Raw genomic sequence first — 57,671 nt, forward strand, 5'->3', positions numbered from 1 at the left:
ACAAAACGCGCTTCACCACCTTCACACCACAACTCGGCCGATTGGCCGCCGAAGTTCAGCACCGGCAACTTGCGCTTTGGGTCCGCCTTGCCGAGGGCGCGCCACTTGCGTTCGCTGCCCTTGGTGGCTTCATCCATGGACGCATGGAACGGCGGGTTGCACATGGTCAGGTCAAAACGCTCGCCCGGCTCCAGCAGGCCCAGCAGGATCTGCTTGGGATTGCTCTGCTGGCGCAGCTGGATGACTTTGCTCAGGTCATTGGACTGCACAATGGCCTTGGCTGCGGCCACGGCGATAGGGTCGACTTCCGAGCCCAGGAAGTTCCAGCGGTATTCCATGTAGCCAATCAGCGGGTAGACGCAGTTGGCGCCCATGCCGATGTCCAGCACCTTGACGATAGAGCCGCGCGGGATCTTGCCGTCGTTGGTGTTGGCCAGCAGGTCGGCCAGGAAGTGCACGTAGTCCGCACGCCCCGGCACCGGTGGGCACAGGTAGTCGGCCGGAATGTCCCAGTGCTGGATGCCATAGAAGGCTTTCAGCAGCGCTCGATTGAACACCCGCACCGCATCCGGGCTGGCAAAGTCGATACTTTCCTTGCCGTACGGGTTGATGATCACGAATTTCGCCAGTTCCGGCGTGGTCTTGATCAGCGCCGGGAAGTCGTAACGACCTGTGTGGCGGTTGCGTGGGTGCAATGTCGCCTCTTTGCGCGGCGCGACGGGCTTGGCCGTGGCGGCGGTTTTAGGCTTCTTGCGCGGAGGTTTTGGCGTGCTGGGGGCGGTCATGGGCTACGTCGATTCTGGGGTTGCTTCAAAAGTGGTGGGTATTGTCACACATTCCGAAGTTGACCTCGGTTAAATGTGGGAGCGGGCTTGCTCGCAAATACGGTGGGTCAGTCATTGGGTGTGTGTCTGATAGACCGCATTCGCGAGCAAGCCCGCTCCCACATCGATTGGGTTTTCACACCCAAAAAAAAGAGGCCCGAAGGCCTCTTTCTGACACGCGGTCCACCTTACAGGCTGGAGATCCGCGCATGTTGCTCCGCCAGCTTGCCCAGAGCCTGTTCAGCCTCAGCCAGCTTGGCGCGTTCTTTCTCGATCACTTCAGCCGGTGCCTTGTCGACGAAGGCCGCGTTGGACAGCTTGCCGCCCACGCGTTGTACTTCGCCTTGCAGGCGGCCGATTTCCTTGTCGAGACGAGCCAGTTCGGCACCCTTGTCGATCAGTCCTGCCATCGGCACCAGCACTTCCATCTCGCCGACCAGTGCGGTCGCGGACAGTGGTGCTTCTTCGCCGGCTGCCAATACGGTAATCGACTCCAGCTTCGCCAGCTTCTTGAGCAGCGCATCGTTCTCGGTGAGACGACGCTGGTCTTCGGCACTGGCGTTCTTCACAAACACCGCCAATGGCTTGCCCGGCCCGATGTTCATCTCGGCACGGATGTTACGCGTGCCCATCATCAGGGTCTTGAGCCATTCGATATCGCTTTCGGCTGCCTCATCGATGCGCGCCTCGTTGGCCACCGGCCAAGGTTGCAGCATGATGGTCTTGCCTTCGATACCGGCCAGCGGCGCCAGGCGCTGCCAGATTTCTTCGGTGATGAACGGCATGAACGGGTGCGCCAGACGCAACGCCACTTCCAGCACGCGAACCAGGGTGCGACGGGTGCCGCGCTGGCGTTCGACCGGCGCGTTTTCGTCCCACAGCACCGGCTTGGACAGTTCCAGGTACCAGTCGCAATACTGGTTCCAGATGAACTCGTACAAGGCCTGTGCGGCCAGGTCGAAACGGAACTGGTCGAGCTGGCGGGTCACTTCGGCTTCGGTGCGCTGAAGCTGCGAAATGATCCAGCGGTCGGCCAGGCTCAGCTCATAGGCTTCACCGTTCTGGCCGCAGTCTTCGCCTTTATCCAGCACATAGCGCGCAGCGTTCCAGATCTTGTTGCAGAAGTTGCGATAGCCTTCGACGCGGCCCATGTCGAACTTGATGTCGCGACCGGTGGAGGCCAGCGAGCAGAAGGTGAAGCGCAGGGCGTCGGTGCCATAGCTGGCAATACCATCGGCGAACTCGTCGCGGGTCTGCTTCTCGATCTTCTTTGCCAGTTTCGGCTGCATCAGGCCGGAGGTGCGTTTCTGTACCAGGGTTTCCAGGTCGATGCCGTCGATGATATCCAGCGGGTCCAGGACGTTGCCCTTGGACTTGGACATCTTCTGGCCCTGGCCATCACGCACCAGGCCGTGCACGTACACGGTCTTGAACGGTACCTGCGGCGTGCCGTCCTCGTTCTTCACCAGGTGCATGGTCAGCATGATCATCCGGGCAACCCAGAAGAAAATGATGTCGAAACCAGTGACCAGCACGTCGGTGGAGTGGAATTTCTTGAGGAATTCGGTCTGCTGCGGCCAGCCCAGGGTGGAGAAGGTCCACAGGCCCGAGCTGAACCAGGTGTCCAGTACGTCGTTGTCCTGTTGCAGCGCAATGTCGGCACCGAGGTTGTGCTTGGCACGCACTTCGGCTTCGTCGCGGCCTACATAGACCTTGCCCGACTCGTCGTACCAGGCCGGAATGCGGTGACCCCACCACAGCTGACGGCTGATGCACCAATCCTGGATGTCGCGCATCCACGAGAAGTACATGTTTTCGTACTGTTTCGGCACGAACTGGATGCGGCCATCTTCCACGGCGGCGATGGCAGGTTCTGCCAAAGGCTTGGTGGACACGTACCACTGGTCGGTCAGCCACGGCTCGATCACGGTGCCGGAACGGTCGCCCTTCGGCACTTTCAGGCCGTGGTCGTCAACGCTCACCAGCAAACCGGCAGCATCGAAGGCGGCGACGATCTGCTTGCGCGCTTCGAAGCGGTCGAGACCGGCGTATTCAGCCGGGATCTTGCCGTCGATGCTCTCGTTCAGCGTGCCGTCCAGGTTGAACACCTGGCAGGCCGGCAGTACGGCGGCGTTTTTGTCAAAGATGTTCAGCAGTGGCAGGTTGTGGCGCTTGCCGACCTCGTAGTCGTTGAAATCGTGGGCCGGGGTGATCTTCACGCAGCCGGTGCCGAATTCAGGGTCGCAGTAGTCGTCCGCGATGATCGGGATGCGACGGCCGACCAATGGCAGTTCAACGAACTTGCCGATCAGCGCCTGGTAGCGTTCGTCGTTCGGGTTAACCGCGACGGCGGCGTCGCCGAGCATGGTTTCCGGACGAGTGGTGGCGACGATCAGGTAGTCGTTGCCTTCAGCAGTCTTGGCACCGTCGGCCAGCGGGTACTTGAGGTTCCACAGGAAGCCTTTCTCGTCGTGGTTTTCCACTTCGAGGTCGGAAATCGCCGTGTGCAACTTGGTGTCCCAGTTGACCAAGCGCTTGCCGCGGTAGATCAGGCCGTCTTCATGCAGGCGCACGAAGGCTTCTTTCACGGCTTCCGACAGGCAGTCGTCCATGGTGAAGCGCTCGCGGCTCCAGTCGACGGACGAACCGAGGCGACGGATCTGACGGCTGATATTGCCGCCGGACTGGTCTTTCCATTCCCAGATCTTTTCCAGGAATTTCTCGCGACCCAGGTCGTGACGGTTCTGGCCGGTGGCTTCGAGTTGGCGTTCCACCAGCATTTGCGTGGCGATACCGGCGTGGTCGGTGCCCGGTTGCCACAGGGTGTTGCGGCCCTGCATGCGGCGGAAACGGATCAACGCATCCATGATCGCATTGTTGAAGCCATGGCCCATGTGCAGGCTGCCAGTGACGTTCGGTGGCGGAATCATGATGGTGTAGGAATCGCCCGCGCCTTGCGGGGCGAAATAGTTCTCGGATTCCCAGGTGTTGTACCAGGAAGTTTCGATGGCGTGCGGCTGGTAGGTCTTATCCATGCGCGGCGGGACCCTAGTTGGCATTTATTCAGGAAAGCCGGCAAGTATAACGGGGGATAGGGCGCAGGGCGAGGCGAAGACGGGCTTGAAATGTATGGGCGGCAAATGTGGGAGCGGGCTTGCTCGCGAAAGCGGTGGATCAGCCAATGCATGTGCTGACGGTCACACCGTTTTCGCGAGCAAGCCCGCTCCCACAGGGGATCTGCGTTGGCTTCAATTCTGGTACTGGCTCAGCAACCGCTCCATCCGTGCATCCAGCCGGCGCTTGATCTCGGTCTCGATGTGCGGCGCAAAGTCATCGATCACGTCTTGCATGATCAACTGCGCAGCGGCGCGCAGTTCGTTGTCCAGGTGCAGCAGCAGGGCGTCGGGACTTTTTTCGACAGCGGCAGGCGCGGCGGTCTCGACCACCGGTACCGGTGCGACGGGCTTGCCGCCGACCATGTCAAACAACAGCGGAATCTGTACCTCGCCCTCGACCGAATCGGTCAACAGCGGCGGTTGCAAGTCATCATCACCGAGCAACTGACGGATCGACTCCAGGTCGTCCAGCAGGTGATCGTCTTTTTTTATAGGGTTGGGATTGTCCATCATGTGCTCAAAGTCGTTGTAGCCGGTGATCTTGCAGAGGATAGCCCTGTTCGCGGTAGAAACGGAAACTCTCCCGCGCGGCCTGACGAATAGCCGGATCCTCCACCACCACTTCCGCCACACGGGCGAATGCCTTGGCGAAAGGCGGTACTTTCAGGTCCAGGTTGACCAGCAGGTCCTGGTGATCGCCGCAACTGTCCCCTAAACCCAGGACAACCAGGCCTTCGGGTTCGGACTCGGCAGGGCCGTGAGGCACAAAGCTTTCGCCCTTGAAGCGCCACAGGCGAGCATCCAGCTCATCGCGTTGGGCGGCATCGCTGCAATGCAGGTAGATGCGGTGGCCCATGCGCCAGGCTTTTTCAGTGAGTTTGCAGGCAAAGTCCAGGCGCGCGAGCGGGTCGGCGCTGGGCAATATATAGAAGTCGACTTGGGTCATTGCATTTCCTGGGCGTGCGCATACCCCTTCTAGGAACCGGCTTGCCGGCGATGAGTCCCTTGAATCAGGAAGCCATCGCCGGCAAGCCGGCTCCTACAGGGAGGATTGCGTTAGGCCTTGGCGCGATCCAGCAGGTACTGGGTCAGCAGGGGAACCGGACGGCCGGTTGCGCCCTTGTCCTTGCCGCCGCTGGTCCAGGCCGTGCCGGCGATGTCCAGGTGCGCCCAGTTGAAGTTCTTGGCAAAGCGCGACAGGAAGCAAGCCGCGGTGATGGTGCCGGCTTTCGGACCGCCGATGTTGGCGATGTCGGCGAAGGGGCTGTCCAGTTGTTCCTGGTACTCATCGAACAGCGGCAGTTGCCAGGCGCGGTCGTCTGCGGCTTTGCCGGCGCTGAGCAGTTGCTCGATCAGCTCATCGCTGTTGCCCAGCAGGCCCGAGGTGTGCGAACCCAGGGCGACGATGCAGGCACCGGTCAGGGTGGCGATGTCGATCACGGCCTGTGGCTTGAAGCGTTCGGCGTAGGTCAGGGCATCGCACAGCACCAGGCGGCCTTCGGCGTCGGTGTTGAGGATTTCGACGGTCTGGCCACTCAGGGTGGTGACGATGTCGCCCGGACGGGTCGCGCCGCCGCTCGGCATGTTCTCGGCGCAGGCCAGGATGCACACCAGGTTGATCGGCAGCTTGAGTTCCAGCACGGCACGCAGGGTGCCGAACACGCTGGCGGCGCCGCCCATGTCGTACTTCATCTCGTCCATGCCCAGGCCCGGCTTGAGGCTGATGCCGCCGGTGTCAAAGGTGATGCCTTTGCCGACCAGGGCGTAAGGCTTCTCGGACTTCTTGCCGCCGTTGTATTGCATCACGATCAGGCGTGGCGGCTGGTCGCTGCCCTGGCCCACGGCATAGAACGAGCCCATGCCCAGTTCCTTGATCTTCTTCTCGTCCAGCACTTCGACTTTCAGGCCCTTGAACTCTTTGCCCAGCGCCTTGGCTTGTTCGCCCAGGAAAGTCGGGTGGCAGATGTTCGGCGGCAGGTTGCCCAGATCGCGGGTAAACGACATGCCGTTGGCGATGGCGGTCGCGTGGGTCACGGCGCGCTCAACTTCAGCCTGGGCGGCCTTGATGGTCAGCAGGGTGATTTTCTTCAGGGCGCGCGGTTCGGCCTTGGTGCTCTTGAACTGGTCGAAAATGTAGCCGCCGTCCACCAGGCTCTCGGCCAGCAGGCGGGTCTTGCCGTAGCTGTCGCGGCCTTTGACCACGACTTCATCGAGTGCCAGCGTGGCGTCAGTGCCGCCCAGGCCCTTGAGGGTGGTGAGGATGCCGCTGATGATTTTGCGGAACGGACGGTCGCCCAGTTCAACGTCCTTGCCCACACCCACCAGCAATACGCGGTCGGCTTTCAGGTTGGGCAGGCTCTGCAACAGCAGGCTCTGGCCGACTTTGCCGGCCAGGTCGCCGCGCTTGAGCACTGCGCTGATGGCGCCGCCGCTGAGTTCGTCGAGTTGCTTGGCGGCAACGCCGAGCTTGCGGCCTTCGCCAATGGCGACCACGAGGGTGGCGGTTTTCAACGTTTCGGGGCTAACGCTTTTTACAACCAATTCCATTTTCGGGTCCCTTATAAAGGTCGGTTAGCCAGGAGTCTGTACTCCGGCTTTAATACCAGGCAGCTGTGTAAACCGCCGGCGACAAAGGCCGCAGTTTGAACCTCGCCGGCGGAGGCTGACAACCCTTGTCACCCGCTTTGTGCATGCGCATGAGGTTGCGCAGTGACAGGCGCGGTCAATCACAGGATAATGCGCCATCTTTTTAGCCGGTCCGTGCAAACGGGCTGACTCGGTATGCTTGCTTGTTTGGCCGCCTTAGCCTGACAACCCTGGAGTGTCTGGTTTGATCGTCTTCCGTTATCTGTCCCGCGAAGTCCTGTTGACCCTGAGTGCCGTGAGTGCGGTATTGCTGGTCATCATCATGAGTGGTCGTTTCGTCAAATACCTGGCCCAGGCTGCCTCCGGCGCCCTGGATCCGGGCTCGCTATTCCTGATCATGGGCTTTCGTCTGCCGGGCTTCCTGCAGCTGATCCTGCCGCTCGGCCTGTTTCTCGGGATCCTGCTGGCCTACGGCCGCCTTTACCTCGAAAGCGAAATGACCGTGCTCTCGGCCACCGGCATGAGCCAACAGCGCCTGTTGGGCATGACCATGATCCCGGCCGCCGGCGTTGCGCTGATCGTGGCCTGGCTGAGCCTGAGCCTGGCCCCACAAGGTGCCATGCAGTTCCAGCTGGTACTGAATAAACAGGACGCGATGACCGAGTTCGACACCCTCGAACCTGGCCGCTTCCAGGCGCTCAATGACGGTTCGCGGGTGACCTACACCGAAACCCTGACCGACGACCGTGCCAACTTGGGCGGCGTGTTCATCTCCGAGAAGCGTCTGGGCCAGGACAAGAAAGACCGTGGCATTTCCGTGCTGGTGGCCGATTCCGGTCGCCAGGAAGTGCGTCCTGACGGCAGCCGCTACCTGATCCTGGAAAATGGCTATCGCTACGATGGCAGCCCGGGCATGGCCGATTACCGTGCGATCAAGTACGACACCTATGGCGTGATGCTGGCCCGTCCGGATATCAGCGACGAAGTCACCGACCGCGACGCCATCCCGACCACCGAGCTGTTCGGTAGCAAGGAACTGCGCTCGATTGCCGAGCTGCAATGGCGGATTTCCCTGCCGTTGCTGGTGTTCATCGTGACCTTGATGGCGGTGCCGCTGTCGCGCGTCAACCCACGCCAGGGCCGCTTCCTCAAGCTGTTGCCGGCGATTCTGCTGTACATGGCTTACCTCACCATCCTGATTTCCGCCCGTGGCTCCCTGGAGAAAGGCAAGCTGTCGCCGACCCTCGGTCTGTGGTGGGTGCACGGGATCTTCCTGGTGATTGGCCTGGGCCTGCTCTATTGGGAACCGATCCGTTTGAAAATGATGAGCCGTCGTGGCCAGAAGGAGTTGGCTCGTGGCTAAGCTCGATCGCTACATTGGTAGCAGCGTACTGATCGCCATCCTGGCGGTATTGGGCATCATCCTCGGTCTGGCCTCGTTGTTTGCCTTCATCGATGAAGTCGGCAACGTCAGCGATACCTACACCGTGTGGGACGTGCTGAGCTACGTGGCCCTTACCGCGCCACGTCGCCTCTACGACATGATGCCGATGGCCGCGCTGATCGGCTGCCTGATCGGCCTGGGCAGCCTGGCCAGCAATAGCGAACTGACCATCATGCGCGCTGCTGGCGTGTCCATTGGTCGAATCGTCTGGGCGGTCATGAAACCCATGCTGCTGCTGATGGCGTGCAGCGTGCTGATCGGCGAATACGTCGCGCCGCCGGCCGAAACCACGGCCCAGGCCAATCGCGCCCTGGCCCAGGGTTCAGGCGATGCACAAAGCGCCAAGCACGGCCTGTGGCACCGCCAGGGCGAAGAATTCATTCATATCAACGCCGTGCAGCCGGGCGGCCTGTTGATTGGTGTCACGCGCTATACGTTTGACAAAGAGCGTCACCTGTTGGAGTCAAGCTTCGCCAAACGTGCGCAATACGGCAGCGAAAAGTGGCAACTCAGCGACGTTACCACTACTTATTTCCGTAACGTCGGCCAGGGCACCAAGGCCAGCACCGAAGTGATCAACGTGCCGAGCCAGGAGTGGGATATTGCCCTCAAGCCGGAACTGTTGAATACCGTGGTGATGATCCCGGAAAGCCTGCCGATCTCCGGGTTGTGGGGTTACATCCACTACCTGAAGGACCAGGGCTTGAACAATGGCCGCTACTGGCTGGCATTTTGGGTCAAGGTGTTGCAACCGGTGGTGACTGCCGCGTTGGTGCTGATGGCAATTTCCTTCATCTTTGGCCCATTGCGTTCCGTGACCTTGGGGCAGCGCGTATTCACGGGCGTGCTGGTGGGCTTCACCTTCCGCATTGCCCAGGACCTGCTCGGCCCGTCGAGCCTGGTGTTTGGCTTCTCGCCGCTGTTTGCGGTGCTGGTGCCCACGGCCATCTGCGCGTTGGCCGGTTTCTGGCTGTTGCGCCGGGCCGGTTGATTCCGCGCTTATGAACAAAAAATGCCCCGGTCGAGAGATCGGGGCATTTTTGTTCTGGTCAGCAAAGATGACGTCTGGCCTGAGCATCAGGTACAATTCCCGGCTATTTTTCAGCGGGCAATCAGCCTGCAGCCTTTTTGAGTGTTGATCCGTGAGTGATTTGAGTCATATCCGCAATTTCTCCATCATCGCCCACATTGACCATGGTAAGTCGACGCTGGCCGATCGATTCATCCAGATGTGCGGCGGCCTTGCCGAGCGTGAAATGGAAGCCCAGGTGCTGGACTCCATGGACCTCGAACGCGAGCGCGGGATCACCATCAAGGCCCACAGCGTTACGCTGTATTACAAAGCCAAAGACGGCATCACCTACCAACTGAACTTCATTGATACCCCAGGCCACGTCGACTTCACCTACGAAGTCAGCCGGTCCCTGGCGGCCTGTGAAGGTGCCTTGCTGGTGGTTGACGCAGGGCAGGGTGTGGAAGCGCAGTCGGTTGCCAACTGCTACACCGCGATCGAGCAGGGCCTGGAAGTCATGCCCGTGCTGAACAAGATCGACCTGCCTCAGGCCGAGCCTGAGCGCGTCAAGGAAGAGATCGAGAAGATCATCGGCATCGACGCCACCGACGCCGTCACCTGCAGCGCCAAGACCGGCCTGGGTGTCGACGAAGTGCTCGAACGTCTGGTGCAGACCATTCCAGCCCCGACCGGCAACTACGAAGATCCGCTGCAAGCGTTGATCATCGACTCCTGGTTCGACAACTACCTGGGCGTTGTCTCCCTGGTACGCGTGCGCCACGGCCGTGTGAAGAAGGGCGACAAGATCCTGGTCAAATCCACCGGCAAGATCCACCTGGTGGACAGCGTCGGTGTCTTCAACCCCAAGCACACCGCGACCGTTGATCTGAAAGCTGGTGAAGTGGGTTTCATCATCGCCGGTATCAAGGACATCCACGGCGCGCCGGTGGGTGACACCCTGACCCTGAGCTCCACGCCGGATGTCGACGTGCTGCCAGGCTTCAAGCGCATCCAGCCGCAGGTCTACGCGGGTCTGTTCCCGGTCAGTTCCGATGACTTCGAAGACTTCCGCGAGGCCCTGCAAAAGCTGACCCTCAACGACTCGTCGTTGCAGTACACCCCGGAAAGCTCCGACGCCCTGGGCTTCGGCTTCCGCTGTGGCTTCCTGGGCATGCTGCACATGGAAATCATCCAGGAGCGCCTCGAACGCGAATACGACCTGGACCTGATCACCACCGCGCCAACGGTTATTTTCGAGTTGTTGCTGAAAACCGGTGAAACGATTTACGTCGACAACCCGTCCAAACTCCCGGATCTCTCGGCGATCGAAGACATGCGCGAGCCTATCGTGCGGGCCAATATCCTGGTTCCGCAGGAGCACTTGGGCAACGTTATTACCCTGTGTATTGAAAAGCGTGGCGTGCAGCGCGACATGCTGTTCCTCGGCACCCAGGTCCAAGTGACCTACGACATGCCGATGAACGAAGTGGTATTGGACTTCTTCGACCGCCTCAAATCCACCAGCCGCGGCTATGCTTCGCTGGATTACCATTTCGACCGTTACCAATCGGCTAATCTGGTGAAACTGGATGTGTTGATCAACGGCGACAAGGTCGATGCCCTGGCACTGATCGTGCACAAGGACAACGCGCACTATAAAGGTCGCCAGTTGACCGAGAAGATGAAAGAACTGATTCCGCGCCAGATGTTCGACGTAGCGATCCAGGCCGCCATCGGCGGGCAGATCATTGCGCGGACCTCCGTCAAGGCACTCAGAAAGAACGTACTGGCCAAATGCTACGGCGGTGACGTAAGCCGTAAGCGCAAGCTGCTTGAGAAGCAAAAGGCCGGTAAAAAACGCATGAAGCAAGTAGGTAACGTGGAAGTTCCACAAGAAGCCTTCCTTGCGGTGCTCAGGTTGGATAGTTAGGTCCTATGTCGCTAAATTTCCCGCTGTTGCTGGTCATCGCCGTTGCCGTTTGCGGTCTCCTGGCGTTGCTCGATCTGGTGTTCTTCGCCCCGCGTCGGCGGGCGGCTATCGCGTCCTATCAGGGCAGCGTCAGCCAGCCCGATGGCGTGGTGATCGAGAAGCTGAACAAAGAGCCTTTGCTGGTTGAATACGGCAAGTCGTTCTTCCCGGTGTTGTTCATCGTGCTGGTGCTGCGTTCGTTCCTGGTGGAGCCGTTTCAGATTCCCTCGGGGTCGATGAAACCTACCCTGGACGTGGGCGACTTCATCCTGGTGAACAAGTTTTCCTACGGGATCCGCCTGCCGGTGATCGACAAGAAGGTCATCGAAGTCGGTGATCCGCAGCGCGGCGACGTGATGGTGTTTCGCTACCCGAGCGACCCGAATGTCAACTACATCAAGCGCGTGGTCGGCCTGCCGGGCGACGTGATCCGCTACACCAGCGACAAGCGCCTGCTTATCAATGGTGAGTCGGTGGCCGAGAAACTGATCGGCTCCGAGCCGAACAGCCTGGGCAGCGCCGAGCTGTACCAGGAAAAACTCGGTACGGTAGAGCACGAAATCCGCAAGGAAATGAGCCGCTACCGTGCCCAGCCTGACGGCCAGTGGACAGTGCCGGCCGGGCACTACTTCATGATGGGCGACAACCGCGACAACTCCAATGACAGCCGGTACTGGGATGACCCAAACATTCCCAAGGACCTGCTGGGCATGGTTCCCGACCAGAATATCGTCGGCAAGGCCTTCGCGGTCTGGATGAGCTGGCCGGAACCCAAACTCAGCCACTTGCCGAACTTCTCGCGGGTCGGGCTGATCAAGTAATACAGGCGGCGCTGTGAACACAGCGCCGAATGCTTTTCTGGGGTGGGGACAAATCTGTCCTGCCTCATGCTGCACCAACCAGGATTTGAATTTGAACACTGCGTCAATCGTCGATGGCCGCCGGTGCCACCAAACAGATATGGGTAAACCGTGAGCGTTTCTCTAAGTCGTCTCGAGCGCCAGCTCGGCTACACCTTCAAGGACCAGGAACTGATGGTCCTTGCCCTCACACACCGCAGCTTTGCAGGGCGCAATAACGAGCGCCTGGAATTCCTCGGTGATGCCATCCTCAATTTCGTCGCCGGTGAAGCCCTGTTCGAGCGCTTCCCCCAAGCCCGTGAAGGCCAGTTGTCGCGCTTGCGCGCCCGCCTGGTGAAAGGCGAGACCCTGGCCGTGCTGGCCCGTGGTTTCGGCCTGGGTGAGTACCTGCGCCTGGGCTCCGGTGAACTGAAGAGTGGTGGTTTCCGCCGTGAATCGATCCTGGCTGACGCTCTCGAAGCGCTGATCGGTGCCATCTACCTCGATGCAGGCATGGAAGCGGCCAAGGAGCGCGTCACCGCGTGGCTGACCTCCGAGATTGAAAGCCTCACGCTGGTCGACACCAACAAAGACCCCAAGACCCGCCTGCAGGAATTCCTGCAGTCCCGTGGTTGCGAACTGCCACGCTACGAAGTGGTGGATATCCAGGGTGAGCCGCATTGCCGCGTATTCTTCGTGGAATGTGAAATCACCTTACTGAACGAAAAAAGCCGAGGTCAGGGTGTGAGCCGTCGTATTGCCGAACAGGTAGCGGCCGCTGCAGCACTGATTGCCCTGGGCGTGGAGAATGGCCATGACTGATTCAACCGCAACACGCTGTGGCTATGTTGCCATCGTCGGCCGCCCGAACGTGGGCAAGTCCACGCTGCTGAACCACATCCTCGGCCAGAAGCTCGCGATCACCTCGCGCAAGCCGCAGACCACCCGCCACAACATGCTGGGCATCAAGACCGAAGGCAACGTGCAAGCGGTCTACGTCGACACCCCAGGCATGCACAAAGGTGGCGAGAAAGCCCTGAACCGCTACATGAACAAGACCGCTTCGGCGGCGTTGAAAGACGTCGACGTGGTGATCTTCGTGGTCGACCGCACCAAGTGGACCGACGAAGACCAGATGGTCCTGGAGCGTGTGCAGTACGTCACCGGCCCGTTGATCGTCGCGCTGAACAAGACCGACCGTATCGAAGACAAAGCCGAATTGATGCCGCACCTGAGCTGGCTGCAGGAACAACTGCCGAACGCGCAGATCATCCCGATCTCGGCCCAGCACGGTCACAACCTGGAGGCTCTGGAGCGTGTGATCGCCGAGCACTTGCCGGAGAACGAGCACTTCTTCCCGGAAGACCAGATCACCGACCGCAGCAGCCGTTTCCTTGCCGCCGAACTGGTGCGTGAGAAAATCATGCGCCAGATGGGCGCCGAGCTGCCGTACCAGATCACCGTCGAGATCGAAGAGTTCAAGCAGCAGGGTAAGACCTTGCACATCCATGCGCTGATCCTCGTCGAACGTGACGGCCAGAAGAAGATCATCATTGGCGACAAGGGCGAGCGCATCAAGCGCATCGGCACCGAAGCGCGCAAGGACATGGAGTTGCTGTTCGACTCCAAGATCATGCTCAACCTGTGGGTGAAGGTGAAGGGTGGCTGGTCCGATGATGAGCGTGCACTGCGCTCCCTGGGCTACGGCGACCTGTAAGAGCACCGCTGGTGATGCGGGGCGGGCTTGTTGTGGTGAGCGGGCTTGCCCCGCGCTGGGCTGCGAAGCAGCCCTAACACCAGGCCCCGAGATCTGACCGAATGAACCCCGGTTATTTGACTGGGGCTGCTTCGCATCCCAGCGCGGGGCAAGCCCGCTCACCACAGAAGCAATGAGGCTTCAATGTCCCAATCCCCACCCCCCAGCCAACTCGCTTACGTCCTGCACAGCCGCGCCTACCGCGAGACCAGCGCCCTGGTGGACTTCCTCACGCCCCAAGGCCGCCTGCGCGCTGTCTTGCGCAGTGCGCGCGGCAAGGCGGGCACGCTGGCACGGCCATTTGTGGCTCTGGACGTGGAGTTTCGCGGCAAAGGCGAGTTGAAAAATGTCGGTCGCATGGAAAGCGTCGGTACTTCTGCCTGGCTCAATGGCGAGGCGCTGTTCAGCGGCCTCTATCTCAATGAACTGTTGATCCGCCTGCTCCCCGCCGAAGACCCGCACCCGGCCGTCTTCGATCACTACGCTGCCACCTTGTTGGCGCTGGCCGAAGGCCGTCCTCTGGAACCACTGCTGCGCGCCTTCGAATGGCGCCTGCTCGATGACCTGGGCTACGGCTTCGAACTGGCCAACGACCTGCACGGCGACCCCATCGCCGCTGATGGCATGTACCGCCTGCAAGTCGATGCCGGTCTCGAACGCGTCTACCTGCTGCAACCCGGCCTGTTCCAAGGCACGGAATTGCTGGCCATGAGCGAAGCCGACTGGACCGCCCCCGGCGCCTTGTCCGCCGCCAAGCGCCTGATGCGCCAGGCCCTGGCCGTGCACTTGGGCGGCCGGCCGTTGGTCAGTCGCGAGTTGTTTCGAAAGCCCTGACATCCCCGTGTATGCTGTGCACCGATTCTTTACCTTTTCAGGAGCGCTTCCGTGACCACCAGCAATCGCATTCTTCTTGGCGTCAACATCGACCACGTCGCTACCCTGCGCCAGGCCCGGGGCACCCGTTACCCTGACCCGGTCAAGGCCGCGCTGGACGCCGAAGAAGCGGGTGCCGACGGTATCACCGTGCACCTGCGCGAAGACCGCCGCCACATTCAGGAGCGTGACGTGCTGATGCTCAAGGAGGTGCTGCAAACCCGCATGAACTTCGAGATGGGCGTCACCGAAGAAATGATGCAGTTCGCCGAGCGCATCCGCCCGGCGCACATCTGCCTGGTGCCGGAAACCCGCCAGGAACTGACCACCGAAGGCGGCCTCGATGTGGCCGGCCAGGAGGCACGGATCAAGGCTGCCGTGGAGCGCTTGTCGAAGATCGGCAGTGAAGTCTCACTGTTCATCGACGCCGACGAGCGCCAGATCGAAGCGTCGCGTCGTGTCGGTGCGCCGGCCATCGAACTGCACACCGGCCGTTACGCCGATGCCACCACGCCCACCGAAGTGGCCGACGAGCTGCAACGCATTATTGACGGTGTGGGCTGCGGCCTCAAGGAAGGCCTGATCGTCAACGCCGGGCATGGCCTGCACTACCACAACGTCGAAGCCGTGGCCGCGATCAAGGGCATCAACGAGCTGAACATCGGGCATGCGCTGGTGGCTCATGCGCTGTTCGTCGGCTTCAAGGGTGCGGTGGCTGAGATGAAAGCCCTGATCCTGGGCGCTGCCAAGGCCTGATCCGTCGATCATTTTGTAGGAGCGAGCTTGCTCGCGAAGGTCGTTAACGATGACGCGGGGAGCCTGGCTTTTCGAGTTGTTCTCAGGTCTTTCGCGAGCAAGCTCGCTCCTACAGCCGGGGCAGGTGTATCGTATCTGCCTTTTGCAGGCCTTGGGCCTGCGGCAGATACGTGAGGTTGTTGTGTCCCGATCCTTTTCCCGTCGACAAATCCTGGGTGGTCTTGCAGGCCTGGCCGTAGTGGGCGTCGGTGCCGGTGGCGCCTACCGCTACTGGCTGGGGAAAGTCGCCGAGGCCGAGGCCGGGCACGATTACGAACTGATCGCCGCACCGCTGGACGTGGAACTGGTACCGGGGCACAAGACCGAAGCCTGGGCATTCGGCCCATCCGCGCCGGGCACCGAGTTGCGCGTGCGCCAGGGCGAATGGCTGCGGGTGCGTTTTATCAACCACCTGCCGGTCGCCACGACCATTCATTGGCATGGCATCCGCCTGCCACTGGAAATGGACGGCGTACCCTACGTCTCGCAATTGCCGGTGCTGCCCGGTGAATATTTCGATTACAAATTCCGCGTGCCCGACGCCGGCAGCTACTGGTATCACCCCCACGTGAACAGCAGCGAAGAGCTGGGCCGTGGCCTGGTCGGCCCGCTGATCATCGAGGAACGCGAACCCACCGGTTTCAAACATGAACGCACTCTAAGCCTGAAAAGCTGGCACGTGGACGAAGAGGGCGCTTTCGTGGCCTTCAGCATTCCCCGTGAAGCGGCGCGTGGCGGAACGGCGGGGCGGCTGTCGACGATCAACGGCGTGTCCCAGGCAGTGATCGATCTGCCGGCCGGGCAGATTACGCGCGTGCGGCTGCTCAACCTCGACAACACCTTGACCTATCGCATCAATATTCCCGACGTTGAAGCACAGATCTACGCGCTGGACGGCAATCCCATCGAGCCGCGCCCGTTGGGCAAGGAATACTGGCTGGGCCCGGGCATGCGCATCTGCCTGGCGATCAAGGCGCCGCCGGCCGGCGAAGAATTGTCGATCCGCAATGGTCCGGTGCGCCTGGGCACCTTCCGTTCGGTGACCACCACCGACGCGCCGGCCGAATGGCCGCCAGCGCTGCCGGCCAACCCGATTGCCGAGCCGGACCTGGCCAACGCCGAGAAACTCAACTTCAATTTCGAGTGGGTGGGTTCGGTCTCCGTGAATACCGACAACGGCAAGCCACCCAGCCTGTGGCAGATCAACGGCAAGGCCTGGGACATCACCGACAAGACCTGCGCCGACCGCCCGATTGCCAAGCTGGAAAAGGGCAAGAGTTACATTTTTGAATTGAAGAACATGACCCAGTACCAGCACCCGATCCACCTGCATGGCATGAGCTTCAAGGTGATCGCCTCGAACCGCCACAAGGTGATCCCGTATTTCACCGACACCTATCTGCTGGGTAAAAACGAGCGCGCCCGCGTGGCGCTGGTGGCAGATAACCCTGGGGTGTGGATGTTCCACTGCCATGTGATCGACCATATGGAAACCGGCCTGATGGCCGCCATCGAGGTGGCGTGATGCGCCAGTTTCGCCCCACCGCGATCATCGACCGCAGCCGCGACCAGGACTTCATGCGCGAAGCCCTGGCCCTTGCCGCCCAAGGCGCTGCATTGGGTGAAGTCCCCGTAGGCGCTGTGTTGGTGCAGGACGGTGAAATCATCGGCCGTGGCTTCAACTGTCCCATCAGCGGCAACGACCCCAGCGCCCATGCCGAAATGGTCGCCATCCGCGCCGCCGCGCAAGCTATCAGCAATTACCGCCTGGTGGGCAGCACCCTGTATGTGACTTTGGAGCCGTGCAGCATGTGCGCGGGGCTGATCGTGCATTCGCGGATTGCGCGGGTGGTGTACGGCGCGCTGGAACCCAAGGCGGGGATCGTGCAAAGCCAGGGGCAGTTTTTTACCCAGGGCTTTTTGAATCATCGGGTGTTGTTTGAAGGCGGGGTATTGGCAGAAGAGTGCGGGACGGTCTTGAGCGAATTCTTCAAGGCGCGCCGGGCAAAAGCCTGACTCGCTCTCTGTAGGAGCCCGGCAAGCCGGGCTCCTACAGGGGTGGTGCGTTTATTTTTTGGCGATGATCACGGCCCGCATCGGCGCCGGCAGCCCTTCGATGGTTTTGCTGTGATCTTCCGGGTCAAGGAAATCACTCAGCGACTGGTACTTCATCCACTCTGTCCCACGCTGTTCCTCGACGGTGGTGACGCTCACATCCACACAGCGCACATCACTGAACCCGGCACGCCGTAGCCACAGCATCAACGCGGGCACCGACGGCAGGAACCACACGTTGCGCATCTGCGCGTAGCGATCTTCCGGCACCAGCACTTGTTGCTGATCGCCTTCGACCACCAGGGTTTCCAAGACCAGTTCGCCGCCCTTGACCAGGGTGTCTTTCAGCGCGAGCAAATGCTCGATGGGCGAACGGCGGTGATAAAACACTCCCATGGAAAACACCGTGTCGAAGCCTTCCAGATTCGACGGCAGGTCTTCGAACGGGAACGGCAGGTGCCAAGCCTTGGGTTCTGACAGATAACGCTGAACCGCCTGGAACTGACAGAAGAACAACCAGTTCGGATCAACGCCAATCACGCTGTCGGCCCCGGCGCCGAGCATGCGCCACATGTAGTAACCGTTGCCGCAGCCCACGTCGAGGATGCGCTTGCCCTTCAGGTTCAGGTGCGGTGCCACGCGGGACCACTTCCAGTCCGAGCGCCATTCGGTGTCCACATGCACGCCGAACAGGTGGAACGGCCCTTTGCGCCAAGGGTTCAGGCCCATCAGCGCGGCATGCATCTGCACACGGGTGTCTTCGTCGCAGTCGGTATCGAGTGTCAGGCCGTTGAGCAAATCCACTTCGCTGGGCTGGATTTTTGGCAGTGCATCCAGCGCACTCTGCCAGCGCTCCAGATCGCCATGACCCTTTTCCATCTTGCTATCGAGTTGCGCTTGCAGGCCCTGGGCCCACACGGCCAAAGGAGTGCCGACCAGATGGCGGGCGAGGGGGGACAGATCAATCATGGCAAGGCAATCAACGAGGCAAAGTTAAGACACTGGAACCACGGCACGACTTTCGAGAACCCTGCCGCCAACAGGCGTTCGCGGTGTTCTTCGAGGCTGTCGGGCTTCATGACGTTTTCGATGGCGCTGCGCTTCTGGGCGATTTCCAGTTCGCTGTAGCCGTTGGCGCGTTTGAACGCGATGTGCAGATCGGTGAGCAGCGTGTGTTCTTCGGGATCATTGAAGCGCAGCTTTTCCGAAAGGATCAATGCACCGCCCGGCAACAATGATTGGCGGATGCGCGAGAGCAGCGCCAGGCGCTCATCGGGCGCGATGAATTGCAGGGTGAAGTTCAACGCCACCACCGAGGCCGGCTGGAACTGCAGCGCGAGGATATCGCCCTCGATGACCTCGACCGGCAGCAGCTCCTGGAACATCGAGTCCTGGCCATTGAGGTATTCACGGCAACGCTCGACCATCGCGGCCGAGTTATCCACAGCGATCACCCGGCAACCGTCGGTGCGCACATGGCGGCGCAGGGCCTGGGTCACCGCGCCAAGCGAGGATCCCAGGTCATACAGCACGCTGTTGGGTTGGGCGAACTGCGCGGCGAGTACGCCGAGGTTCTCGACGATGGTCGGGTAGCCGGGCACCGAGCGCTTGATCATGTCCGGGAACACCCGCACCACGTCCTCGTTAAAGGCGAAGTCCGGCACCTGGGGCAGGGGCTGGGCGAATAGGCGATCGGGTTCTTTGCTCACGGTTGTTCCGGCGACGATTGGGGAAAGGCCGGCATTTTAGCGTAGGAGCTGGCTTGCCTGCGATGGTCGTTAACGATTACGCAGAGATTCTGGATGAACGTGGCGCCTGTGGGTCTTTCGCTGGCAAGCTAGCTCCTACAGAGGGTTGGAGTGTTTCTGATGGAAAGCCGAGGCAGTGATGCCCCACTGGCCCAGCCAATACGTGGTGATCAGCAAATAAGGTGCTGCATCGAACGCCACCACAAACCGATTGATACCAATCAGCGTGTCAGAAAACACAAACGACACCGCACCTGCCGCCGCCAGCCATGCCGAGCGTTTCGGCACGTCGCTGCCCAGTCGCGTCAACGCACGCCAGAGCATGGCACTGATCACGGTTGCATAAACCACCACTGGAATCAGCAGGTCGCCCAGGCCATGGGAGATCAGGATGCTCAGCAGGATCGCACCCACGCCCAGCGCCACTACCAGCGGCAGCAGCGCCAAGCGGCGACAGTCACTGAAATAGGCTTTGAGGTACGCCAAATGCGCAAACAGGAAGGCACCCAAGCCGAAGATGAACAGGTCGCCCGGCCAGGCCAGCAGTACATCGCCCACCAGGGAAAAGATCAGCCCCAGGCTGATCCAGCGTCGATAGTCGGTGGGCGGCGCGTCATGCAGCCAGCCCAGCAGTGCCAGTACCGGCAAAGGTTTGACCAGCAGGCACAACAAGGTGGCATGGGTGGCAAGGCCGTAGATAAAGGTGCCGGCGCCCATCAACGCAAGAATCAGCCATGGCATATCAGTTCACCGTGATGGCGCAGTCAAAGGTTTCGACGGGTTCGGCTTCCGGTTCCCAGGGTTGCTGGGAGGTCAGGCGCAAACGACCCTGGCCGGTGGCGAAAGCCTGGAAGCGCCAGGTCGACTGGCCGCCGCCACCGATCACGCCGGATTCCGTGCTGCTGTAGACCTCAGGGCTCAATGCGCGCAGCACGCCCCCAGCGGAATCCTGGATGGCCCAACGGTAGCCGGTGGTGGGGTTGCTTGGCAGGGTGAGGATCAGGTTTTGTCCGCTTTTGAGCTGGAGCGGGCAGGCGCTCTGATTGTCCACGGTGATATTTTGCTTCGGTGCACTGGCGCACGCGGCCAGCAGGGCAAGGCTCAAGGGGAGAAGCAGGCGGGCAGCGGTCATGGGGGCTCCGTTGATTCACGACGAAGGGCGAGCATAACCGAAGATGAGACAAGGTGTGACAAGACCGCGGCGGGCTTGTTGTGGTGAGCAGGCTTGCTCTGCGCTGGACTGCGAAGCAGGCCCAAAACTGACGACCCCACTTTTCCAGGAAAATGGGGTTTTTTTAAGAGGGGCTGCTAGCAGCCCAGCGCGGGGCAAGCCCGCTCACCACAGGGGCCAGGCCGGGCATCTCATAGCAGTCAGAACAGCACTTTGGCCACATCCGCAAAGCGCTTGGCAAAGTGCACCGTCATGCCTTCCTTCAGGTATTCCGGCAACTCTTCATAGCTGCCACGGTTCGGCTCCGGCAGGATCAGCTCATGGATCTTCTGGCGCCGCGCCGCAATCACCTTCTCGCGCACGCCGCCAATCGGCAGTACATGCCCGGTCAACGTCAGCTCACCGGTCATTGCCACGCCTTTCTTCGGCGGTTGGTTGCGCGCCAGGGACAACAACGCACTGGCCATGGTCACACCGGCGCTCGGGCCGTCTTTCGGTGTCGCACCTTCCGGCACATGCAAGTGCACGAAGGCCTCATCGAAGAACTTCGCATCACCGCCAAACGACTTCAGGTTCGAGCTGATGTAGCTGTAGGCGATTTCCGCGGACTCCTTCATCACTTCACCCAACTGCCCGGTGAGTTTGAAACCGCGATTGAGCGTGTGGATACGCGTCGCCTCGATCGGCAAGGTCGCGCCGCCCATGCTGGTCCAGGCCAGCCCCGTGATCACACCGGTGCCGGACAATACTTGCTCATTGCGAAACACTGGGATGCCCAGGGAACTCTCCAGATCCTTGTTGCCGATCTTGATCACCGAGTCCGGCTCGTCCAGCAACTTGACCACGGCTTTGCGCACCAGTTTGCCCAGTTGTTTTTCCAACTGACGCACGCCGGCCTCGCGCGCATAGCCGTCGATCAACGCACGCAGCGCGCCGTCGCTGATGGTCAGGCTGTTTTTCGACACGCCGGCTTTTTCCAGCTGTTTCGGCCATAGGTGGCGCTTGGCGATGGCGATTTTTTCTTCGGTGATATAGCCCGACAGGCGAATCACTTCCATACGGTCCAACAATGGACCTGGGATGGAGTCCAGGGTGTTGGCGGTGCACACGAACAGCACTTTGGACAGGTCCAGGCGCAGGTCCAGATAGTGGTCGAGGAATTCGACGTTTTGCTCCGGGTCGAGGGTTTCCAGCAAGGCCGACGCCGGGTCGCCCTGGAAGCTTTGGCCCATCTTGTCGATCTCATCGAGCATGATCACCGGGTTCATCACTTCCACATCCTTGAGCGCCTGCACCAGCTTGCCCGGCAGGGCGCCGATGTAGGTGCGGCGATGGCCTTTGATCTCGGCCTCGTCGCGCATGCCGCCGACACTGAAGCGATAGAACGGCCGGCCCAGGGACTCGGCGATGGATTTACCCACGCTGGTCTTGCCCACGCCTGGCGGGCCGACCAGCAGCACGATGGAGCCGGCGACTTCGCCTTTGTAGGCGCCCACCGCAAGGAATTCGAGGATGCGGCTCTTGATGTCATCCAGGCCCGCGTGGTGTTTATCCAGCACTTTTCGCGCATGTTTCAGGTCGAGTTTGTCCTCGCCATACACGCCCCACGGCACCGAGGTGGCCCAGTCCAGATAATTGCGGGTCACCGCGTATTCCGGCGAACCGGTTTCGAGGATCGAGAGTTTGTTCAATTCTTCATCGATGCGTTTTTTCGCCTGGGGCGGCAGCACTTTGCCTTCCAGGCGTTGCTCGAACTGCTCGACGTCCGCGCTGCGATCGTCCTTTGTCAGGCCCAGTTCCTGTTGGATGACCTTGAGCTGTTCCTTGAGGAAGAACTCGCGCTGGTGCTCACCGATCTTGCGGTTCACCTCGGCGGACAGTTCTTTTTGCAGGCGCGCGACTTCGACCTCTTTGCGCAGCATCGGCAGCACTTTTTCCATGCGCTTGAGCATGGGCACGCAGTCCAGCACTTCCTGCAACTCGTTACCGGTGGCCGACGTCAGTGCGGCGGCGAAGTCGGTGAGTGGCGACGGGTCGTTGGGACTGAAGCGGTTGAGGTAATTCTTCAACTCTTCGCTGTACAGCGGGTTGAGCGGCAGCAGTTCCTTGATCGCATTGATCAGCGCCATGCCGTAGGCCTTGACCTCGTCGGTCGGCTCGCTCGGCTGGTGCGGGTATTCGACTTCCACCAGGTACGGTGGGCGGTGGTGCTTGAGCCAGGTCTTGATGCGCACGCGGGTCAGGCCCTGGGCGACGAATTGCAGCTTGCCGTTTTCGCGGCTGGCGTGGTGCACCTTCACCAGGGTGCCGTATAGCGGCAGGGCGGAGGTATCGAAGTGGCGTGGGTCTTCCGGCGGGGTTTCCATGAAGAACAGGGCCAGGGAGTGGTGGTCGGATTTGCTCACCAACTCCAGGGTCTCGGCCCACGGCTCTTCATTGACGATCACCGGCAGCACTTGCGCCGGGAAGAAGGGCCGGTTGTGGATCGGGATGATATAGACCTTGTCCGGCAGGTTTTGCCCGGGCAGCGCCAGGCCGGTATTGGATGACGCTTCGTGTTCGGCGTTTTCGGGGTCGGCGTAGTCGTTGAGGTCGTAATCAGGGAATTCTTGCTGGTCGCTCATGGGGCACCTGCATAAGGAAGTATGCAGGTTAGATGGGGCGGGGTAGCGGTGGTTTCAATGGTCGCGTGAAGTTAGCAACAAATTGCATGAATTCAGCTGATCTTGTGCAGATAGCTCGGCAATGGCTGTTCTGGCAGCACGGACAACACTTTCAACCGTTGCAGCATGCGCTGCCGTGCGCGTTGCAGATGCTCACGCAGGTTCAACGCCGCCGCATCAAATGCGCCGTGCAGCAGCAATTCCAGAATCAGGCGATGTTCGGCCAGCATGGCCGGATCGGCGCCGATCCCCAGCAAACGGTAAAAAATCCGGCTGATGATCATAGGGCTTTGTCCTTGGCGGATCAGCGCCGCGATCTTGCGGTTCTGCAGGCCGGCGAGACAGCGCTGGTGCAAGTCCTCCTCGATCTGTTCGATGGCATCCAGGCTGCAGTGGGGGCTGTCCTGAGCGTCCAGCACGCGTTGCAACATCGCTTCCAGCAATTGGCGGTCGAGGTTTGGGGCGCTTTGGCGCAAGGCTTCGGGCTCCAGGCAGGCGCGCAGCTCGTAGTCTTCGGTGACTTCACGGGCGGTCAAGGGGCCGGCCAGCCATTGGGAGTAGGGCTCTTTTTCCACTAGGCCTCGGTCACGCAGGCGCATCAGCGCTTCACGCACCACCGCGCGGCTGACGCCGTAGTGGTCGGCGGCGGCCTGTTCGTCCAGGCGGTAATGGCCGAAAGCGATGCAGGTGGACAGCGCCGCGCCGATCTCTTCGACGATGCGCTCGCCCAGCGGCCGCGTGTCCACCAACTCATCTTCGCCGTTGAGGCCCAGGTGCGCATGGCTCAAGGGCAGGCGCAGCGGCTCCACCGCCAGGCCGTCGGGGTTGATCAGGTAGCCCCGGCCGTTGAAGCGGCAAATCAGCCCTTCCTCATGCAACAGGTCCAGTGCTCGGCGCACCGGCACACGGCTGGTGCCGAACAATTCGGCCAACGGCGCTTCCAACAAGACCAGGCCGTGGCGCGCGGTGCCGTTGACGATCGCATCACGCAATACCTGGTGAATCATCGCGTAACGGGAGGCCGGGGCGGACGCTGCTTTCATCGCTTTCTCTGGGGCTTGTGGGACGGTGGCCGGGGATTCTCTCATAAGTTGCGCCTGTCACCCTGCGCCACAGCGGCGGCACCTTTGTGGGGCTCGGAATGGGGGAATGTTACTTTTCTGCACCAAAATGTATTTATTAATAAAAGATACATTATTTCATTGAAGGCGCTTTCCTGCGGCCTTGCAAGATTTTTTCTGACTGGTTAACGCCATCTATCCCGTAGCTCTGGGCGAAATCCTCCGATTGCGTAAACGTTGTCTCAGAAAGACTGGCACGAAAGCTGCCTCTGTAAAATGTACATTTTATTAATAAGTACATTTTGTGAGGGGCACCTTGATGTCAGACGCCACTTCAATGGCCGAGGATTTCGCCAGCGGTCGCAGCGACCCCGTGCAAGCCCTTGAGCAGGCACTCGAAAAGGCGAGCCGGGCCCCGGCAGTCTTTATCAACCTGACCGCCGAGCGTGCGCGCCGCGAAGCCGAAGCCTCTGCCGCCCGTTGGCGCGCAGGCCAGCCGTTGAGCGGATTAGATGGTGTGCCATTGGCCTGGAAGGATCTGTTCGATGTGGCCGGCAGCATCACCACTGCGGGCGCCGCTTACCGCCGCAACGCGCCCGCTGCGTTGCTCGACGCACCGAGCGTGGGCCTGCTGTGCCGCGCCGGGATGGTCAGCGTGGGCAAAACCAACCTCAGCGAGCTGGCCTACTCCGGCCTGGGCCTGAACCCGCATTTCGGCACGCCGCACAATCCCTTTGGCACTGACCAACCACGCATTCCAGGTGGTTCGTCGTCCGGTTCAGCGGTGGCCGTTGCTGCCGGAGTCGTGCCCATCGCCATGGGCACCGACACCGCCGGTTCGATCCGCATCCCATCGGCGTTCAACGGCCTGGTGGGTTACCGCAGCAGCAGCCGACGCTACAGCCGCGACGGTGTGTTCCCCCTGGCGCACACCCTCGACAGCCTCGGCCCGCTGACTCGCAGCGTGCGTGATGCCCTGGCCATCGACGATCTGCTGCACGGCCGCATTCAAACCCACACCGCTCGCAGCCTCAAGGGCCAGCGTTTTGTGCTGTCGCAACAAGACGTAGAACCCGCCGTGCGCAACAATCTGCTGCGCGCCGTTGAGCAACTCAAGGCCCACGGCGCGCTGATCGAGGAGCGTGAATGCCCGACCTTCCAGGCCACCCTGGACCTGATCAAACACCACGGCTGGCTCGGTTCCTTCGAAGCCTTTGCCCTGCACGAAGCCTTGCTCGACAGCCCCGACGCGGAACAACTCGACCCGCGTGTACGTCGCCGCCTCGAAGCCGCGCGCACGCTGCCGGCCAGCCAGCTTTTGCACCTGGTCGACGCCCGCCGCCGCCTGCAACAGCAACTGGTCGACGACCTCGACGGCGCCCTCCTGATCACCCCGACCGTTGCCCACGTCGCCCCGGCGTTGGCGCCGCTGGAAGCCGACGACGACCTGTTTGTGAAAACCAACCTCGCCACCCTGCGCCTGACCATGCCCGGCAGTTTGCTCGACATGCCCGGCGTGACCCTGCCCAGCGGCCGCGATGCCCAGGGCCTGCCCACCGGGCTGCTGCTCAGCGCCCCGACGGGGGAAGACGCTCGCCTGCTGCGCGCAGCGTTGTCCGTCGAATCCGTACTCACTATTTAAGGAGACACATCATGGCTAAAGACATCCTCTGTGCATTCGGCGTCGACGTTGACGCCGTCGCCGGCTGGCTCGGTTCCTATGGCGGCGAAGATTCGCCGGACGATATCTCCCGTGGCCTGTTCGCCGGTGAAGTCGGCGCACCGCGCCTGCTCAAGCTGTTTGAACGCTACGGCCTGCGTACCACCTGGTTTATCCCCGGCCACTCGATGGAAACCTTCCCCGAGCAGATGAAGGCCGTGGCCGACGCCGGTCACGAAATTGGTGTGCACGGCTACAGCCACGAAAACCCCATCGCCATGACCGCCGAGCAGGAAGAAATCGTCCTGGATAAATCCATCGAGCTGATCACCCAGGTCACCGGCAAACGCCCGACGGGTTACGTAGCGCCGTGGTGGGAATTCAGCAAGGTCACCAACGAACTGCTGCTGAAAAAAGGCATCAAGTACGACCACAGCCTGATGCACAACGACTTCCACCCCTACTACGTGCGTAAGGGCGACAGCTGGACCAAGATCGACTACAGCCAGCATCCCGACACCTGGATGAAACCGCTGGTACGCGGCGAAGAAACCGATCTGGTGGAGATCCCGGCCAACTGGTACCTGGACGACCTGCCGCCGATGATGTTCATCAAGAAAGCCCCCAACAGCCATGGCTTCGTCAACCCGCGTCACCTTGAAGAAATGTGGCGCGACCAGTTCGACTGGGTCTACCGCGAACACGAACACGCGGTGTTCACCATGACCATCCACCCCGACGTCTCCGGCCGCCCGCAAGTGCTGCTGATGCTTGAGCGCCTGATCGAACACATCCAGAGCCATGCCGGCGTGCGCTTCGTCACCTTCGACGAAATCGCCGACGACTTCATCCGCCGCCAACCCCGTACCTGATACCCCCACCCTGTAGGAGCGGGCTTGCCCGCGAAAATCGTCAACGATAACGCGGGCATTCTGGGTGAACGCGGTGTCTATGCGTTCTTCGCGAGCAAGCTCGCTCCTACAGAGGGGCCACAAACCCTTGAGGCGCGACCCATGTCCATCTACAACAAGCTTGACCTGACTGGCTGGAAACCCCGGCAACTGACTTCCAAGGAGGTGCGTTTCGCCACCTGGATCGCGTTTTTCGCCTGGGTATTTGCGGTGTATGACTTCATCCTCTTCGGCACTTTGCTGCCGGAGATCGGCCGGCATTTTGGTTGGGGTGAAGTGGAGCAAGCTGAAATCGCGACGTGGGTGGCGGTGGGCACGGCAGTGGTGGCGTTTGCCATTGGCCCTGTGGTGGACAAATTGGGGCGCCGCACCGGCATCATCTTCACGGTGGCAGGTTCCGCGCTGTGCTCGGCGCTGACTGCGATTGGCGGCGCGTGGGGCAAGTCGCCGCTGATCCTGATCCGTTCATTGGGTGGTTTGGGTTATGCCGAAGAAACCGTCAACGCCACTTACTTGAGTGAGTTGTATGGCGCTTCGCAAGATCCGCGCCTGACCAAACGCCGTGGTTTTATCTACAGCCTGGTGCAAGGCGGCTGGCCGGTAGGTGCTTTGATTGCCGCCGGTTTGACCGCGCTGTTGCTGCCGATCATTGGCTGGCAGGGCTGCTTCATCTTCGCCGCGATCCCGGCCATCGTCATCGCGATCATGGCGCGCAAGCTCAAGGAGAGCCCGCAGTTCCAGATCCACCAGCGCATCAGCCAATTGCGTAAAAGCGGTGCAGTGACAGAAGCGCAAAACGTCGCCATGACCTACGGCGTGGACTACGACGAACACAGCAAGGCCGGCCTAAAAGCTGCGTTCCGTGGCCCGGCGCGGCGCGCCACATTAGTGATCGGCGCGGCACTGCTGCTCAACTGGGCGGCGATCCAGGTGTTCAGCGTACTCGGTACCTCGGTGATCATCAGCGTGCACCACATCTCGTTCGAGAACTCGCTGATCATCCTCGTGCTGTCGAACCTGGTGGGCTATTGCGGTTACCTCAGCCACGGCTGGATGGGCGACAAGATCGGCCGTCGCAACGTGATCGGCCTGGGTTGGATGCTTGGCGGCCTGTCGTTCGCCGGGATGCTGTTTGGCCCGAGCAATATGCCGATGGTGGTCGGGCTATACAGCCTGGGCTTGTTCTTCCTGATCGGGCCGTACTCGGCGGCGTTGTTCTTTATCAGTGAGAGTTTCCCCACCAGCATCCGCGCCACCGGTGGCGCAATCATCCACGCCATGGGCCCGATCGGCGCGGTGGTCGCAGGTTTTGGCGCGACCCAGGTGTTGTCCGCCGGCAGCGACTGGCAGACCGCCGCGCTGTGGTTTGGTGCGCTGCCGTGCTTCCTGTCCGGCGCCTTGATGTTTGCCGCACGCCATGTGCGTCCGGAAACCGTTCAGTAAGGAGTGTTTGATGAGCCGTAAAGTTGCCTTGATTACCGGTGCTGCCAGCGGCATCGGCCAAGCCCTCGCCGTGGCCTATGCCCGTAATGGCGTGGCGGTGGTGGGCGGGTATTACCCGGCCGATCCCCATGACCCGCAGACCACCGTCAGCCGGGTGGAAGAGGCGGGTGGCGAGTGCCGGATGTTGCCATTGGACGTGGGTGACACCGCTTCGGTGGACGCGCTGGCGGCGCAAGCTATCCAGCATTTCGGCCGACTCGATTACGCCGTGGCCAACGCCGGCCTGCTGCGCCGCGCACCGTTGCTGGAGATGACCGACGCGCTGTGGGACGAGATGCTTAATGTCGACCTCACGGGGGTGATGCGCACCTTCCGCGCGGCGACCCGGCATATGCATGCTGGCGGCGCCCTGGTGGCGATTTCGTCGATTGCCGGCGGCGTGTATGGCTGGCAGGAGCACAGCCATTACGCGGCGGCCAAGGCCGGCGTGCCGGGGTTGTGCCGTTCGCTGGCGGTGGAGTTGGCGGCCAAGGGCATTCGTTGCAATGCAGTGATCCCTGGGTTGATCGAGACGCCGCAGTCGCTGGATGCGAAGAACTCGTTGGGGCCGGAGGGCCTGGCCAAAGCGGCGCGCGCGATTCCATTGGGCCGGGTAGGGCGGGCGGATGAGGTGGCGTCGCTGGTGCAGTTTTTGACCAGTGACGCGTCGAGCTACCTGACCGGGCAAAGCATCGTCATCGACGGCGGCCTTACCGTCCGCTGGCCGGACTAACCGGTGTACTCATTCCAAATGTGGGAGCGGGCTTGCTCGCGAAAGCGTTGGGTCAGATAAATCTATTGTGACTGACCCACCGCATTCGCGAGCAAGCCCGCTCCCACATTGAACCTGTGTTTGATTCAGGAGCATTACATGCCTCAACTTCCTAATCGCCGTGCTGTGATCACCGGCGCCGGCAGCGGCATCGGTGCCGCCATCGCCCGTGCCTACGCCGCTGAAGGCGCCCGCCTGGTGCTGGCCGACCGTAACGCCGCCAGCCTCGCGGAAACAGCGATCACCTGCCGCAACCTCGGTGCCGAGGTGTTCGAATGCTTGGCGGACGTCGGCACCGTCGAAGGTGCGCAGGCCAGTGTCGACCGTTGCGTCGAACACTTCGGCGGCATCGATATCCTGGTCAACAATGCAGGCATGCTCACCCAGGCGCGCTGTGTCGACCTGTCCATCGAGATGTGGAACGACATGCTGCGTGTCGACCTCACCAGTGTGTTCGTCGCCAGCCAGCGCGCCTTGCCGCACATGCTCGCGCAGCGTTGGGGGCGGATCATCAACGTCGCCTCGCAATTGGGCATCAAGGGCGGCGCCGAGCTGACCCATTACGCCGCCGCCAAGGCCGGGGTGATCGGTTTCACCAAGTCCCTGGCCCTGGAAGTGGCCAAGGACAATGTGCTGGTCAACGCCATCGCGCCAGGTCCGATCGAGACGCCGTTGGTGGGCGGTATCAGCGACGACTGGAAACGCGCCAAGGCCAAGGAATTGCCTCTGGGGCGCTTCGGTCTGGCGGATGAAGTTGCACCAACGGCGGTGCTGCTGGCCAGCGAGCCCGGTGGCAACCTGTTCGTCGGCCAGACACTGGGCCCGAACTCTGGCGACGTTATGCCATGAGTGGGGTATAGCCATGTGCGGACTCTGCGGATTGCTCGGCGAAGACCTGCACTGGAGCGATCCTTTGGGCGACGAACTGCCCCGACGCCGCGAACGCCTGCGCCGAATCGCCGCTATCAATCAGGTGCTGGCGGTGTTCCGGCTTAAGGTCGAAGACTTCCAGGGCGCGTCGTATCTGCTGTTGGGCGCCACCGGTAAGCAGGCACTGGCCAGCGGCCTGGATCAACTCTGGCAGGCGGCCGAGACCATGCTCGGCCGTCCGCTTGACCCCCTCGACCCCCACTTGCTGGATCACCTGGACTTGTAGGAGCCCGGCTTGCCGGCGATGGCATTCTGAAGGACGCCATCGCCGGCAAGTCAGGCTCCTACAGGGGCATCATTGAGGTAGTAAACAATGAGCATGGCTCTGAATGTGATCACCGGCTTCCTTGGCAGCGGCAAGACCACCTTGCTCAAGCGCCTGCTGCAGGGTGAAAGCCTGGGCGACACCGCGCTGCTGATCAACGAATTCGGTGATGTCGGCATCGACCATCTGCTGGTGGAAGAGGTAGCACCGGACACCGTGCTGCTGCCCAGCGGATGCGTGTGCTGTTCGATTCGCGGCGAGTTGAAAGACGCGCTGCTCGGCCTGTTGCAGCGCCGCGAGCGCGGTGAAGTCCCGGCGTTCAAGCGCGTCATTCTGGAGACCACCGGCCTGGCCGACCCGGCGCCTATCCTTGCCACCCTGAACAACGACGTGCAATTGCGCGGGCGCTTCCATATCGGCCTGGTGATCACCCTGGTCGACGCCAGCCACGCCACTCTGCAAGAACGCCTGCACCCGGAATGGCTGGCCCAGGTGGCCGCAGCGGATCGCTTGCTGCTGAGCAAGACCGACCTGGCTGGCGATTGCACGGCGTTACGCGCTCACTTGCACGCGCTGAATGCCGGTACGCCGATCCTCGATACCCATGACATCCACAGCGGCGATCAACTGCTGCTCGGCGAAGGCTTGCGCAGCGCCGAACCTGCCGTGGAAGTCAGTCGCTGGCAACTGCATCGCACCGCCGCCACCACCCACGGCGCGGCCCAAGTGTGCAGCCTGACTTTCGACCAGCCTCTGGACTGGGTGGGTTTCGGGGTGTGGTTGTCGATGCTGTTAAGATGCCACGGCGAACGAATCCTCCGTGTCAAAGGGCTGCTCAACGTGAACGCCAGTAACGCTCCCATCGTCATTCATGGTGTGCAGCATTGCCTGCATGCGCCGGTGCACCTGCCTGCGTGGCCGGGCAGCGACCGGCAATCGCGCCTGGTGTTTATCCTGCGCGGGCTTGACCCTGCGCTGTTAAGGCGCTCGTTTGAAGTGTTCTCGCGGCGGTTCGCGGCATGATTACTCTGCGCGTCCTCGGCACCTCCGTCACCTTGCTTGAATGCCTGCGCGTACGCGCCGAGCAGGAACTGGGTATTCGCCTGGTCTACCAGGTGCACGATGTCGAGCAGGCCCAGCGCATTGCGGTGATGCAACCCGACAGCTACGACCTGTACGACCAATGGTTCCACAACGTCGACTTCGTGTGGCCGGCCCGGGCGATCCAGCCCATCGACACCCGGCGTATTGCGCTGTGGCACGAGATCAATGACCTGCCCAGGCGTGGGCGCCTGTCGCCCGATGACCGCCTGGGCAGCGGCAGTGTGCCCAGCGAACGCTTGTTCGTGCAGCACGATGGGAGCCTTGGCAGCACGGTCACCGATCGCATCAGCATGTTGCCCCTGACCCACAACGCCGACAGTTTCGCCTATCGGCCCGAACGGTTGCCCGAAGGTTTTTGCCACGGTAACGAAAGCTGGGGCTGGCTATTGGACCCCGCCTGGCGTGCGCGCACGGCTTTGCAGAGTGACGCGGCGATTGGTGCGTTGGATGCTGCATTGGCGGTGCAGGGCGCTGGGCTGGCCAGTTTCAGGGACATCGGCAATATGAGCATCGAAGAGATCGACGTGCTGGCTGACATTCTGGTGCGCAAGCAGAAGGAGGGGCACTTTGCGGCGTTCTGGTCTGATGATGAAGAGGCGGCGCAATTGATGCTTAGCCCTAGCATCGATATCCAGAGCCTGTGGTCGCCGACCTTGATGCGCCTGCATCGCGCCGGGGTGAAATACCGCCTGGCGGTGCCGCGTGAAGGGTATCGCGCGTGGTTTGGGGGGTTGTCGTTATCGCGGCATGCCAAGGGGCCGGTGCTGGATGCGGCTTACGCGTATTTGAATTGGTGGTTGTCGGGGTGGCCCGGGGCGGTGATGGCGCGCCAGGGGTATTACATTGGCAATCCGGCGCGTAGTCGAGATCACTTGAGCAGTGCGGAGTGGGATTACTGGTATGCCGGCAAGCCTGCTCGGGAGGAGTTGCTGGGGAGTGATGGGTTGCCTTTGATTGATGTGGGTGAGGTGCGGGATGGGGGGTCTTATGAGGCGCGTATGGGGCATATTGCGGTGTGGAATTCGGTGATGGATGAGCATAATTATTTGGTGCGCAGGTGGGGGGATTTTATGCGGGCTCGGTGTGTTTGATTGATTTCTTGATTGAGTACATATCCGTTGCTGCGGTCACGGCTGGTATTGGTTCCGCTCTTACAGCGGGTCACTTTTTGAAAAGCGCAAAAAGTAACCAAAAACGCTTCGCCCCAACACTCGGCACCTCGCCTAGGCTCGGTGTGCCCTCACTCCGGCTTGAATCCGTGGGCCGCCGCGATGGGCCATCCTTGGCCCAGCGCGGCTAACCCGGCGTCCTGCCGGGTTACCCACGGATTCAAGCCTGCGTTCGGCCAGCGTGTTTGACGGGGCGCCTCAGATCAAGATCAAGAGCGACTCGCTTCGCATCGTAGATACGCGGTCCCGTGTAGGAGCCGGGGGGACGCCTAGTTCTTGCCGGCGAAAAACGTGAGACCGTCGCGTTTGTCTGGTTCCCCCGCGTCATCGTTGAAGACCATCGCCGGCAAGCCGGCTACTACAGGACCGCCTTTGCCTTTGCTTCACACCACTCAAGCCGGCTGTCAGGCCGCTGTGCTTTTGCTTTTGATCTTGATCTTAGGCGCCCCGTCAAACACGCTGGCCGGAATTCGGCAGGGATTTGGGGGGTAAACCGGCAGGGATGCCGGTTTAGCCGCCCCGCGCCATGGATGGCGCGTGGCGGCGGCCCCCCAAATCCCTGTCGGATTACGGGCACACCGAGCCTAGGCGAGGTGCCGAGTGTTGGGGCAAGAGCCCTTTGCTTACTTTGGGGCTTTTCCAAAGTGAGCCGCCGTAAGGGCGGAACCCAAAGTGGCCGTTACCCAAATAACGGATATGTACCCAACTCAACCCCCCCCCCCAGCCAACCCATTGTCGCCAAAAAACCGCCACGAAATTCCCCGGTTTTATTGGGTGCACTTAACCAAAGTCCCAGCTAATCTCCTAACACCCAATATTCAATCAAAATGGATATTTTTTTGACGCCAGGTCAGCAGTCGCAGGGAATGCACATGACAAAGGGACGTAGTGGCAGAGAGAGGCGAACGCTGCCAGAGGGCACTGCAATGAGGTGGCGCCACACGTTCCAAACCCGTATCGCCGGGGTGCTGGCGCTGTTACTGCTGGTAGTGGTCGGCGCCACCTATTTCGCCGTCAAGACCGCCACCACCCGCGCCGTGGAAAACCAGGCGCAAGTCCAACTGCAAACCGGCAGCCAAGTGTTCGAGCGCTTGATCGACCTGCGCGGGCGTCGCCTGCAGTACGGCCTCGACTGGCTGACCGTCGACCTCCCGTTCAAACAAGCCGTGGCCGAATCCAAGACGGTGCCGATTCTCGCCGCGTTACGTCGCCACGGCACGGGCATCCGTTCCAGCGAAGTGTTTGTGCTGGGCCTGGATGGCAAGGTCATGGTCAGCACCTTGCCGATCCTCACGCGCGGCCAGCTTTTTCCCTATGACGACGCCCTGCGCCATGCCCGGCGTTCGGGCTTGCAGATGCTGATCGTGGCCCTGGATGGGCGGCCGTATCTGCTGGTACAGGATGAAGTGATCGACGAGTTGCCCATCGCGCGCATCGTCATGGGCTTTCCCATGGACAAGCTGTTCGCCAATGAACTGCGATCCATGAGCAATCTGGAGGTGTCGTTCCTCAGCGTGCAAAACGGCACGCCCGGCCAGTTGTACAGCACTCAACCGGATGCTTATCAGGCTGCCACCCTCAGCCTGCTGCGCGAAGGACATGTCGACCCCGAGCCGAAAATCCATTTGTTCTATGGCCAGCGTGTGCTCAGCCAGGTGTTGCCGCTGGCCAATACCGGCGATGGCGATGAAGTGCGGGTGCTGCTGCAAAGCCCACTCGACCATGCCCTGGAATCCTTTGCGCCGCTGGACCGGCAGTTCCTCGGGATTGCCCTGGCGGTGCTGCTGGTGTCGTTGGCCGGTGCGCTGTTTCTGGCGCGACGAGTATCGCGCCCGCTCAATGCCCTGGTGCAGGCGGCCGAGCGTATCGGTGCCGGTGATTACCGCACGCCGGTGCGGGTGCGCAGCCATGATGAATTCGGCTTGCTGGCCCGCGCCTTCAATGCCATGCAAAGCGGCATCGCCGTGCGCGAGCGGCAGTTGGCGCATAACGCCCTGCATGACCCATTGACCGGCCTGCCCAATCGCGCCCTGGTCATGGAGCGACTGGGCAGTGCGATCAGTGCGCGGCGGCCGGTGGTGTTGTTGTACGTCGGCATCGAAAATTACCGCGTGATCAACGAAGGCTTCGGCCCCGAGGGCGTCGAAGAGATGCTGCGCGAAGCCAGCCGCTGCCTGTCCATGAGCCTGTTGGCCAGTGATACGGCGGCGCGCATCGCCGGCAGTGAGTTTTTGCTGTTGCTGGAAAACACCGAGGTCGACCGCGCCGTGGCCCGCGCCGACCGCCTCTACGCGTTGCTCACCGAACCCCAACGCATTGGCAACGACGAGTTGCGCCACGAAGTGAGCATCGGCATCGCTGCCTACCCGGCCGACGGCCAGCAAGTGGAAGAGTTGATCAGCCGCGCCGCCATCGCTCGGCATGACGCGGCCAGCCTGCCGGGGCATTTGCAGATCTACCAGCAGGACCGCGACCTGGCCCACCAACGCCAGATCACCCTGATCCGCGACCTGCGCCGTGCTGCCATCGAGGGTGAGTTGTTCCTGTGCTACCAGCCCAAACTCGACCTCAAGCACGGCTATGTACGCCAGGCCGAAGCCTTGTTGCGCTGGCAACATCCGACCTTGGGCCAGGTGTCTCCGGCAGAGTTCATCCCCTTGGCCGAGCGCACCGGCAGCATGGGCAGCCTGACCCTGTGGGTGATCGAAGAAGCCATCCGCCAGATCGCCGAGTGGGCGCGGCGCGGCATGTTGATCCAGCTGTCGGTAAATATCTCGGTGGATGATTTGGCTGATGATGACCTGGCGATTCGCGTGACTGCGCTGTTGATGCAATATCAGGTTGAGGCCGAGCAATTGATTTTCGAGATCACCGAAAGCGCGATCATGCACAACCCGCAACAGGCTCTCAGTGTGTTGGAGCAGTTGCGCGACTGCGGTATCAGTTTGTCGGTGGATGACTTCGGGACTGGCTATTCATCCCTGGCACAATTGCAGCGCCTGCCGGTGCAGGAATTGAAGATCGACCAATCCTTCATACGCAACCTCGATAGCACCAGTGGCGACGGGGTGATCGTGCGCTCCACCATTGAAATGAGCCACAACCTCGGGCTCAAGGTCGTCGCCGAGGGCGTGGAATTCGCCCCTAGCCTCAAGCTGCTCAAACAGTGGAATTGCGACACCGCCCAGGGCTACCTGATCAGCCGGCCGTTGAACGCGATGGCGTTCGAGATGTGGATGCGCCGCGAGCGATCACCAGTCTGACACCCCCCCGTAGAAGCCGGCAAGCCGGCTCCTACGGTTATAAAAAAGGCGGCTACCTGTGAGGGGAGCCGCCTTTGTTTTGCTGCCAGTCAATCTTAATCCGGCAGTTTGAACGCCATCACATAGTCACCCTGCTTGGTCCCCAGGGAACCGTGACCGCCGGCCATGACCAGCACGTACTGCTTGCCGTCTTTACCGGTGTAGGTCATCGGGGTGGTTTGCGCGCCGGCTGGCAGGCGGCCTTCCCACAGTTGCTTGCCGTTTTTCACGTCATAGGCACGCAGGTACTGGTCGAGCGTACCGCTGAGGAACGCCACGCCACCGGCCGTGGTGAAGGTGCCGCCCAGGCTAGGCACGCCCATGGTCAGCGGAATCGGAACCGGCGCGCTGTCACGCACGGTGCCGTTCTTGTGCATCCAAATGGTCTTGTGGGTGGTCAAGTCGACCGCCGCCACGTAACCCCACGCCGGCGCCTGGCACGGCAGGCCCATTGGCGAGAGCATGGCTTCGAGGATCACACCGTACGGCGCGCCTTTGTTCGGCTGCACGCCTTCGGTTTCGCTGACGCGTGGACCTTGCTTGGCAATGTCGGCGGCCGGGATCAGCTTGGATTTGAACGCCATGTAGCTGGGGTTCACGAACGCGATCTGGCGTACCGGGTCGACGGAAATGCCACCCCAGTCGAACACGCCGAAGTTACCTGGGTAAACGATCGAACCTTGCAGCGATGGCGGGGTGAAAGCACCGTCGTAGCGCATGGATTTGAAATCAATGCGGCACAGCAGTTGGTCGAACGGCGTCACGCCCCACATGTCACGCTCTTTGAGCGGCGGTGGCATGAAGTTCAGGTCGGACTTCGGTTGGGTCGGCGAAGTGCGGTCGCCGGCTACAGCGCCTTGCGGTACAGCCACTTCGTGGATCGGCACTACCGGCTGGCCGGTCGCACGGTCCAGCACGTAGATGCTGCCTTGCTTGGTCGACGCCATCACCGCTTGCTTCACGCCTTCAGCGGTCTTGATGTCGATCAGCGACGGCTGGCCACCCACGTCCATGTCCCACAGGTCGTGGTGAGTGAACTGGAAGGTCCACTTCACGTGGCCGCTGTCGATGTCCAGGGCGGTCAAGCCGGCGGCGTATTTCTCGGATTCGTCGGTACGGTCGCCGCCGTATTGGTCGGGCATCTGGTTACCCATCGGCAGGTAGAGCATGCCGAGTTTTTCATCCACGGCGAACATGGACCACATGTTCGGCGAGTTGCGAGTGTAGGTCTTGCCTTCGGCCAACGGAGTGGTGTCGTCCGGGTTGCCGCTGTCCCAGTTCCACACCAGTTTGCCGGTGTGCACGTCGAACGCGCGGATCACGCCGCTCGGCTCGTCGGTGGAGACGTTGTCGGTCACGTGACCGCCGATGACCACCAGGTTCTTGGTCACGGCCGGTGGCGAGGTGGAGTAGTAACCGCCTGGGGCGAAGCTGCCGATGTTGGCACGCAGATCGACCTGGCCTTTGTCACCGAAGTCTTCGCACATCTTGCCGGTGTCGGCGTTCAGAGCGATCAGACGGGTGTCGGCGGTCGGTACGAAAATGCGTTTCGGGCAGGCATTCGGCGCGGCAGCCGGGCTGGCGCTGCCGGTCGGGCTCTGCTCGGAAGCGTAGGCGGCGTCATCGTGATACGACACGCCACGGCAGGTCATGTGTGCCCAGCCCTTGAAGTTTTCGGCACCCTGGCTGCTGATCTTCGGATCGAAGCGCCAGATTTCCTTGCCGGTATCCGGGTCCAGGGCAATCACTTGGCTGTGCGGCGTGCACACGTAGAGCATGCCGTTGACTTTCAGCGGGGTGTTTTCTGCGGTGGTCTCGCCTGGATCGTTCGGGCCAGGGATGTCACCGGTGCGATACGTCCACGCCGGCACCAGCTTGTGGGCGTTTTCCGGGGTGATCTGCGCCAGTGGCGAGTAGCGATCGCCGTAGGCCGAACGCCCGTAGGAGTTCCAGTCACCATCAGCTTGTGACGGTGCAGCGCTGGCCATGCCAGGGACTGCGTCGCGGTCCAGTTGGCCGGTCTTGACCATTTCACCGGGGTTGGTGAATTGGCTGGCCAGGGCGGTAGCACCCGCCAGCACCACGGCCACGCTCAGCGCGCCAGTGCCCAGCGGGGCAGGTTGGCCACGCAGCAACGGACGGCGAAACCACGGGAGCAGCATGACGATACCCAGGGCGAACAGCAGCGCCAGGCGCGGCACCAATTGCCACCAATCCAGGCCGACTTCCCACAGGGCCCACACGGTACTGGCGAACAGCACCAGTGCGTACAGGCCCAGCGCGGCGCGGCGGGTGGCCAGCAGCAGGATGCCGGTCAGGGTGATGCCGATACCGGCCAGCAGGTAGTACAGCGACCCGCCGAGCATCGTCAGCTTGATACCCCCGGCCAGCAAGGCCAGGCCCATGATCAGCAGCAAGACGCCTAGCAACCTGGGCAGCAGGCGGCTTGGGCTTGAAGCACCATCAGTGCTCATAGTGTGTTTCTCCGTGACGTTGGAATTATGTATCCCCGTGTTTCTTCACTGTAGATGACGATTCGACACGGGCTTGGTTCAGCGTTAATTCGGTTTTTCTGGGGATAAGTGTGGTTATCCACAGGCGGGCGATTTATCCCCAGGCGCAGGTCGGTGTAAGACAGCGCTGTCTTGGGCGGAGGGGGAATTCGGCAAGATGGGGTCGACCGCGGACGTGAAACGTTTCAGTTTGTTGCGGCAAGGATAAAGGGAGAGCGCGTCGAGAGAAAGCGTCAATCGCAAGATGCATCATTTCAGATTTGGTAACAGTGACAGAACGTCGCTGCAAAGGGCCCTGCAAAACCTGCAGGAGCCGGCTTGCCGGCGATGGCGGTTTCAAGGACGCCATCGCCGGCAAGCCGGCTCCTACAGGTTAGAATTGCGGTGTTTTTAGAAGGTGGTTCGAACGCCGAACTGCACACTTCTACCCGGCGCCGGTGCAATGTCGCGCAAGATCGAGCTGGCATACCGCACAGTCTGGTTGGTCAGGTTTTCACCGTTCACGAACGCCAACCACTGACTGCCACCCATGTTGAAGTGATAACCCGCGCTCGCCCCCAACGTGGTGTAGCCATCGGTGCCACTCTCGTTGTCCGGCACTCGGCCTTGGCCCGCTGCATGTTCCACGTCAATGCGCGCCTGCCAGCGGTCCAGTTCCCACAGCAAACCGCTGTTCAAGCGCAGCGGTGCAATACGCGGCAACGCTTCGCCGGTGTCCAGGTTGGTGGCGCGGGTGTAGTCGCCCGACAACTCCAGCGCGAACTTACCGTAGGCGCTTTCGCCAAGTTTCCAGTGATCCTGGGCTTCGAAGCCGGCGAAACGTGCGCGCACGCCGGAGTATTTGTACTCAGGGATGCCGCCTGCGTCTTCTTCACCTTCATCGTTCAGCGTGCGACCGCTGCCCAGCAGGCCTATGTAGTTGGAGAAGCGGCTGTAGAACACGCCGAAGCTGCCCTTGTGAGTACCATTGTCAAAGCGCAGTGCCAGGTCGCTGGACACGGCTTTTTCTTTCTTCAGGTTGGCATCGCCCAGCTCGTAGGTGCCGGTGGCGACGTGGGCGCCGTTGGCGTACAGCTCGTAGAAGGTCGGTGCGCGTTCGGTGTAACCCAGAGTCGCGGCCAGGGACCAGACCGGCGTGAGGGTGTAGACCGCACCGGAAGACAGGCTGCCGGCGGTGAAATCGTTGGATTTGTCGGCACCGGCAAAGCGTGCGTTGCCCTTGGCGTCCGGGTCGACGCTGGTGTGCTCTAGGCGGCCGCCGAGGCTGAGTTTCAGGCGTTCGGTGGCTTGCATTTCTTCGAGGATGAACAGCGCGCCGGCCGTGGTGTCGGTCTGCGGCACGAAGGCTTCTTCACCGAGGGCCGAGAACTCGTTGCGGGTTACTTGTGCGCCAACCACGCCATCGAGCGGGCCGATGGGCTGATGGCGGGCTTCAACACGCGCTTCGTAGCCTTTGTTCTTGAAGATCGTGCCGGTTTCGCCACCTTCGATTTCGCGGTGTTCGTAGTCGGTGTAGCCGGCATCGAGTTTCACCGAGGTAAACGGGCCTTGCAGGTTTCGGATTTCCGACGCAAACGCGTAGTGATCCTGCTTCATGCGGATACGCACGTCCTGCTCGGCCGGCGAGCCGTAGTTCGCGTCGTAATTGCTGTAGGACAAGCCGGCATAACCGTCGTCCCAGGTGTAGGAACCGCCCACGGCCCCGCCGTCCTGGCGTCCGTCACTGTTGCCCAGGCGCGCGTTTTTACCCGGAGTGTCTTCGGTTGCCGGCGCGTGCCGACTGCGTGCCTGGCCGGGGATTTTCAGGTCATTGAATTCCCGCGCGTTGGCGTCCAGGTGCAAGGCAAAGGTGCCGTTACCGGCTTCCAGTCTGCCCGCGCTGCTGCGGGTGGTGTCGGCGCCGCCGTAGCGCAGTTCACCGGCACCGTGGATGCCTTCGATGGCCTCGGTAGGGATGCGGTTGTCGAAGGTGTTGACCACACCGCCGATGGCGCTGCCGCCATACAACAGCGCCGCCGGGCCGCGCACGATTTCAATGCGGTCGACGTTGACCGGGTCCAGTGGCACTGCGTGGTCGTAAGACAGCGACGACGCATCCAGCGCGCCCACGCCATTGCGCAGGATGCGAATGCGGTCGCCATCCTGGCCACGGATGATCGGCCGACTGGCGCCTGGGCCAAAGTACGAAGACGACACGCCCGGTTGTTTGTTCAGGGTTTCGCCGAGACTACCTTTTTGTTGCAGGGTCAGGTCATCGCCTTCCAGCACGGTGGTGGGCGAGGCGAGCTGTTCACTGCCCAGCGGGTTGCCGGTGATGACTTGGGGCTGCAGCTCAAGCGCGTGGGCTTCGGAGCAGATCAACAGGGCGGCGGCAAGCGGGGAAAGGCGCCACAGAGAGGAGAAAGACATCAGACACATTCCTTGGCAAAACGACTAAAAGACTCGTAAGGTATGGTTACAATATAACATCTCTTTTTCGTTGAGAACGGGAACTTTTTTCTTCGTGCTAAAGTGACCGGCTGTATTTCTACTTTTTGTAAAGGCCTGGCATGACCGCGACAAGCAACGACCCACTCCACGGCGTGACCCTGCAGCACGTCCTCACCACCCTGGTGGAACATTACGAATGGGAAGGCCTTGCCGAGCGTATTGATATCCGCTGCTTCAAGAGCGACCCCAGCATCAAGTCGAGCCTGACCTTCTTGCGCAAAACTCCGTGGGCGCGGGAGAAAGTCGAAGGGTTGTACGTGAAACTGATGCGCACCAAACGCCCGCTGGATTGAACCCATGAAGCGGTTAGTGGCAGCTGCGGCGCTGGCTGGTTGGGCAGGGTTGGTGATTCAGCAATACCTGATTTTTTATTCGCGCTGGGAGTCTGGCGCCAGCCTGCTGGGCGGGTTGATCAACTTTTTCAGTTTCTTCACCGTGCTGACCAACACCCTGGCGGCGGTGGTGTTGAGCTATGCGTGGGTCGACCGCGATTCAGCCGCAAAGCGGTTTTTCCTTGAGCCCAAAGTCAGCAGTGGGGTCGCCGTGAGCATCGTGGTGGTGAGCCTGGCCTACAACCTGTTGCTGCGGCATTTGTGGCAGCCCGAAGGCTTTCAGTTTATTGCCGACGAATTGCTGCACGACGTGATGCCGGTGCTGTTTTTTATCTATTGGTGGCGGTGCGTTCCCAAGGGCAACTTGCAGCTCAAGCACGTTGCGGGGTGGGTGATCTACCCGCTGGTGTACTTTGGCTATGTGCTGCTGCGCGGGGATTTACTCGGGCAGTATCAATACCCGTTCATTGATGTGGGGACTCTTGGTTATCCACAGGTGTTTGTGAATGCCGGGGGGATATTGGTGGGGTTTTCACTGATTGCGTTGGCAGTAGTAGGGTTGGACAGGTTTCTGAAACCACCACAAATCTAATGTGGGAGCCGGGCTTGCCCGCGATGGCGGAGTGTCAGTCGACAGATGCACCGCTATCGCAGGCCAGCTTCCACATTTGATCTTCAGTGTGTTCGAGGCGCCTAGTCTTCTTCGCTGCCCTCGGCACGCCAGTAGCCCACGGCCTTGAGAAACTCTTCATTAACCTTGTGGGTATCCAGCAACAGCCGCCGCACCTGGCGTGACAGCTTGGACTCGGTGGCGACAAAGCTGTACAGCGAGCCACTGGGCAGCGTCAGTTTCTGCACGGTATCCAGCAGATCATCCTGGCCGCGAATCACCCAGATCACCTCAACATCGGCAGCACTCTTCAGTGCCTGCTTTTCAGCCGCATTGGCGATCTCAAGCACTGCCAGCACCTTGCGCCCCGCCGGCAGTTCTTCCAGGCGTCGCGCAATGGCGGGCAGGGCGGTTTCATCGCCGATCAGCAGGTAGCTGTCAAAGATGTCCGGCACGATCATCGAGCCCCGTGGCCCGCCGATGTACAGGTGCTGGCCGACCTTTGCCTGCTCGGCCCACGTGGAGGCCGGGCCATCGCCGTGCAGCACGAAGTCGATATCCAACTCACCGATGCTCAGGTCAAAGCGACGTGGCGTGTAGTCGCGCATGGCCGGCTGTGGGCCGTCGCCCTTGATGGTGAAGGCCGGGCTTTCCAGCGCGGCCTGCTCGGCGGCGTTCTGTGGAAACAGCAGCTTGATGTGATCGTCGGCACCCAGGCTGACAAACCCCGCCAGCTCTGGCCCGCCCAGGGTGATGCGACGCATGCGCGGTGTGATGTCGACCACCCGCAACACTTGCAGGCGGCGGCGTTTGATTTCGTGGGTCACGCGGTGGATGGCTTGAGTATTCATTGGTCTTTCCCGTCGGCAATGGCTTGAGCGGTGCGATTGAGCAGCGCCGCGACACGAACGATTTCTTCCGGGCTCCAGCGCCCGTGGTGCGAGTGCAGGGCATGACGCACGTTATGTACCGCCTCATGGATTTCCGGTGGGCGGTCATGGCCGCGCAGTGAGCGCTTGCTCACGTCGATGCGCATGCGCACGCCGTCCAGGGCGACCTGTTGCTCGCTTATGAAGAGACGACCGGCGTCGGTGATTGTGTAGCGTTTTTTTCCGCCATCGGCGTCGCCCTGGATCAAATCGCTTTCTTCGAGGAACGTCAGGGTCGGGTAAATCACGCCAGGGCTGGGGCTGTAGGCGCCGTCGAACAGGCTTTCGATCTGGCGGATCAAGTCATAGCCGTGGCAGGGCTGTTCGGCGATCAACGCGGGCAGCAGCAATTTCAAATCGCCGGGCGCAAATACCCGTGGACCGCGACCGCGGCCGGAGCGCGGGTCAAAACCGTCGCGCGGGTGAGGATGGTCTCGCATGGTAGGAGCCTCTGTGTGTGTCTAGATATAACGTAAGATATATCTTATCTTCGACGCAAGGGCTTTCGACAGACGGTCTCCCAGTGCTCGTGCATGCTTTGATGTGTGGTTGGGATGTCCCAAATCATCGCTATTGATTTTTAGTATGTGTAATCCAGCTCTTACATACTGTTTCTACATTGAGTTTTTACAACTAACGTTCGTGTAGTTCAATTCTTACAGGCATTTCTCAAGTTTTGGCAAGTTGCCATACTTTTCCTATATCTCTCGGTATAACAAGGCTACGCCGCTGTCTGAATTGCCCGGCTTACGTACTCAACGTATCAGATGGAAACTTACCTCGCCTCGAACGGATGCTGATTTGCAATACAAATAGTTGGAAAAGTTGCTTCGCGCTTAATGGCGTGATTCACACGTTCATCTGTATCAAATCAGACGCTATATCCCGATCGATGCTGACTGAGTCCTACGCACTCCTGCGGCAGGGTTTCTCTATGACATTCAATACTGTGTGAGTACGTGCAAATGAAAACCAAAATGAAAACTGTGCTGTTGTCTATCGGGTTGCTGGCGGGTTCGGCTTCCGTTGCTCATGCGGCCGATGGAACGGTGACGTTCGTGGGGTCGGTCCACTCGGGTGCTTGCTCGATCAAGCCTGACTCTGTCGATCAGACAGTCAACCTTGGTGCGATTGCCAAACACCAGTTGGAAGCGGGCGGCAAGTCTGAAGCACGGCGCGTGCTGATCGAGCTTGAAGGGTGCGATTTGAGCGGCCTCACCGATAACACAGTCACCACGACTTTCACGGCGACACCATCAAGCGCCGTTCCCGGTGCAATCGGTACGGTGGGAGGCGCGGGCAACGTGGGCATTATGATGACCCATGGCAGTAAACCTATCGAGCTGGGTGTCGCTACCACTCCGCAAGCTATTTCCACCGGTAATAACACGTTGGAATTCGGTGCCTATGTACAAGGCGCCGCGACCGCGCCAATCGTCCCTGGTGAATTCAGCGCAGTCACCAACTTCACCTTGGCTTATCAGTAAGTTTTCCCCCCGCCACTGCGGTGGTGGGGGGAACTTGGCGGGAGATAAAGGTGAACAAAGTTATAAGTCTCGCTATTGCCTCTTCATTGACGATGCTCATCAGCTCTTGCGCTGTCGCCCAGGCGCCTGCGCAAGGCGAGGGTGTGGTCACGCTCGCAGGTGAAGTTGTCGACTCAGCCTGTGGGCTGGAACTGGCCAGTGTCGATCAAGCCATCGAGATGAACCCCGAGCCCATCGGTCGGCTTTTGCGAAGCGGGCGGGGGGAAATCCATCCCTTCCAGTTGCGTCTGGTTAATTGCTCATTGACGCGTCCTGACCCTTCGCGGCCCGGGGCGAGCCTGCCGGACTGGCAGCACATGCGTGTGACGTTTGATGCGCCTACCGACAGAGAAGGGCGCTCGTTTGCTCTCTTCGGCAGCTCGCAGGGAGTGGCTCTGCATATCGAGGACGCTGCGGGCCAGGAGAGTGTCCCGGGTGTGCCGATGGCGCTGCTTCCGTTGGTGGCGGGCGATATGACACTTCACTACACGCTGCGCCTGGTTGGCAACGGATTACCGCTGGCAGCCGGGCCACACAACGCCGCAGTGCGGTTCAAGTTGGAATACTTTTGAACATTGATGGGCTGCTTGCATGTTGAATACATCGAAGGTCAGAAATACGCTGCGCCCAAGCCTTTTTGGCGGGTTGATATCACTGGCGGGTACGGCATTGGGTGCCGGGGATATCGAGTTCAATACCGACGTTCTTGATCTGAGTGATCGCTCCAATATTGACCTGTCTCAGTTTGCGCGCAGCGGGTTCATTCTGCCGGGTACTTACTCGATGGTCGTGCAGATCAATACTCAGCCTCTGTCTGAGCAGTCGGTGGCGTTTTATCCACCGGATAATGATCCCAAAGGCAGTCAAGCCTGCTTATCACCAGGCCTGGTGGAACAGTTGGGCCTCAAGGCGTCCGGCGCGGCCAGCCTTACCTGGTGGAAAGGCGGGCAGTGCCTGGATACTCAAGGCTTGCCAGGCATGGAGGTCAGTGGCGACCTGGCTACCGCCACGCTGAGCATCAGCCTGCCCCAAGCTTACCTCGAGTACAGCGACATTAACTGGGACCCACCCTCGCGTTGGGATGAAGGGGTGCCGGGATTGCTCGTTGACTACAACCTGACCGCGCTGTCCAGCTACCGAAAGAACGACGAGGCTCGTAACAACCTCACGGGTAACGGAACGCTCGGGGCCAATGCCGGGGCCTGGCGCCTGCGGGCAGATTGGCAGGGACGTGTCGAAAAAGGCCGCGACGCGGCGCCCAGTCCTCAGCGGCTGGAGTGGAGCCGTTACTACGCTTATCGCGCCATTCCTGCGCTGAAAGCCCGCTTGGTGGTGGGCGAAAACTACCTGTATTCGGACCTGTTTGACAGCTTCCGCTTTACCGGTGCCGCCCTCAATTCGGACGAAAGCCAGTTGCCGCCCAACTTGCGCGGTTACGCGCCGGAAGTGGTCGGGGTGGCCAAAACCAACGCGAGGGTGATCATCAGCCAGCAGGGCCGTGTGCTCTATGAAACGCTGGTTGCGGCCGGGCCGTTTCGTATCCAGGACCTGAACGACGCCGTCACCGGCAGGCTGGATGTGCGGGTCGAAGAGCAGGACGGCACGGTACACACCTCCCAGGTCGATACCGCAGGCGTTCCCTACCTGACGCGCCCGGGGCAAGTCCGTTACAAACTGGCGACGGGGCGACCGTCCAACCTTCAGTACGGCGCGGATGGCAACTTCTTCGGCAGTGGCGAGTTTTCGTGGGGCATCAGTAATGGCTGGTCGCTGTTTGGCGGCGGTATCACCGATAACAACTACCGCGCGTTGACGGCCGGGGTTGGTCGTGACCTGTTGGCGTTTGGTGCGGTGTCGCTTGATGCCACTCAGTCCCGTGCAACGGTGTGGAACGAGACGCTCTCGGGCAAATCCTACCGCCTTCAATACTCCAAGCACTTTGAAGAGTACGACAGCCAAGTCACCTTTGCCGGTTACCGGTTTTCCGAGAAGAACTACTTGAGCATGAGCGAATACCTCGATGCTCGCCATTATGGGCGCAACGGTGAACTCGCCGGGCCCGGCGTGAACGGATCCTGGAAACCGATCGGCGGCAGCAAGGCCCTGTATACCGCGACGGTCAACAAGCAATTTCGTGACCTGAGCACCACCGTTTACGCCAGCTACAACAAGCAGACGTATTGGGAGCGGCCCGCCACTCAACGCTGGAACCTGTCGGCATCACGCTACTTCAATGTGGGTACCGTAAAGAACCTGAGCTTGTCCCTGAACCTGTACCGCACGCTGGATTACAACTACAAGGACAACGGCATGGCGCTGACGGTCAGCCTGCCATTGGGCAGCACCGGCACGCTGTCGATGGACGCTAGCAGAGGCGCAGGCAAAAACCGTTTTTCAACGCGCTACAGCGATCGCCTCGATGAACGCAACAGCTACCAACTCAGCGCCGGCAATAGGTCCGCCAGTGGTTACCTGAGTCATATCGGCGACTACGCCGACATCAACCTCACCGTCAGCCAACAAGAAGGTAATTACACCAGCCTCAGTGCGTCGGCTCGCGGTGGCGGCACGCTCACGCCTTACGGTGGAGCGCTGCATCGAACCAACAGTACTGGCGGCACCCGTCTGATGGTGGATACAGGCGGTGTGTCTGATGTGCCTGTGCGCGGTTACGGCACGCCGACGCGCAGCAACGTTTTCGGCAAGGCGGTGATTTCCGATATCGGCAGTTACCAGCGTACGGCGGCCAGTGTCGACCTGGAAAGTTTGCCGAGCAACGTCGAAGCCACTCAATCCGTCACGCAACTGACCCTCACCGAAGGGGCCATTGGTTATCGCTCCCTGGACGTGATTGCCGGTGAGAAGGCCATGGCGGTGCTGCGCCTGCCGGATGGCAGTTCACCGCCCTTCGGCGCGGTGGTGAAAAACACAAAACAGCAAGACACCGGGATCGTGAATGACGGCGGGCAGGTTTACCTGAGCGGCATTCAGGCGGGCGAAGCGATGACCGTGAGTTGGGGAGGAAGCGAGCGATGCACCCTCACGCTGCCCGTCGTTTTGCCGGCCGACGCCTTGACCGATGCCCTGCAACTGGGCTGCCGCCTGGCCGCCACTGATCAATCTGCACCTGAACCAGCCTCGCTGACCGGGAAGCCTACCGACACGGAGAACACATCCTCATGAAGCTGAACATGCGCCTCTCATTTCAGGCCTTAATGCTGCTGGCCCTTGGCTTGAGCCAGAGCGTCAACGCCGCTGTTGGCCTGGACCGTACCCGCGTGATTTTTGATGGCAGCAAAGATGCCACCAGCGTGAACATCACCAATAACAACACCCAATTACCGTATTTGGCTCAAGGCTGGATCGAGGATGAAGCGGGCAAAAAAATCACTTCGCCCTTGATCGTGCTGCCACCGGTCCAACGCCTGGAGCCTGGGAAACAGAGCCAGCTGAAAGTGCAGGCGCTGCCAGCGGCCAAGTCGTTACCGCAGGACCGCGAGACGGTCTTCTACTTCAATCTGCGGGAAATTCCGCCGCGCAGCGACAAGGCCAACACCCTGCAAATTGCGCTGCAAACCCGGATCAAGTTGTTCTACCGACCGCAAGCCATCACGCCGAGCCAGCAAGACTTGTCGAACCCTTGGCAGCAAAAGCTGACCCTGACCCTCGCCGGCGAGCGTTATCAGGTGAACAACCCGACGCCTTACTACGTGACCCTGGTGGATGCGCGCAGCACCAAAGACGGCAAAACCGTGCCGGGCTTCGAGCCGCTGATGGTCCCTCCCAAAGGTGCATTGACCCTGGGGCCAACGGCCAAGGAACTCGGCACCACCCCTCACCTCGCCTACGTGAATGACTACGGTGGACGCCCGCTGCTGGCTTTCACCTGCACCGGAAGCGCTTGCACCGTGAGCGCGCAAGTATCGCCTGATAAGTAGCCCCTGCTGCTGGAGAACGTCATGAAGTTGCAGATTGTGAAGGGCTTGGGCGGCCTGTTACTGGCCATTGTCGGGCCAGCGCACGCTGAGGATGTCGAGGGCATGAATGGGCGGTTGAACGTTACCGGGGCGATGCATGAAACGCCGTGCAGCCTGGAGATGACCTCGCTGCATCAAACGATCGACCTGGGCGCGGTGTCGGCCAGCCAGTTGCAACGGCCCGGCGATCAAGCAAAACCGGTGGCGTTTCAATTGCGCTTTACCGACTGCCAGCGCACGGCCGGCAGCATCCGCAGTGAGCGTACGGGGAGACTGACTTGGAGTGCCTTTCAACCGGTGTTGTCGGTGGCTTTTTTCGCGCCCGCCGATGACGAGGATTCACGCCTGGTCAAAGTGCAAGGCGTGACCGGGATGGGCCTGCAATTGACCGATGCACTGGGGCGCGATGTACAGCTGGGTTCAAGGGGCGAACCGTTGTTCTTGCCGCTGGGCAGCAACACCCAGACCTGGCTTGTACAGCCCACACGCACCGCAGCCGCGTTGACCAGTGGGGCCTACCGGGCCGTGGTGGATTTCAGGCTCAACTATGAGTAAGGGCAGAACGATGGCTAAGTTAACCCTGCTTTTTGGTGGCGGCCTGCTGTGGGCTGTCAGCCAAGGTGTGCAGGCCAACAACACCAATTTGACTATCCGTGCGGTCATCATCGCGCCGCCGCCGTGCGTCATCAACAGCGGCACGACCCTTGATGTGCCGTTTGGCAATGACCTGCTGACGTCACGGGTCGACGGGGTGAATTACCGCCGTGGCGTGCCCTATACCGTCACCTGTGATTCGCCTTTCAGCAACGCCTTGACCCTGGAACTCAAGGGCACGGGTGCTGCGTTTGATGACCGCGTGCTCGTGACCCGCAAGCCGGACCTTGGCGTAAAGCTGTTCGTGAACGGTGCCGACTGGCCGCTCAATACTGCCGTGAATTTTACCTATCCAAACTTTCCGGTGGTGCAGGCGGTGCCCGTCAAGCGCGCGGGCAGCACACTGACGGGAGGGGCCTTTGATGCGACCGCCACCCTGGTGGTCGACTATCAATGAAGAGGAATGATCAATGACCTTTTGGCAGCCACGAGCGTTGCTCGCCTTGTGCTCCATCGGCCTGTGCAGCGGTGCGTCGGCCAACCTGACCTTTAGCGGGACGCTGAACGAGCCGCCGCCCTGCACGATTGACGCCGGAAACACGATTGAAGTGGATTTCGGAGATGTCGGGGTCAAGCGCGTCGACGGTGTGAAGTACCGCAGGGGGATCGCTTACACCATCAGCTGCGGCCCGGCCACGCTGCCGTGGGAACTGAAGCTGAGCGTAAACGGTACACCAACGCCGTATGACGCCTCAGCGGTGCAGACCAATGTGCCTGCGCTGGGCATCCGGGTGTATCAGAACAACGTGCCGTTTCCACTCAATACGCGCTTGGACATATCCCTGCCAACACCGCCGGTATTGGAAGTGGTGCCGGTCAAACAGCCCGGTGCAACGCTGGTCCCCGCGAGGTTCGCAGCAGTGGCCACGTTGTTGGCCGAGTACGAGTAGGAGCTGAGTCTATGCGACATGAAAAGGTTCATAAGGCTTGGTCATGTGCCGGGCTGGCGTTACTGCTGACCTGCGGGCTGATGCCCGAGGCACAAGCGGCGGACAACCTGAGCTTCAAGGGCAACCTGGTTGAACAAGCCTGCACCCTGCGTCCCGGTGACGAGGCAATCACCTTCGAACTCTGGGACGTGACCAGCAAGCACCTCTACCTCAACACACGTTCACAAGGCAGGGATTTCAAGCTGCACCTGGAGGACTGCGACACCACGATTAGCAACACGGTCACTATCCAGTTCGGCGGCAGGGAAAACACCGCGCTACCGGGGCTGTTCGCGCTGGATGGTGGCAGTGGCGCCTCGGGTATCGGGGTCGGCTTGGAGACGCCAAGCAACACGCCATTGCCTCTGAATGCCGTCAGCGATGAACAGGTGTTGAGCAATGGCAGCAATGTGATCGAGCTCAAGGCCTACGTGCAGGGCGAGCCGCAGGCCATCAGCGATCAAACCATCGGGCACGGCACCTTTACGGTGACCTCCACGTTTACGTTGGACTATCCGTAAGCGCCTCAGACAAACCTTAACCCTCGCCTGGGCGGCTGTTCACTACGCACGCCAGGGTAGAGGAGCAACGAGAGATCAAAATGAAACGACTTTATGGCGTCATGACGCTGCTCGTCCTGATTTCGTTCACTGCGACCGCAAATGCAGCCAGATGCCGTGTGAATGGTGGGCCGTGGGCCGAGATTGTTGGAGAACTCCCTCTACAAGTTCCTGTGACCGTTACCCTGGCCGCAGACCGTACGCGGATCACGATGGAGGGGGCACGACTTGAATGTGGATTCTCCAGAGACTCGCAGACCCCGACCTCGCGGGTGGATTTCTGGGCGACCGGCAGCGCGACAGGAACGCCCTGGATACCGGGTCCAAAATTCGCCAATCAGGGCGCTGGTTTGCGAATCCTAGGTGGGCACTACAATATTCCTATTGCGCATGGTATTCGGGTCGCCACGCTGCCTGACGACTTGCGTGGTTATCCGGTCGACGTTACGCCCTATATTCTGGTGCGCAACGATCCGGCCAACCCAATCGATATTCGAACCGGGGATATGCTCGGGACGCTACGTCTCGCCGCCACGAACAACTACGACGCAAGTGTCGCGAGCATCTCGGTCAGGTACATTGCCGCCAACAACTTCACCGTCTCCCCCTCGGCGTGCACGATCAACAATAACAACCCGATCGAGATCAACTTCGGCAACGTGCACCAGCGCGGAATCGGCACCGACCCGCTGACAACCACCATTCGCGTCGACCGCAGGCTTACCTACACTTGCCCGGACGGCGGGATTACCACACCGATAACCATCTCCTACAAAGGCACCCCGTCATCGTTCAACACACACCTGTTGACAATGACCAATCCGGACGTAGGCACGGCTCTTGTTCGTGCGGGGTCTGCGGTTCAAGTCAACGGTTCGTTCCTCACCCGTATTACCAACAGTGTTGGCGGCGACGACGTGACGTTTACGCTTGTTCGAAGACCCGGGTCGCTACCTGCCGCCGGGCCCATCAGTGGCAGTGGTGTACTGGTGATGGGCGTGCCCTGACGCTCCCGTTAGGCTGATGCCCCTTCCCATGCGCATGGAGCCAGTGCGATGAGCACCCTTGCCTACGAGCCGATGCTGTCCAACGGTGCCAACACGATTGCGCTGAAGGTCATCTTCAATCAACAAGCGCAGGGCCTCAGCCCTCAGCGGGTAGTGGAGGAAGGTGAGGCGAAAAATGGCAAACGCTGCTGCTGGAAATCGCCGCGTTGAAGCTCGATGACGGTTATGTGCCGGGCCAGTATTTTGGCAATGTACAGATTATTTTCGATGCGTTGCGCCCATGAACGGAGTACAGCGTTTGAGCACCTGGACAGCGAGCAGGCTGATGCAGCTCACCGGCGCGGCGCTGGTAAGTGGGTTGCTGCTGGGCCTGCCCGGCACCACAACGGCAGCCACCGTGAATATGTCGAGGACATGCTGCAACCCGCTGTCGCCAGCCCCTATGAAGGCAATGTCACAGTAATTTGGGACTCCGAGGTGTAGCCGCCCTACCCGAGTACCGCCAACGGGCAGAGGGGCTAGTTGCCTGGCGGCGCGAGATGGCGGGATCGCCGTTTCATCATCAATGATCAGGTCACACCGCCGAGGTGTGTAGGTGCGCATGGCCGTTTGCGACCCTTTATCCTTGAGGGTGAAGCTCGGGTTTGCCAGCGTGGAGCGAGCAAGCTCGCTCCTTCAATCAACAGCCTTGTGGATCAGACTGGAGGCTTGGACGGGCCCGGAATCGTCAAGTCTATCGGGACGCCAAGTCCCAGTCGGTTGACGCGGTCCGCAACAGTAGGAATAGCCATATTGAAGGTGCCGTCGGACTTCACGTATTTGCTCCAGGAAGAGGGGTGGAGGCCCCGGTCAACGGCAAATTTCCAGGCCGCGGCACTGTTCTGGTTCTCCGGTCGAAGGGCCAACTGATACCAGTCTTGATAATGCTTGTCGGTGACGCGGGTGAAAAATCCGTCGGAGGGTTTTGTCAGTCTGTCCAAACGGGCCTTGCCAAGGTTGTTCAACGTCCCTTTCTTCGCGTCCACGAAAATGGTTATACGCTCTGGACGAATGTTATGTAATTTCGCAAATTCAGCTGCAGCTGTTTTGGTCGGCTGCTTCATGTTTACCCATTTCATGAACAGTTTGTCTGACAGGTGTTTAAACGTCTCAGGATTGAGCCGCGCCTTGCCCCGTTCGGTAATTGTGCCGCCTGACATTACAAACTTGTTCCACGAGTTGTACGTGATATTGCGACTATTGAAAAAAGCGGCTGGGTCCAGCGTGGTGGCCGGGTTGGGCAACGCCGCGTTGGCTTTGACGTGTGCGTCCCATTCTCTAAGTGCTTCGATTACTCTGTTGTCGCTTTTTGGTCCGCCGCCGGGCGCGCGTTGCCATGTGTCCAATTCCCACTGTTTGTTCGGCAGGCGCCGCAACCGGAACGGGGTCAAGCCTCCAGAGGGAGTGAGCACGGGGGCGACCAAGCCATTGCGGTCATAGACGTTGAAAGCGTTCTGAATGCGAAACACCTGCTCTTTGCCCTTTTCACCGACGCCGCGTACCAGATAGGTGGGTGGCGAGCCGGGGACTCGATAAATGCCTGTACCTTCCGCCAGTTCGGCTCCTGGCGGGATGCCATTTTTCACCAGCAGGCGGGAGCTTTCTTGCTGGAAGTCTTTCTGGTATTTCGCCAGGTTCGGTCGCCGTATGTTTCTCGCTGGCCTCAGTAGCATGGGCAGTGGCTTGATACCCAGGCTGGCCGTGCGTGTCACTCCGGCGACCGTGGTGGTGGCCTTTGCAAGTTCAAACAGCATGAGTGCGCGTGGCCCGCGACGTACGACAAGCCCCGCCGCGCTTTGCCCCAGGCTGCGCAAGGCATGGACCGTGGTGCGCCCGACCCGGCCGACGAACCTGGAGGCTGAAGAGGCCAGTTGCCCGCTCCAGGGAAGCCCGCTCAGTACGGTGGTTACCACTTCAACGCCGAACAGCACTTTATTGAGGGTGGACTGGGCGTTCAGCTCTTCGTTAGTCACGCTTTGCTCGTCGGCTTTGTTCAGCAGGTAAAGATAGTTCTGCCGGTATAGCCCGGCCCAGACGTCGCCTTGGTGTGCGGCCAGGCGCGAATTGAGCAAGCGTGTATCGGCCGGTACGCGTGCGCGAAGATAATCCTGCCAGGCGGAGCCCTGCATCAGCCGGATCAGTTCAGCCTCGCTGGCCAGTTCCCTTAGCTCCAAACCGTCGGGCGCATGCGGGGTATACAGTACGCGCATGTCATCGGCAGCGGTGGAGAGAATCAGAACGCCATTTACGGTTTGTCCACCACGGCCTTCGGGGGCGTCGCTGGACGGGTTGAACATCAGCGCATTGGCGATCACTGCGTGTCCGTCGACCCGTGGGCGTGTCGCGGGGTTTGGAGCGGCCTGCACCGCCGCCATCCAAGCGGCTGCTTTCTTTTGCTTGGGGGCACTGTGTGTTTCCCTGAGGTAGATATCAGGATTCAACCGGGCCGAAAGGGCCGCATAGTCAATAACGGATGCCTGGCTCGCGCGCCACGCCTGTCTCAAGGCGCGGGCCTCGGTTGCCGTAGCCTGCGGGGCGAGGTATTTCTCGAGCACGTTTTGCGTGTACTGGTGGCCAACATTCAGGTCCTTGACCCACAGCTCAAGGCGTTGTTTGTCCAAGCTGATGGGACGCCCACGCGTATCGCGCACCCAGTTCCCTTGGGGGGTGGTCAGTGTGGCATCCAGATCGTCGTTTTCGACCCAGGTGAGGCTCTTTTCCCAGGGTTTGGTGTTTTTCAACAGCAGGTTGGTCAGGCTCATCCGCTTGCTCGTGGAACTGGTATGCGCAGTTCCAAAACCTCCTCCATCGGCTACGACCCGTGTTCGGGTGGTCTGGGTGACTATCGTCTTGTCCGGGTCGATGCCCTGTTCGGGATAGTCCTGGCCTTTTTCGGTCAGGAAGGCGCGAATCTTTGTCAGTACCTGTCGCTTTGCATACTCGGCCAATGTCGGAATAAGCGCTTGCCATTGCTTGGTCAGTTCATCCTGTTTGGCCTGGGTGGTGTCGGCCTGGTCTTGCAGAGCCTTCTGGTCCGCCGAGCTCAAGCGCTTTTCCCAGTCTGGCCGCCAGTGTTGCTTCAGCAGTCGGTTGCGCGCCATAAATGGCCCGGCCAAATCCAACAGTTCGGCCAGTTCCACGCGGCCATTTTTTTCATTGTCCGATTCGCCCTCCGTCAGGCCCAGAATGGTCTCGATGTCGGACTGCTGTTTGTCGAGCAGCGCCTGGATGCCGTCAGCCACGAAGTCGTCGGTTATCGGCGCATAAGTGGTACTCAGGTCGTTGCCCCACAGCCCGGTTTTGCCATGCTGAACCGCCAGCGGCAAGCCGCTGATACACAACCTGCCGGCGTCTTCGCCAGCGTTGATGCGGGCTTTCAGCGTGTCATGCAGGACTTGCAGGGACGCACATTCTTCAAACCCCATGTCCGGGGTATACAGCACTACCGCGCCAACCCCGGCACTGTAAGTACTGAGGTTTTTGTGCCCATGGGGCCAATGGGGAGCGACAGGGCTGGAGCCGTCATCCAGGGTCAGAACGAAGCTGGCGGCCATACGCGCACGCGCGGCGGAGCCAGTGTCGACGGTCAACTGATACACGCCGGGGCGGTTGCCATGGCGGAAGCGTGCTTCACGTCGGGCCTGGGTCGGGTAACGCAGGGCACGATCAATCAGCAATTTGGCTTGTGGGCTCAGGGTATTGTCGGCCACGCGCAGGCGTGCCTGTATCTCCAGGACCTGGCGCTGGACATCGATCAGCCGAACCTGTGGGCAGACCAAATCCGGCGCTATCGGCGTACGCCAATAGGTGGTGATCTGCTCGGCCAGTCGTGTTTGTAGGGTGTGAGCCAGTTCCAGCAATGTGCCGGTCTGGGCCAACTGGTCGACTTCGTTGAAAGCGGTCGGGCTGCTGAAGACGCTTTCGGCGAACGTGTCGAGCGTGGCGGTGCTCTCTTCTTGTGCTGTTTGATCCTCGTACGCTTGCTCTGCGGGGTTGTCCCAAAGCAACAAGGTACACACCGCCTCGATCAATGGGCGGGAAGACTCAAAATGACGCAGGCCATCGCTGTCAATGAGGTAGCGGTTGACATACAGGCTGTGCAACTCGGTGTCGGCCGGCAGATCTGGGTAGGTTTCTTTGAGCAGCGACGTCAGCACACCGCCCAGCGAGGGATGTTTGTCCTTTTCCAGTACCTGGTCGAGTTGTTGGTTAAGAGAGTTCCACTGTTGTATCAGGTGCGTTTGTTGCCCAACGTCCGGCAAGGTCAGTGGGACGGGAGAGGCGCGTGTCAGGTCGGGCGATTCGGGCATGCGGGCGATCAGCCCAGGGTTGCCCTTGAGGGGCAGTGCCAGGGCGGTCCGTACGCTGGCTGCCAGGGTTTCGAACGTGGTGTGGGACGCACCGAAGGCCTGTTCGATATCGGCCTCTTGCTGGCGACGTTGGGCGTGCAGGCATGCACTGAATACCGGGCCGGTGATCGAGGGATAGGTGAGTGCCTGCCGACTTCTTAACGCGTCGGTGGCAGCCGAGCGTTCGCTGGCGAGGATGTTGGCGAGCAACACGGTTCTTTCGTCGCTTCTCACCAGGCGTAGGCGCAAGGTATTTTCCAGGGTGGAGAAATTCATGAAGAACTCAACGCCGAATTGCGGGGTATACAGGACGGTCGGTCGTGTCCCATGCAGGTGCTCGGTGAGTACGAAGCAGCCATTGAGTGGTGCGGCCCATTCAGGCTGGTCGGTCAATTCCAGCGTGAGGCCGAGTATGAGCGGCGGTGTGGCGTTGTTCGTGGTCTCATGGAGCACGCAGTTTTCGATTAGTTGTCGGCCTTCGATCACCACCTCCAGGTGTGACTGGGCCGTGGTGACGGCCGCTTGCGCGTGGGTATCCTCAGGCGTTTTCTTTAGGGTTTGCTCGGCTTGGCTGAGCTGTTGCCGAGCATCCTGCAGTTTCAGGTCCGCCTCCAGCGTAAATACCTCACGCTGCTTTTGACTCACAGCCTCCAGGACACTCAGTGCACCCGTACTCGCGTGGGGCGATGACCAGAACGCCCTGAGACTGTTCAAGTACAGCGTCTGGCAGTTGAGTTGCAGATCACTGATCAACTGATTGACTGCTGCGACTTCCAACGGCGCCATCTCATTGCTGCGGCCGGCGCCGTTGGCATTTGCATAGAATCCGACTGCCTGGTTGATGGCGCCGGTTTCCGGCTCCTTGGTCAGCGCGGTCGGCATGTTTTGGGTGGCAATCGTCTCTTGAAGCACCTGGGTCAGATTGCGTGCGCGGGTGATGCGGGGTGTCCGTGCGGTGCTGTCTTGATCTGCCTGCGACGCAGTGTCGTAAACGTACTCGTTGAGATAAACCATATCCGGGTTCGGTGTACTGGCAGGCACACGTTTTGCCAATGCCTGGCGCAGTTCGGTGGCCATGACCGTCGTCAGGTCTGGCTGTGCGTCCAGCAGGTGCTCGATGGCGGTGATACACACTGACGCACGGCGTATCAGGTCTTCGGTAGAAGGTTGGGGCTGTGAAGGCATAGCGCGGGTTTCCTGTCGCGATAGGGAGAATCGTGCAGGCCGGTGTCAGGGAAGGGGCCGCACGCTGATGCCCAGACTAATGGGCGTCGAGCGAGCGTCAGGTCTAAATAAGCACTACGTGATCCCTTCCTCTTACCGCAGGCACGTGGCGGAACCCCGAGGTTGCAGTAGTGGGTAGAGAATCGGCGCCATCCCTTTGAGCACCTGTACCGGCAACGCCGACGTGAAGGTGAAGTGCTGGGCGGAGGTGCCCGGGACAAAGGCGGTCAGTGTGCCGAAGTGGTGTTCGCCGATGTAGAACACAAAGGTTGCCGTGCGGTTGATGGATTTGGAATTGAGAATGTGCCCGCCGGTACTCATGGCTTGGATGCGGTTATCGCCGGTGCCGGTCTTGCCACCCATGGCCAGCGGTGTGCCGTCCGCCAGCGTGAAGCTGCCGGCCACGCGTTTGGCGGTGCCCGCGTCCACTACTTGCGACAGCGCTCCGCGCAAGGCGCTGGCGACTTCGCTGGAGATCACGTGCTTCCCGCGATTCGGGGCGTTGATCACACGCGTTTCATAGGGGGTGCCCTCGGCAAACTGCAGGCTGTCGATACGCAGTACCGGCAGGCGCACACCATCGTTGAGGATAATCCCCATCAGTTCGGCGAGCGCAGCGGGGCGGTCGCCTGAGCTGCCGATGGCAGTGGCCAGTGACGGTACCAAATGGTCGAACGGGTAACCCACGGCCTTCCAGCGCTCATGGATTTCCAGGAACGCTTCGATCTCCAGCATGGTGCGAATCCGGCTGTCACGGGCGCTCTGATGGCGACTTTTGAACAGCCAGCTGTAGACTTCCTGGCGCTCGAATTCGCTGGCCTTGACCACCTCGCCAAAGGTCGCTTCAGGGTGGTTGAGCAAATAGCCCAACAGCCACAAGTCCAGCGGATGCACCTTGGCGATATAGCCTTGGTCCGGCAGGTCGTAGGCGCCGGGGCCGTAGCTTTGGTAGAGCGTTTGCAGACGTGCATCGGTGAGTTTTTCGGCGTTTTTCAGGTGTGAACGTACGAAGCGATTGAAACTCT

Annotated in this window: 48 protein-coding genes (2 of these 48 only partly in view); 31 read left to right on the forward strand and 17 right to left on the reverse strand. The window is 60.7% G+C overall.

Going from position 1 to position 57,671, the window contains the following annotated elements; translation table 11 throughout:
• The 5 genes from rlmF to RB216_RS05175 form a co-directional block, all read right to left on the reverse strand.
• A protein-coding gene (gene rlmF, locus RB216_RS05155) for a 23S rRNA (adenine(1618)-N(6))-methyltransferase RlmF (RefSeq protein ID WP_068937363.1) crosses the window boundary here: on the reverse strand, nt 1-785 show its 5' portion. 235 nt of this gene lie to the left of the window's left edge; 785 of the gene's 1,020 nt are visible here — the first part of the coding sequence; its start codon is at nt 783-785; its stop codon lies beyond the left edge, outside the window.
• Between the two features lie 227 nt (nt 786-1,012).
• A complete protein-coding gene (locus RB216_RS05160) occupies nt 1,013-3,859 on the reverse strand; it encodes a valine--tRNA ligase (protein ID WP_308908384.1) in 2,847 nt (948 codons plus the stop codon).
• 213 nt (nt 3,860-4,072) lie between these two features.
• Nucleotides 4,073-4,450: a hypothetical protein gene (locus tag RB216_RS05165; RefSeq protein ID WP_028618982.1), complete on the reverse strand. Its 378-nt coding sequence runs from the start codon at nt 4,448-4,450 to the stop codon at nt 4,073-4,075.
• A 7-nt stretch (nt 4,451-4,457) separates the two neighbouring features.
• A complete protein-coding gene (locus tag RB216_RS05170) occupies nt 4,458-4,886 on the reverse strand; it encodes a DNA polymerase III subunit chi (protein WP_010212887.1) in 429 nt (142 codons plus the stop codon).
• 110 nt (nt 4,887-4,996) lie between these two features.
• Nucleotides 4,997-6,487, reverse strand: coding sequence for a leucyl aminopeptidase (locus tag RB216_RS05175; RefSeq protein ID WP_028618983.1), 1,491 nt, complete (start codon nt 6,485-6,487; stop codon nt 4,997-4,999).
• Between the two features lie 283 nt (nt 6,488-6,770).
• On the opposite strand from RB216_RS05175, the gene lptF reads away from it, so the two are divergent.
• The 10 genes from lptF (at nt 6,771) to tadA (ending at nt 17,230) form a co-directional block, all read left to right on the forward strand.
• The gene (gene lptF / locus RB216_RS05180; RefSeq protein ID WP_028618984.1) at nt 6,771-7,889 is read left to right on the forward strand and encodes an LPS export ABC transporter permease LptF; all 1,119 of its coding nucleotides are present in this window, start codon (nt 6,771-6,773) and stop codon (nt 7,887-7,889) included.
• Nucleotides 7,882-8,961 carry an LPS export ABC transporter permease LptG gene (gene lptG / locus RB216_RS05185; protein ID WP_068937361.1) on the forward strand — a complete coding sequence of 360 codons (1,080 nt, stop codon included), beginning with the start codon at nt 7,882-7,884 and terminating at the stop codon, nt 8,959-8,961. The genes lptF and lptG overlap by 8 nt, the downstream gene beginning before the upstream one ends.
• A 151-nt stretch (nt 8,962-9,112) precedes the next feature.
• On the forward strand, nt 9,113-10,912 hold the full coding sequence (gene lepA, locus RB216_RS05190) for a translation elongation factor 4 (protein WP_028618986.1): 1,800 nt from the start codon (nt 9,113-9,115) through the stop codon (nt 10,910-10,912).
• Nucleotides 10,913-10,917: 5 nt separating this feature from the next.
• Complete coding sequence (lepB, locus tag RB216_RS05195) at nt 10,918-11,772, forward strand: signal peptidase I (protein ID WP_028618987.1); 855 nt, start codon at nt 10,918-10,920, stop codon at nt 11,770-11,772.
• 150 nt (nt 11,773-11,922) lie between these two features.
• The gene (gene rnc, locus RB216_RS05200; RefSeq protein WP_016978270.1) at nt 11,923-12,612 is read left to right on the forward strand and encodes a ribonuclease III; all 690 of its coding nucleotides are present in this window, start codon (nt 11,923-11,925) and stop codon (nt 12,610-12,612) included.
• Nucleotides 12,605-13,507: a GTPase Era gene (gene era / locus RB216_RS05205; protein ID WP_028618988.1), complete on the forward strand. Its 903-nt coding sequence runs from the start codon at nt 12,605-12,607 to the stop codon at nt 13,505-13,507. Before rnc ends, era begins: the two co-directional genes overlap by 8 nt.
• Before the next feature lie 183 nt (nt 13,508-13,690).
• Nucleotides 13,691-14,380: a DNA repair protein RecO gene (gene recO / locus RB216_RS05210; protein WP_016978272.1), complete on the forward strand. Its 690-nt coding sequence runs from the start codon at nt 13,691-13,693 to the stop codon at nt 14,378-14,380.
• Nucleotides 14,381-14,431: 51 nt separating this feature from the next.
• Nucleotides 14,432-15,175 carry a pyridoxine 5'-phosphate synthase gene (gene pdxJ / locus RB216_RS05215; protein ID WP_068934714.1) on the forward strand — a complete coding sequence of 248 codons (744 nt, stop codon included), beginning with the start codon at nt 14,432-14,434 and terminating at the stop codon, nt 15,173-15,175.
• Between the two features lie 181 nt (nt 15,176-15,356).
• Complete coding sequence (locus RB216_RS05225; RefSeq protein ID WP_308908385.1) at nt 15,357-16,739, forward strand: multicopper oxidase family protein; 1,383 nt, start codon at nt 15,357-15,359, stop codon at nt 16,737-16,739.
• Nucleotides 16,739-17,230, forward strand: coding sequence for a tRNA adenosine(34) deaminase TadA (gene tadA, locus RB216_RS05230; protein WP_028618991.1), 492 nt, complete (start codon nt 16,739-16,741; stop codon nt 17,228-17,230). The genes RB216_RS05225 and tadA overlap by 1 nt, the downstream gene beginning before the upstream one ends.
• Nucleotides 17,231-17,281: 51 nt before the next feature.
• Here the strand turns inward: tadA and cmoB are convergent, their stop codons facing one another.
• The 6 genes from cmoB to RB216_RS05260 all read right to left on the reverse strand — a co-directional run bounded on the left by cmoB (nt 17,282) and on the right by RB216_RS05260 (nt 23,894).
• Nucleotides 17,282-18,238, reverse strand: coding sequence for a tRNA 5-methoxyuridine(34)/uridine 5-oxyacetic acid(34) synthase CmoB (cmoB, locus tag RB216_RS05235; RefSeq protein WP_305383699.1), 957 nt, complete (start codon nt 18,236-18,238; stop codon nt 17,282-17,284).
• The gene (cmoA, locus tag RB216_RS05240; protein ID WP_068934716.1) at nt 18,235-18,978 is read right to left on the reverse strand and encodes a carboxy-S-adenosyl-L-methionine synthase CmoA; all 744 of its coding nucleotides are present in this window, start codon (nt 18,976-18,978) and stop codon (nt 18,235-18,237) included. Before cmoA ends, cmoB begins: the two co-directional genes overlap by 4 nt.
• A 135-nt stretch (nt 18,979-19,113) precedes the next feature.
• Entirely contained in the window at nt 19,114-19,758 is a 645-nt protein-coding gene (locus RB216_RS05245) for a lysoplasmalogenase (protein WP_308908386.1), read from the reverse strand.
• 1 nt (nt 19,759) lies between these two features.
• A complete protein-coding gene (locus tag RB216_RS05250; RefSeq protein WP_068934720.1) occupies nt 19,760-20,149 on the reverse strand; it encodes a protease inhibitor I42 family protein in 390 nt (129 codons plus the stop codon).
• Between the two features lie 239 nt (nt 20,150-20,388).
• On the reverse strand, nt 20,389-22,812 hold the full coding sequence (gene lon / locus RB216_RS05255; protein ID WP_028618996.1) for an endopeptidase La: 2,424 nt from the start codon (nt 22,810-22,812) through the stop codon (nt 20,389-20,391).
• A gap of 92 nt (nt 22,813-22,904) precedes the next feature.
• Nucleotides 22,905-23,894 (reverse strand): GntR family transcriptional regulator, encoded by a 990-nt coding sequence (locus tag RB216_RS05260; RefSeq protein ID WP_308908387.1) that lies wholly within the window; start codon nt 23,892-23,894, stop codon nt 22,905-22,907.
• Between the two features lie 337 nt (nt 23,895-24,231).
• Between RB216_RS05260 and RB216_RS05265 the strand changes: the two genes are divergently transcribed.
• The 9 genes from RB216_RS05265 to RB216_RS05305 all read left to right on the forward strand — a co-directional run bounded on the left by RB216_RS05265 (nt 24,232) and on the right by RB216_RS05305 (nt 35,468).
• The gene (locus RB216_RS05265; RefSeq protein ID WP_308908388.1) at nt 24,232-25,554 is read left to right on the forward strand and encodes an amidase; all 1,323 of its coding nucleotides are present in this window, start codon (nt 24,232-24,234) and stop codon (nt 25,552-25,554) included.
• An 11-nt stretch (nt 25,555-25,565) separates the two neighbouring features.
• Nucleotides 25,566-26,444 carry a polysaccharide deacetylase family protein gene (locus tag RB216_RS05270; RefSeq protein WP_010212857.1) on the forward strand — a complete coding sequence of 293 codons (879 nt, stop codon included), beginning with the start codon at nt 25,566-25,568 and terminating at the stop codon, nt 26,442-26,444.
• A 141-nt stretch (nt 26,445-26,585) separates the two neighbouring features.
• Nucleotides 26,586-27,926 (forward strand): MFS transporter, encoded by a 1,341-nt coding sequence (locus RB216_RS05275; RefSeq protein WP_028618999.1) that lies wholly within the window; start codon nt 26,586-26,588, stop codon nt 27,924-27,926.
• 10 nt (nt 27,927-27,936) lie between these two features.
• On the forward strand, nt 27,937-28,698 hold the full coding sequence (locus RB216_RS05280) for an SDR family NAD(P)-dependent oxidoreductase (RefSeq protein WP_068934726.1): 762 nt from the start codon (nt 27,937-27,939) through the stop codon (nt 28,696-28,698).
• A 138-nt stretch (nt 28,699-28,836) separates the two neighbouring features.
• Entirely contained in the window at nt 28,837-29,586 is a 750-nt protein-coding gene (locus RB216_RS05285) for an SDR family NAD(P)-dependent oxidoreductase (RefSeq protein WP_068934728.1), read from the forward strand.
• Nucleotides 29,587-29,599: 13 nt separating this feature from the next.
• A complete protein-coding gene (locus tag RB216_RS05290) occupies nt 29,600-29,893 on the forward strand; it encodes a hypothetical protein (protein ID WP_028619002.1) in 294 nt (97 codons plus the stop codon).
• A gap of 87 nt (nt 29,894-29,980) precedes the next feature.
• Nucleotides 29,981-30,955, forward strand: coding sequence for a CobW family GTP-binding protein (locus RB216_RS05295; protein ID WP_028619003.1), 975 nt, complete (start codon nt 29,981-29,983; stop codon nt 30,953-30,955).
• Nucleotides 30,952-32,127 (forward strand): ABC transporter substrate-binding protein, encoded by a 1,176-nt coding sequence (locus RB216_RS05300; RefSeq protein ID WP_308908389.1) that lies wholly within the window; start codon nt 30,952-30,954, stop codon nt 32,125-32,127. The genes RB216_RS05295 and RB216_RS05300 overlap by 4 nt, the downstream gene beginning before the upstream one ends.
• Nucleotides 32,128-33,131: 1,004 nt before the next feature.
• A complete protein-coding gene (locus RB216_RS05305; RefSeq protein WP_305383717.1) occupies nt 33,132-35,468 on the forward strand; it encodes a putative bifunctional diguanylate cyclase/phosphodiesterase in 2,337 nt (778 codons plus the stop codon).
• A gap of 95 nt (nt 35,469-35,563) precedes the next feature.
• Here the strand turns inward: RB216_RS05305 and RB216_RS05310 are convergent, their stop codons facing one another.
• Together RB216_RS05310 and RB216_RS05315 are read right to left on the reverse strand one after the other, a co-directional pair.
• On the reverse strand, nt 35,564-37,981 hold the full coding sequence (locus tag RB216_RS05310) for a glucose/quinate/shikimate family membrane-bound PQQ-dependent dehydrogenase (RefSeq protein WP_122723962.1): 2,418 nt from the start codon (nt 37,979-37,981) through the stop codon (nt 35,564-35,566).
• A gap of 429 nt (nt 37,982-38,410) precedes the next feature.
• Nucleotides 38,411-40,429 (reverse strand): TonB-dependent receptor, encoded by a 2,019-nt coding sequence (locus RB216_RS05315; RefSeq protein WP_068937007.1) that lies wholly within the window; start codon nt 40,427-40,429, stop codon nt 38,411-38,413.
• Between the two features lie 140 nt (nt 40,430-40,569).
• Between RB216_RS05315 and RB216_RS05320 the strand changes: the two genes are divergently transcribed.
• Nucleotides 40,570-40,803: a VF530 family protein gene (locus RB216_RS05320; RefSeq protein ID WP_012722427.1), complete on the forward strand. Its 234-nt coding sequence runs from the start codon at nt 40,570-40,572 to the stop codon at nt 40,801-40,803.
• 4 nt (nt 40,804-40,807) lie between these two features.
• Nucleotides 40,808-41,434, forward strand: a complete 627-nt coding sequence (locus tag RB216_RS05325) for a Pr6Pr family membrane protein (RefSeq protein ID WP_308908390.1) — start codon at nt 40,808-40,810, stop codon at nt 41,432-41,434.
• A 101-nt stretch (nt 41,435-41,535) separates the two neighbouring features.
• On the opposite strand, the gene RB216_RS05330 is transcribed toward RB216_RS05325, so the two are convergent.
• Both RB216_RS05330 and RB216_RS05335 read right to left on the reverse strand, forming a co-directional pair.
• A complete protein-coding gene (locus RB216_RS05330) occupies nt 41,536-42,303 on the reverse strand; it encodes a siderophore-interacting protein (RefSeq protein WP_028619009.1) in 768 nt (255 codons plus the stop codon).
• Nucleotides 42,300-42,821: a PadR family transcriptional regulator gene (locus RB216_RS05335; RefSeq protein ID WP_028619010.1), complete on the reverse strand. Its 522-nt coding sequence runs from the start codon at nt 42,819-42,821 to the stop codon at nt 42,300-42,302. Before RB216_RS05335 ends, RB216_RS05330 begins: the two co-directional genes overlap by 4 nt.
• A gap of 537 nt (nt 42,822-43,358) precedes the next feature.
• Here RB216_RS05335 and RB216_RS05340 point away from each other — a divergent pair.
• From RB216_RS05340 to RB216_RS05385, 10 genes are all read left to right on the forward strand, one after another.
• Complete coding sequence (locus RB216_RS05340; RefSeq protein WP_084651069.1) at nt 43,359-43,868, forward strand: fimbrial protein; 510 nt, start codon at nt 43,359-43,361, stop codon at nt 43,866-43,868.
• 50 nt (nt 43,869-43,918) lie between these two features.
• Nucleotides 43,919-44,479 carry a fimbrial protein gene (locus tag RB216_RS05345; RefSeq protein WP_028619012.1) on the forward strand — a complete coding sequence of 187 codons (561 nt, stop codon included), beginning with the start codon at nt 43,919-43,921 and terminating at the stop codon, nt 44,477-44,479.
• Nucleotides 44,480-44,498: 19 nt separating this feature from the next.
• On the forward strand, nt 44,499-47,090 hold the full coding sequence (locus RB216_RS05350; protein ID WP_164673114.1) for an outer membrane usher protein: 2,592 nt from the start codon (nt 44,499-44,501) through the stop codon (nt 47,088-47,090).
• Nucleotides 47,087-47,845 carry a fimbria/pilus periplasmic chaperone gene (locus RB216_RS05355; protein WP_028619013.1) on the forward strand — a complete coding sequence of 253 codons (759 nt, stop codon included), beginning with the start codon at nt 47,087-47,089 and terminating at the stop codon, nt 47,843-47,845. The genes RB216_RS05350 and RB216_RS05355 overlap by 4 nt, the downstream gene beginning before the upstream one ends.
• A 21-nt stretch (nt 47,846-47,866) precedes the next feature.
• Entirely contained in the window at nt 47,867-48,439 is a 573-nt protein-coding gene (locus RB216_RS05360) for a fimbrial protein (protein WP_028619014.1), read from the forward strand.
• A gap of 10 nt (nt 48,440-48,449) precedes the next feature.
• Nucleotides 48,450-48,935, forward strand: a complete 486-nt coding sequence (locus RB216_RS05365; protein WP_028619015.1) for a fimbrial protein — start codon at nt 48,450-48,452, stop codon at nt 48,933-48,935.
• A gap of 13 nt (nt 48,936-48,948) precedes the next feature.
• Nucleotides 48,949-49,428, forward strand: a complete 480-nt coding sequence (locus RB216_RS05370; protein WP_308908391.1) for a fimbrial protein — start codon at nt 48,949-48,951, stop codon at nt 49,426-49,428.
• A gap of 11 nt (nt 49,429-49,439) precedes the next feature.
• Nucleotides 49,440-49,988 carry a fimbrial protein gene (locus RB216_RS05375; RefSeq protein ID WP_308908392.1) on the forward strand — a complete coding sequence of 183 codons (549 nt, stop codon included), beginning with the start codon at nt 49,440-49,442 and terminating at the stop codon, nt 49,986-49,988.
• A gap of 80 nt (nt 49,989-50,068) precedes the next feature.
• On the forward strand, nt 50,069-51,034 hold the full coding sequence (locus tag RB216_RS05380; RefSeq protein WP_122814816.1) for a fimbrial protein: 966 nt from the start codon (nt 50,069-50,071) through the stop codon (nt 51,032-51,034).
• A 48-nt stretch (nt 51,035-51,082) separates the two neighbouring features.
• Nucleotides 51,083-51,244, forward strand: a complete 162-nt coding sequence (locus RB216_RS05385; protein WP_305383737.1) for a hypothetical protein — start codon at nt 51,083-51,085, stop codon at nt 51,242-51,244.
• 485 nt (nt 51,245-51,729) lie between these two features.
• On the opposite strand, the gene RB216_RS05390 is transcribed toward RB216_RS05385, so the two are convergent.
• Nucleotides 51,730-56,499 carry a hypothetical protein gene (locus tag RB216_RS05390; protein WP_308908393.1) on the reverse strand — a complete coding sequence of 1,590 codons (4,770 nt, stop codon included), beginning with the start codon at nt 56,497-56,499 and terminating at the stop codon, nt 51,730-51,732.
• Nucleotides 56,500-56,739: 240 nt separating this feature from the next.
• A protein-coding gene (locus RB216_RS05395) for a transglycosylase domain-containing protein (RefSeq protein ID WP_308908874.1) crosses the window boundary here: on the reverse strand, nt 56,740-57,671 show its 3' end. 2,152 nt of this gene lie beyond the right edge of the window; the window shows 932 of its 3,084 coding nt (coding positions 2,153-3,084); its start codon lies off the right edge, out of view; its stop codon occupies nt 56,740-56,742.

This window comes from Pseudomonas canadensis, from assembly GCF_030980095.1.
Classification (GTDB): Bacteria; Pseudomonadota; Gammaproteobacteria; order Pseudomonadales; family Pseudomonadaceae; genus Aquipseudomonas; species Aquipseudomonas canadensis.

What these genes read in the sequence shown, in the direction of transcription:
- RB216_RS05160 (WP_308908384.1), bottom strand. Translation starts at nt 3,859, where the DNA reads ATGGATAAGACCTACCAGCCGCACGCCATCGAAACTTCCTGGTACAAC.
- RB216_RS05165 (WP_028618982.1), bottom strand. Translation starts at nt 4,450, where the DNA reads ATGGACAATCCCAACCCTATAAAAAAAGACGATCACCTGCTGGACGAC.
- RB216_RS05170 (WP_010212887.1), bottom strand. Translation starts at nt 4,886, where the DNA reads ATGACCCAAGTCGACTTCTATATATTGCCCAGCGCCGACCCGCTCGCG.
- RB216_RS05175 (WP_028618983.1), bottom strand. Translation starts at nt 6,487, where the DNA reads ATGGAATTGGTTGTAAAAAGCGTTAGCCCCGAAACGTTGAAAACCGCC.
- lepB (WP_028618987.1), top strand. Translation starts at nt 10,918, where the DNA reads ATGTCGCTAAATTTCCCGCTGTTGCTGGTCATCGCCGTTGCCGTTTGC.
- era (WP_028618988.1), top strand. Translation starts at nt 12,605, where the DNA reads ATGACTGATTCAACCGCAACACGCTGTGGCTATGTTGCCATCGTCGGC.
- recO (WP_016978272.1), top strand. Translation starts at nt 13,691, where the DNA reads ATGTCCCAATCCCCACCCCCCAGCCAACTCGCTTACGTCCTGCACAGC.
- tadA (WP_028618991.1), top strand. Translation starts at nt 16,739, where the DNA reads ATGCGCCAGTTTCGCCCCACCGCGATCATCGACCGCAGCCGCGACCAG.
- cmoB (WP_305383699.1), bottom strand. Translation starts at nt 18,238, where the DNA reads ATGATTGATCTGTCCCCCCTCGCCCGCCATCTGGTCGGCACTCCTTTG.
- RB216_RS05245 (WP_308908386.1), bottom strand. Translation starts at nt 19,758, where the DNA reads ATGCCATGGCTGATTCTTGCGTTGATGGGCGCCGGCACCTTTATCTAC.
- RB216_RS05250 (WP_068934720.1), bottom strand. Translation starts at nt 20,149, where the DNA reads ATGACCGCTGCCCGCCTGCTTCTCCCCTTGAGCCTTGCCCTGCTGGCC.
- lon (WP_028618996.1), bottom strand. Translation starts at nt 22,812, where the DNA reads ATGAGCGACCAGCAAGAATTCCCTGATTACGACCTCAACGACTACGCC.
- RB216_RS05260 (WP_308908387.1), bottom strand. Translation starts at nt 23,894, where the DNA reads ATGAAAGCAGCGTCCGCCCCGGCCTCCCGTTACGCGATGATTCACCAG.
- RB216_RS05265 (WP_308908388.1), top strand. Translation starts at nt 24,232, where the DNA reads ATGTCAGACGCCACTTCAATGGCCGAGGATTTCGCCAGCGGTCGCAGC.
- RB216_RS05270 (WP_010212857.1), top strand. Translation starts at nt 25,566, where the DNA reads ATGGCTAAAGACATCCTCTGTGCATTCGGCGTCGACGTTGACGCCGTC.
- RB216_RS05275 (WP_028618999.1), top strand. Translation starts at nt 26,586, where the DNA reads ATGTCCATCTACAACAAGCTTGACCTGACTGGCTGGAAACCCCGGCAA.
- RB216_RS05280 (WP_068934726.1), top strand. Translation starts at nt 27,937, where the DNA reads ATGAGCCGTAAAGTTGCCTTGATTACCGGTGCTGCCAGCGGCATCGGC.
- RB216_RS05285 (WP_068934728.1), top strand. Translation starts at nt 28,837, where the DNA reads ATGCCTCAACTTCCTAATCGCCGTGCTGTGATCACCGGCGCCGGCAGC.
- RB216_RS05290 (WP_028619002.1), top strand. Translation starts at nt 29,600, where the DNA reads ATGTGCGGACTCTGCGGATTGCTCGGCGAAGACCTGCACTGGAGCGAT.
- RB216_RS05295 (WP_028619003.1), top strand. Translation starts at nt 29,981, where the DNA reads ATGAGCATGGCTCTGAATGTGATCACCGGCTTCCTTGGCAGCGGCAAG.
- RB216_RS05300 (WP_308908389.1), top strand. Translation starts at nt 30,952, where the DNA reads ATGATTACTCTGCGCGTCCTCGGCACCTCCGTCACCTTGCTTGAATGC.
- RB216_RS05305 (WP_305383717.1), top strand. Translation starts at nt 33,132, where the DNA reads ATGAGGTGGCGCCACACGTTCCAAACCCGTATCGCCGGGGTGCTGGCG.
- RB216_RS05310 (WP_122723962.1), bottom strand. Translation starts at nt 37,981, where the DNA reads ATGAGCACTGATGGTGCTTCAAGCCCAAGCCGCCTGCTGCCCAGGTTG.
- RB216_RS05315 (WP_068937007.1), bottom strand. Translation starts at nt 40,429, where the DNA reads ATGTCTTTCTCCTCTCTGTGGCGCCTTTCCCCGCTTGCCGCCGCCCTG.
- RB216_RS05320 (WP_012722427.1), top strand. Translation starts at nt 40,570, where the DNA reads ATGACCGCGACAAGCAACGACCCACTCCACGGCGTGACCCTGCAGCAC.
- RB216_RS05325 (WP_308908390.1), top strand. Translation starts at nt 40,808, where the DNA reads ATGAAGCGGTTAGTGGCAGCTGCGGCGCTGGCTGGTTGGGCAGGGTTG.
- RB216_RS05330 (WP_028619009.1), bottom strand. Translation starts at nt 42,303, where the DNA reads ATGAATACTCAAGCCATCCACCGCGTGACCCACGAAATCAAACGCCGC.
- RB216_RS05335 (WP_028619010.1), bottom strand. Translation starts at nt 42,821, where the DNA reads ATGCGAGACCATCCTCACCCGCGCGACGGTTTTGACCCGCGCTCCGGC.
- RB216_RS05340 (WP_084651069.1), top strand. Translation starts at nt 43,359, where the DNA reads ATGAAAACTGTGCTGTTGTCTATCGGGTTGCTGGCGGGTTCGGCTTCC.
- RB216_RS05350 (WP_164673114.1), top strand. Translation starts at nt 44,499, where the DNA reads ATGTTGAATACATCGAAGGTCAGAAATACGCTGCGCCCAAGCCTTTTT.
- RB216_RS05355 (WP_028619013.1), top strand. Translation starts at nt 47,087, where the DNA reads ATGAAGCTGAACATGCGCCTCTCATTTCAGGCCTTAATGCTGCTGGCC.
- RB216_RS05360 (WP_028619014.1), top strand. Translation starts at nt 47,867, where the DNA reads ATGAAGTTGCAGATTGTGAAGGGCTTGGGCGGCCTGTTACTGGCCATT.
- RB216_RS05365 (WP_028619015.1), top strand. Translation starts at nt 48,450, where the DNA reads ATGGCTAAGTTAACCCTGCTTTTTGGTGGCGGCCTGCTGTGGGCTGTC.
- RB216_RS05370 (WP_308908391.1), top strand. Translation starts at nt 48,949, where the DNA reads ATGACCTTTTGGCAGCCACGAGCGTTGCTCGCCTTGTGCTCCATCGGC.
- RB216_RS05375 (WP_308908392.1), top strand. Translation starts at nt 49,440, where the DNA reads ATGCGACATGAAAAGGTTCATAAGGCTTGGTCATGTGCCGGGCTGGCG.
- RB216_RS05380 (WP_122814816.1), top strand. Translation starts at nt 50,069, where the DNA reads ATGAAACGACTTTATGGCGTCATGACGCTGCTCGTCCTGATTTCGTTC.
- RB216_RS05385 (WP_305383737.1), top strand. Translation starts at nt 51,083, where the DNA reads ATGAGCACCCTTGCCTACGAGCCGATGCTGTCCAACGGTGCCAACACG.
- RB216_RS05390 (WP_308908393.1), bottom strand. Translation starts at nt 56,499, where the DNA reads ATGGCCACCGAACTGCGCCAGGCATTGGCAAAACGTGTGCCTGCCAGT.